Genomic DNA, 57671 nt, shown 5'->3' with positions numbered 1-57671 from the left:
AAACATAAAATTACTCAGAAAAGAATTACACAGACATCCTGAGTTGTCGGGTCATGAGACCGAAACGGCTGAACGAGTTAAAAAATTTATAGAAAAATATTATACCGCTAAAATAATAGAAAATATTGGAAGAAATGGATTGGCAGTTATTCATGAATTTTCAAATAACGGTCCCACTATTGTCATTCGCTGCGAATTGGATGCACTTCCAATAGAAGAAGTAAATGATTTTGAACACCGTTCTATTATGGATGGCATATCCCACAAATGTGGCCACGATGGTCATATGGCCATCGTGGCTGGACTGGTCTTCTGGTTAAAAGAACAGAATTTTAAAAATGGGAAAGTGATATTGCTTTTTCAACCTGCTGAAGAAACAGGTACTGGTGCGCCTAGTGTTTTAAACGATAAAAGATTTATTGAGTTAAATCCAGATTACATATTTGCATTGCATAATATTCCGCGTCAGCCACTTCATTCTATTGTAACCCTAAACGGTAATTTTTCTTCTACTGTGCAGAGTTTTGCTATCGAACTAAAAGGCAAGGAGTCGCATTCTGCTGAACCCGAACAAGGTGTGAATCCCGCATTGTGCATTGCTGAACTTATACAGAAATTTGATACCTTAAATAATAATGATGCTGCAAAAGAAGATTTCAGATTATGTGTGCCTATTTATTCTAGCATGGGCGTAAAATCTTATGGTATTTCTGCTGGATTTGGCGAGATTCACTACACCTTAAGAACCAAAGGTATAGAGAAAATGGAAGAACTAAAAAAGGACGTTGACAAAATTCTGTTTGAAGTTTGTCTAAAATACAAATTACCCCATACATTAAAATGGTTTGATTATTTTCCCGCCGTTTTTAATGACGGGTTCTGTAACCAAGTTATTACAGATGTAGCAAAAACATACAAGTATAATATCATTAATAAAAGTATACCTTTTAAATTTGGAGAAGATTTTGGCTGGTTTTCAGAAAAATATAAGGCAGCTATGTTTGGCGTTGGAGCCGGGTTACAATCCCCAGCGCTTCATCAAGCCAACTACGACTTCCCTGATGAAATAATAGAAACGGGAATGAACATGTTTAAAGGAATAATTGAAGAAATATTAACCCATCAAAAATATAAATATGAAAAACAGTAAGATGAACAGTAAGAAACAAGGAACGAAAGCAGTATGGGGAGGACAAAGCGAATTGTTTTATCAAGGAGCAACCCAAGTACCAATCGTAAATAGTGTAACATTTGGATATGACAATGTGGATGATTGGTTTGATGTGGCCATTGGAAAAAAAGAAGGACATATCTATAGTAGAAACACCAATCCAACCGTAGCAGTTTTCGAAGAAAAAGTAAGAATTCTTGAAAATGCAGAAGCTGCTACTAGCTTTTCAACGGGAATGGCCGCTATTAGCAACACTTTATCTACTTTTTTAGCTCAGGGCGATAGAGTAGTCTCTGTTAAAGACACCTATGGAGGTACTAGTATTGTGTTTTTAGAATTTCTTCCTAAAAACGGAATTGAAGTAACTCTTTGTGAAACCACAAATCATGAAGAAATTGAGGCAGAAGTAAAAAAAGGCTGTAAAATGCTTTACCTAGAAACTCCTACGAATCCAACTTTAAAAATACTGGATTTAAAAAGGCTCATTAAGTCTGCTCACGAAGTAGGGGCAATGGTTGTTGTAGACAATACTTTTGCTACGCCAATCAATCAACAGCCTTTAGAGCTTGGTGCTGATATTGTTTTGCATAGCGCTACAAAATATCTGGGAGGTCATTCCGATGCAATGGGAGGAGTCGCCTGTGGTAATAAAGATTTGATTCAACAATTATTTCATTACAGGGAAATCAATGGCGCGAGCTTACACGCAAATACGGCCTACATGTTATTGAGGGGAATTCAAACTCTGGAATTAAGGGTTTTGCGACAAAATGAAAATGCCATGAAGTTAGCTCAGCATCTCGAAAAACATGAAAAAATTGAACAGGTTTTTTATCCAGGACTAAAATCACATCCAGGACACAAAATTGCATCAAGTCAAATGACAGGATTTGGAGGCGTATTTTCATTTTCTATTAAAGGAGATTTTGAGAACGTTAAATTATTCTTGAATAGTTTAGAACTAGCACATTTAGCAGCAAGTCTTGGATCAGTAAGTACATTAATAGGTCCACCGAAAGTGACAAGCCATGTCGAAGCCACAGAAGAAGAACGGAAACAGTTGGGTATTCCTGAAACCTTAATACGCTGCGCGTTAGGAATAGAAAACATAGAAGATATTATTGCTGATTTTGACAAAGCTCTTCTAAAAATCTAATTAACAACCATTGAACAACTCCTTTAAACAAGTTCAGCATTTGAAAGGAACATCATTGTAGATGAGAGATTTAAAAAACCTATAGTTTTTGATGAGTTGAACTTTTATTTGATTTCAAATATTGAAACTATTGGCGACTCAACTTTGTCTTAATCATAGTTAATAAAGACTTTAAAAGAGATGTCGTGCTTAATTGCAAAGACCTGTCTTAATAACTTATGACGAAGCTTTACTATACCATTGAGCTAGAAGCTTAGTTGTACCTGCCTACTAGCTGAAAGGCTTACAAGTTTCCTTTAATATGTATTAGAGTTAGCTATAATATTTCCTAAAAAAACAGCATATCAGATATTAATTTTTAATGGTGTATATTTAATTTAGAATTAAAGACTATTGGTATGAAAACAACATTTCTAGGATTAGGCTTATTAATACTCCTGTTTTCTTGTAAAGAAGATAAAACAGACGAAGCGAAGGTCAATCGCGAAATCAAGCAATATACTATTGAACAATTTATGGATAACGAAGCTATAGGTGGTGGAAGTTTTTCATCGGATAACAGTAGCTTACTCATTTCCAGTAACCGCTCTGGGATTTATAACGTGTACACTGTTCCTACTACAGGAGGAGAAATGACGGCGATTACAACCTCGGATAGCACTTCGATTTTTGCAGAATCTTATTTCCCAAATGACAATAGAATGCTTTTAAGTGCCGATGGTAATGGGGACGAAATAGATCATCTTTTCGTAAGGGATTTGGAAGGAAATATAAAAGATATCACCCCAGAAAAAGGGGCAAAATCTACCTTTTATGGCTGGTCAGACGATGACCAATATCTGTATTTTGGCTCTAATAAAAGGAATCCAAGTTATTTTGATGTTTATAAAATGTCTATCGATGATTTTTCTTCAGAACTGATTTACCAAGATGATAGTGGACTCAGTTTTTCAGGAATGTCTAGTGATGAAAATTATTTTGCACTCGCCAAATCTTTAAATACAAATGATAGCGATTTATTTCTTTATGATGTAAAGACTGAAGAAATGATTAAAATCAATGAAAATCAAAGTAAGAACTCGTCTCAAGATTTCTCGAATGATAATTCTGAATTCTATTACACAACCGACGATGGTGGAGAATTCTCCTATTTAATGTCTTATAATTTGGCTACTAAAGAGAAGAAAAAAGTCCTGGAAAAATCTTGGGATATCATGGGTAGTGGTTTTACGTCCGAGGGAAAATACATGGTTATTTATGTAAATGAAGATGGTAAAAATGCAATTCAAGTTTTAGATTCCAAAACAATGAAGCCTATTGATTTGCCAGATTTTAAAGACAAGAGTATCACAAGCGTTGGTTTTAGCGATGATGAAAAATGGATGCGTATGTATGCTGGTGGGTCTAATTCCCCTTCAGATTTATATACCTATAACCTAGAAACGAAAGAACAATATAAATTAACTGATGTTCTTAACGAGGCTATAGATGTTGAAGATTTAGTAACCGCAAAAGTAATTCGTTTCAAATCCTTTGATGGTGTTGAGATTCCGGCTATCTATTACTTGCCACATCAAGCATCTTCAGAAAACAAAGTGCCAGCTATGGTTTGGGTTCATGGTGGTCCTGGCGGACAATCACGACAAGGGTTTAGTTCTCTTATTCAATATATGGTGAATCATGGGTATGCCGTTTTAGCGGTTAATAATCGTGGGAGTAGTGGTTACGGAAAAACATTTTACCAAATGGATGACCTCAACCACGGTGAAAAAGATTTACAAGATTGTGTAGAGGGTAAAAATTGGTTGGCATCGCAAACTGAAATTGACGGCGACAAAATAGGCATCATTGGAGGTTCTTATGGTGGATACATGACCATGGCAGCATTAACTTACACTCCAGAAGAGTTTGATGTGGGCGTAAATCTTTTTGGGGTGACCAATTGGATAAGAACATTAAAGAGTATCCCACCCTATTGGGAATCTCAAAGAAAATCATTATACCTAGAATTAGGAGACCCTTTTACAGCAGACTCTATCAGATTAAAACGCATCTCTCCTTTATTTCATACCGATAAAGTCACTAAGCCATTAATCGTTTTACAAGGCGCTCAGGATCCTAGGGTATTACAAGTAGAAAGTGATGAGATTGTTGCTGGTGTTAGAGAAAATGGTGTCCCCGTGGAATATGTTTTATTTGAAGATGAAGGTCATGGTTTTGTTAAAAAGGAAAATCAAATAGAGTCTTATAGTAGAATTCTAAAGTTTTTAGATAAATATCTTAAGAATGAAAATATACCCTCTGAGAATAAGAACGAAACTACCGAAATTGAAGATGTTTAAAAAAAAGGCCCGATATTAAAATTTAATAGCACTTGACGTTGGACAATAATCGACTTTAGCTGTAAGTACTTCTGAAAAAGGGACGGCAATAAATAAACATTATAATTTATAAAAAGGCTTATTATTTCTCCTTAGCGGGTTGTATTTCTAAATTAATATCAGTAGTTTAACTGGTCTAATCAAAATAAAGTGATATGCTAAATAATATGCTTTTTAAGCTTTTCAACGAAATCAAATGTTTTCTGATATGGCCCCTGATTTCCCGCAGATTTTCAAAGCTATTTTTTTTACTGGCTTTATGCTTACTTTGGTTACCATCCAATGGTTTTGCACAAACAGAATGCCCCTCCATTAATGTAAAAATTAAGAATATAAGTAATAGTACTGGGGTTGTCGCCTGTGCAATTTTTGAATCTGGGGAAGGTTTTCCTGATAAATTTATGAAATTCGCCTCCAAAATTATGATCACACAAATCGAAGGAGAAGATGCGAGTTTTGAGTTTTCAGATATTCTACCAGGAAAATATGCCATTGCCGTGATCCATGATGAAAACTACAATGGTAAACTTGACTCTAATATGTTTGGAATACCAAAGGAAGGTTATGGTTTTTCCAGCGGTGCAGAGGTTACTTTAAGTGCTCCTTCTTTTTCTGACGCTGTATTTTTATATGATGGCGGAGTTTTGGAAATGTCTATATCTCTTAGCTACTAGTAATTTGTTTCTAAGGCTATAAAATAGCGAGTATTTAATCTCAAAACCTAATTTTATTCACTTTTAGATGCAGTTCTAAAATAAATAACATTTAAACCATTCAAAATCAATACCCTATAATAGAGATATATTCTATACTGAAGATTTAAATAGGGTTTATTTGGATGCTATGCTTCATTCACAAAATTGTTCTAGAAATGTGAATTTGAAATAAAGTTATAAAAATGGACAATAATACATCGAAAATAGAACTTGTCAAACTGATATTGAATATAAACAATGACAACTTTATCAAAAGAATAGCGGATTTCATAACTAATGAAAAATCGGACTTTTGGAAAGAATTGACCACAACTGAACAAGCGGAAATCAAAAAAGGAATTGAGCAGTTAGATAAAGGAAAACGAACTTCTTATAAGGAGGTTCTTAAAAAAATTTCTTAGTGGAGGTTTTCATTTCGGAGCTTGCCGAATACAAACTCAAAAGACTCACCGAATATTTATTGCAGGAATGGAGTTATAAGGTTAAAAAGGATTTTTTAGAAAAATTGACCGCAAAAATTGAACAGATTTTAGAGTATCCTGAAAGCTGTCGAAAATCGATGTAATTTGGGGGAATCTACAAATGCGTGGTCACAAAACAAACGACGTTTTTCTACCGAGTAAATTTTGCTAAAGAAGAAATTGAAATCATCACTCTTTTCGACACAAGACAAAATCCTGATAAACTGAAAAAGCAACTAGAATAAGAACGAAAACACAACAATGGCTATAACAAATTGGCCGAAAGTGCTGTATTTAAAAGCTTAGGTGTGTTTACTAAGATCATCAAATTTTTAAATTTGGATTATTGATAAAAATTTAATAATTCGGCTCTATGCTTAGCCGATAAAGTGTTTGTCTCCGTGACAATAAGACCCTTAACCATTAGAATATATGACTTCTAAACTTAAATGCTATAAGTAGGGTCTTGGTATATTTTTTGAACAAACTTTCACATGGGACAACCGGATGAAAATAAGACACAAAAACAGGGCTTCGTAGGCATACATGGAGCACGACAACATAATCTTAAAAATGTAACTTTAGATATCCCCCGCGATGCATTGGTCGTATTTACCGGGGTTTCAGGATCAGGTAAGTCATCGCTTGCATTTGGTACTTTGTATGCCGAAGCTGAGCGGAGGTATCTTGAATCTGTATCGCCCTACGCTCGGCGTCTTTTCCATCAAATGCCTATCCCAGAAGTCGACAAGATCGAAGGTCTACCCCCAGCCGTTGCTCTTCAGCAGCAACGAGGTTCAGGCACTACGCGATCCTCGGTTGGCTCCGTGACTACATTGTCTAACTTGTTACGCATGTTATATTCCCGTGCTGGTGATTATCCTGAAGGACAGTCTCTTTTATATGCCGATTCATTTTCAACCAACACACCAGAAGGAGTTTGCCCTAAATGCCATGGATTGGGTAAAATTCACCAAGTCACTGAAAAAAGCATGGTCCCCGATGATTCCTTAACGATAAGAGAAAAAGCCATAGCGGCATGGCCCCCAGCTTGGCAAGGTAAAAACCTTCGCGACATTTTGACCACTCTCGGCTACGATGTGGATATCCCTTGGAAAGATCTTCCCAAAAAAGACCGCGACTGGATCTTATTTACAAACGAACGTCCACAGGTACCCGTATATCGTGACTTAAGCCTAGATGAAGTAAAACTTGCCATCAAAAATAAAACTGAACCTAGTTATAAAGGCACGTATAAGGGTGCGAAAAGACATGTTCTGCACACTTTTGCAAATACGCAAAGTACTTTGATGAAAAAACGGGTGTCGCAATACATGATAAGCAGCGAATGCCCCTCCTGTAAGGGTAAACGTTTACGTCGCGAATCGCTCTCTGTGACTTTTGCTGGTTATGATATTGCCGACATTTCGAGATTACCCCTAGAGAAATTACTTTCTATTTTTGCTCCTTATGGTGATGGCACGGCGCCTGCTTTGCTTAAATTAACCAAACAGCATCAGGAAAAAGCAATGGTAGCTCAAAGAATCGCCGAAGATCTAGTGGCGAGAGTAATTGTTTTATTGGAATTGGGCTTGGGTTATTTATCCTTGGAGCGCAGCACACCTTCTCTTTCCCCTGGGGAACATCAGCGGTTAAGACTAGCGACCCAAGTGCGTAGTAATTTGTTTGGGGTGGTGTATGTATTAGACGAACCTTCTGCAGGATTGCACCCCGCCGACACCGAAGCTTTACTAAAAACTTTAGATAGATTAAAAGCTTCTGGTAATTCACTGTTTGTCGTTGAACATGAGTTAGATGTGATTCGCCATGCCGACTGGATTGTTGATGTAGGTCCAGATGCTGGCGAAGGTGGTGGTGAAATTTTATACAGCGGGCCACCGGCCGGTTTAAAAGACAGTAAACTGTCCAAAACCAGAGAACATCTTTTTAATGATCTGCCTTTTAAAAAGACCATCCCCCGAAAGCCTTGTGGCTGGTTAAAATTAAGTGGAGTAACCAGAAATAATTTAACAGATCTTGGAGTATCTTTTCCTTTAGGAGTGCTAACGAGTGTCACTGGAGTTTCAGGCTCAGGTAAAAGCAGCTTAGTTAGCCAAGTATTAGTTGAATTAATGTCCGCAAAATTAGGAAAGATCCTTTTTAAGGAAGAAGACGAAGAGGCCTTACAAAAAGACACCGTAGAAACGCTAGGGGGAGAAATCACCGCGGGTTCTGAAGATATTAAACGTATGGTGGTGGTCAATCAGAAACCCATTGGGAGGACACCGCGCTCTAATCTGGCCACCTATACTGGCTTGTTTGATGTTGTACGGAAATTATTTGCCTCGACAAAATTAGCAAAAGCACGCCACTATAATGCCGGTCGCTTTTCATTTAATGTGGGTAAAGGTCGGTGTCCCAATTGTGATGGTGAGGGTTTTGTGATGGTTGAACTGCTATTTTTACCAAGTGTCTATGCACCCTGTCCTGTTTGTGAAGGTGCGCGGTATAATCCCGAAACCTTGGAAGTTACATATCACGAAAAAAATATCAACCAAGTTCTTGACATGACCGTAGATAAAGCAGCCTTGTTTTTTGAAAAAGAAGACCGAGTAAGTCGCCCCCTCAAGGTGTTGCAGGAAGTAGGTTTGGGTTATTTACGTTTGGGCCAGCCAGCAACTGAGCTTTCCGGCGGAGAAGCACAGCGTATTAAACTTGCTACGGAGCTCCAGCGACTAAGCCGCGGGAACACGCTCTATATTTTAGACGAACCCACTACGGGCTTACACCCAACAGATGTAGAAAAATTACAACTCCAATTGGCGAGATTGGTGGATGCTGGCAATACTGTAATTGTAGTTGAGCACGATATGCAGGTAGTGGCTGGGAGTGATTGGGTTATCGACATAGGTCCTGGAGCAGGAAAAGAAGGCGGAAAAGTGGTAGCAGAAGGCACTCCAAACGAAGTTGCCAAAAACGAACTCAGCAAAACCGCAATTTATTTATCAAAAACATTAAACGGTCACCCATAATTTATAAGAATAGTTCACAAACTAAGGATTTGTTATATTTTTTCAACACTGGAAAAAGACTTTGAATGGACCACACCTCAACAGTAACAAAACACAAGTAAAAAATGAGATAACCAATTCATTGAGCTATTACAAGGTATACACAAACCTAAACGTAACAAATCTAGGCTGAATAAAGGTTTCTGAACTGAATACAGAAATATTATTTGCGCTGTTCCTGACCTGAGAATCGATGTCTAAAAGATTAGTTGCCTTGATTTCGTATTCCCATTTAGCATCTCTATCTTTTCTGTAAGAAAGGCTAGCATCCCAGTTTTGGAAGGACTGCGATTCACCATTACCAAGGTCTTGGTTGGTATAAGAATAATTTGTCCGGAAAGTCACCTTTTTCCAGATATAGGCGTCAAAGTCTATGGAAGGTGCATTTGTTATAAACTTGGTCTCTCGGCTTCCTTGGTTATTGTTAGTGACGCTGTAGCGGTAATTAAAACTCACATTTGGAGCTACCTTAAAGTTGGTACGAATACCAGGGGTATAAGTTTGAGTGAAGCCTTCATTAAGGGATTGCAAACCTTGGATAAACTGGTTGATTTTACTATAGTTAAAACTCGTATTGATTGTTGCTCTTATCTTCCCAAAAGTTCGCTGAACACGCCCAAAGACACTCACGTTTTCATCTGCAAAACTAGAATTGAAGAAAGTACTGGTTCGGATAACATTCTCAAAATTTGTTAAGCTTCGTATTTGATCGATATTACTGGAATATGCTGCTCTGGCAAACACATTGGTATAGTTGAAAAGGTTGAAACTACTATACAATAAACTTATGTTATTGGACAGGGCATTTTGGAGTTCAGGCTCCCCAAATTGAATACTATTGAAGCTATTTAACACTAGGCCTTCAGCCAATCTTGTCACATCCGTAAATTGATTACGCATATCGTACTTCAGAGTCAAAGACTCACTTTTCTTAAACTGAATTCGAGTTTCAAAATCTGGTAAAAACCTGAAGAAATTATCCTCGTAAGTCACTCCAAATTGGGTATTCTTGTTTCCATAAGCATGAACAGAAAAGCCAGGAGTAAAAGTGAATTTGCCAACTTTCACCCGATAATGCACTCCTAAATATATATCGCTAAAATTATACTGTATATCGTTAGTAGCCCGCCCATTATTAAAAGTTGGTGTGGGTGCAAATTGAGACCCATCATCAAGAAATTGAAAGATATCAGAATTAAAGTCTTGACGACTTAAGATAGTCCCCAATGTAAAATTGATATTGCTTTTCGTATTGAGGATATTGTAGTAGTCCAATTTAGCATCCAATTGATTGGACTTGATACGCCTGTCTTGCGTCAAATTATAGTTTTCCAGTGAGGTATCCAGACCTATGGCTTCTGCTGTGGTATCGAAAGGGTCTTCGCCATTTGGGTCATTACCTAAACGAGCATTGTAAAATGGATCTTCATCTTTTATCAAATGCTGAGCCTCCAAAGCAAAAATATTATTTTCATTGAGCGTGTAGTAATAATTTAAATTTTGATTGATACTGTAAGGATTAACCTCATCCACTTGGGTTGTATTTCCTATGACTGAAGAAAGTATGTTTTGGTCTTGAGAATCCTCAGAAACACGCGCCAAAACATCGTAGTCTAATTGGTTATTGAAGTTTGGCTTATAAGAGGCGCTAAGTTTTAATAAACCTTGGTTAGAACGTTCTTCACTAGATTGCTCTGTCCGTTCATCGGGAATACCTAGATCTGAATTGGTATATTGGACAAAACTGTTTTCTCTGGAAAGAATACGACTGGTATTGTAAATAAGAAATCCACTTAAGTCTAGAGACTGCTTTGGAGAATAACTAAAGTTACCGGTGGCCAATTTATTTTCTATTTTCAAGGCGTTATCTTGATTGGTTAAGAAGTTAAGGCTGTTATCTCCAAGATTTATACTAGTTCCACTACTACTACTTGGCGCCCTAAAACCTCCGCCAAAACCTCTAATATCTCTTCGCGTTAGAGCTGCTTCCCCCGTATTATTTATGTCTCCTATAAAATTAAGGCTGTACTTGGGACTGTAATAGAATAATTTGGGCTGAACCAAATACAACTCATCCTCTGGAGATGTTCCTACCGCTGCAGTTACATTACCAAACCAAAAGCTCTCCTTTCCTTCTTTCAATTTGATATTCATCGCCACATTATCTTGGTTATTTCTCACCCCACTTAGCTGGCCCACTTCAGAATAGTTTCTCAAGACTTGAATCTTATCGACAGCATTAGAAGGAATGTTTTTTATAGCTAATTTGGTATCCCCATCAAAAAAATCTTTGCCATTTACCATCAGCTTATTCACCACTTTCCCTTCTACTTCGATCTGGCCATTTTCATTAATCTCGACCCCAGGTAAATTTTCGAGAATATCTTCCAACTTTCGTTCGGTACCATCGCTAAATGAATCCGCATTGTAAATAAGAGTATCTCCTCTAATGGTCACAGGCATTTCGTAACTGATCTCCACTTCATCTAAAGCGTCATCTATTTGAAGGGTGTAGTCTTTTGTAATATCGCTTTCAACAGTGGTCAAAACCTCTTCAAAAGTCTTCATACCAATATAACTCACTTGTATTTTATAGCTGCCATTTTTACCAAGCTGCAATTTAAAATTACCATTAGCATCGGTAATACCATAAGATTCCAAACCACTCGTTGCTTGATTTATCGCTACGACATTAGCTAACTCCAAAGGGGTTTGTAAGCTATCTCTAACGACACCTTGCAATTTAACTTGGGCAAAAGTGAAAGTGGTTGCCAAAAGTAAAGCAACACAAATTATTTTTTTCATGAGTTTGTGTGAGGTGTAAGTTGAGTTCTAGTTATGAATTTAATGTGGATCAACTTCTTGGTCGGCCTCTATTGTTTCTCATCTCAAGCATTTTCTCTTGAATGGTTGCTTGATAATCATTTTTCGTGATCTCTTTACCTTTATCCGGAGCTTCAATCTCGATCTCCTCTTCTGGATTTATGACGATTTTAGAACACAGCATAACTGTATTTCCCGTACTTACCTCTAAAATAAGACCAGGAAGTCCCCAGTATTCTCCAGGGCCATGGCTTACAGGAATTTGAAGTGTGTACCAAGCTTCTACCTCAGTTGTTTTGATCTCTAATTCTTCAGTTTCAACAGCCGTTGAATCAGTTTTAGCCTCAGTATTTGTTTCACTTATGTCGCCCCAAGAAAAATTGTACCACTCCAATTCATCGGTTGGTACGGAAGCCGTTGCTTTAAAACACATATATTGTCCTATCAATTTAGACTCAGCCCCCATCTTCCATTCAATAGCTGCTAACTTATCTTTCACTAAAAATTTCTTACCATAAAATTCTTGACTTTGAATTAGGGCCTTTTCTTTTACATTTTTGTATTGCTCACCTCTCGAAAAATTATCACCCCAAGAATCTGTAGCGCCAGAAATCGCATCTATTTTCTCGTCTTCATTAAATACAGATTCCTCCTTATTAAAATTTAAAGTATATGTCTTTTCCAATCTGTTTTTTAAACGGGCTTGAATTTGCTTTTTTTGACCTTCGCTCATTCTAGCTCCAAAACTTCCTAGCTCCATCTTAGCTTTAGAAGAATAAATCGCTTGCCCCTGAAACTCCTGAGCATTTACATTAGGCGAAAATGGCAATAAAGCAATGAAGACTAGACCACTAAACTTAAAGAGAATTGATTTCATGATGCGTTTTTTAAAATTACACTGTTTAACGAAAGTAGAGTAATGTAAAACGCATCACCCTATTTTTTAAAAAAATTAACAAGCTAAGGATCAGCTTTTATGCTGATATCTTTTTAGTTTACTTAAGCTTCTGTATCTTTTGAAATATTTGAATATTAAAAAAATTAAAGATGAAAATAAAAATACTAAGCCTTTTAGTTATTTTTCTACTTCTGTCTTGCAAAAATGGACAGAAAAAGGGCAATAAAACTGATGAAAAAAATGATTCTAGTGCTATCACAGAAGTTGAAAGTTTTAAAGGCCAGCAAGTCACAGGAGTAACTTCTACCGATAAAGGACGCCTTTTTGTGAATTTTCCAAGGTGGAGAAAAGGGGTCAATAATTCAGTGGTGGAAATAATTCCTAATTCTGACCCTGAAAGCTATCCTAATGAATCATGGAATTCTTGGGAAATTGGCGAGCCCATTGCAGAAAACAAATTTATTGGAGTGCAATCTGTGTTGGCTTTTGAGGACAAGTTATATGTTTTGGATACCAGAAGTCAATTGTTTCAGAACGTAATGGATGCTCCGCGTATTTTCGTTTTCGATTTAGCCACAGCTACTTTGTCTAAAACATATACATTAGAAGAGGCTAGCTATCATAAAGATTCTTATATCAACGATCTTAGAGTAGATAAGAAGAAGAATAGAATCTACCTAACAGATTCTGGGCATCCTGGATTGGTCATTGTAGATATTGATTCTGGAAAAACCAGAAGAGTGCTGAACGAACATAGCTCTACCACCGCAGAACAATCCTATCTAACTTTTGGTGAAAAGAAATGGGAGAACACCATACATTCTGATGGCATTGCACTAGATACTGAAAATGAACGCCTATTTTACCATGCCCTCACTGGGTATCGCCTGTATTCTATAAGTACAGATGCGTTAAAAGCCGAAGACGACAAACCAATTGAAGATCAGGTCACCTTTGAAACTAAAACAGCCGCCCCCGATGGGATGATTTTCGATGGCGAAGGAAATCTGTATTTTGCAGATTTAGAACACCATAAAATTCAATATAGAACACCAAAAGGCAACATTTATACACTTGCAGAAGGGGAACAGATCCGTTGGGCAGATACTTTTAGTATTTATGAGGACTATCTTTATTTCACAAATTCCAGAATTCACGAAGTGGGCGCTGATATCTCATCGATGACCTTTAGCCTTAATAAAATAAAACTTCCTTCTTCACGAGAAGCTCATTAAATAAAAAATGAATAGATCTTACTAAAACAATGAATGAGCCAGCTCATGGGAAAGCATAAATTTAGCAAAGGATAACTATGATTCAACGCAACCGATCCACATATAATGCGTCTTCTTAACAAACCAAATAGTTATGAAAATCAAATTTTCATCCTTAATTATTGTTGCAATTTTATGCTCATGTAGCAACGAAGATGATACTGTCACTAAAGCTACATTAGAAGGAGATTGGAAGCTCGTCCAGATGTCGGGAAGTATTCCAGATTCAGAAACAACAGGCTCGGATATGGAATGGCAAGAGTCCTATCGTTTTTTTGAAGATGGCAACTTTTTAAAAAGCAGAGAAACTGAGGGGAGCGTTGAAGGGCTTACAGGAACTTACAGTTTCAATGAAGACCCAAGAAGTTTGGAACTTACCTACGGAGAAGAAAGTGAGATCATAGGCTCTTGCCAATCTGATTTAAAAGAAAATCTGTTTTTTAGCTCAAATGATGTCTTATCAAGTACGTGGAACCAGTGTGATGGTCCAAGTCTAAATTATGAGAAAATCTAACACCAACTTACTGAAATTTATCCTAAAGAATGTACCCAAATTTATACGTGATGATTACCCATAAAAAAACCGTCTCTACTCTGGAGACGGTTTTAATACCAAATTAAATTTATAATGTCGTATAGAGGCTTAAATTCAAAATAACTATACTCTTTTTCTTAGTATAGGAAATTCAAGGCAGTTACATCGTTAGAATTAAACTCTCCATCTTCATTATTGCTAAAACAAGCTAACATGATAGACGTTGGGTCAAATCCTGATGGGGTTCCTGGAATATAGTTTGCCCCTACACCAGCGGTTCCTTCATTGGTATTTTGACCACAACTCTGGCGACTAAAGTAATCGGTGTGTCTAAAGCCTACAGAATGACCAATTTCATGAGTCAAAACGTGCTCAATAACGTTGGTGTTGTAGTTACTCAACCCGTAAATCTGAACAAATTTGTTGGGATTTCCATTACTAGGAAAACCTGCTGACCCTCCAGCACCACTTGGGTTATTCACCGTATTGTTATAGACGACCATATCTTTATTTTGAAAGTTGGTTCCAAAAGTAAGATTGAAATTGATATTCAAATTCAGTCGGTTGTAATTTGCAATAGCCCACTGCAAAGCAGTTCTCTCACTAGAAGTTAAGGCCTGACTTCCACCCGTATAACCAATCACAGTTATAGTTTGAGGACTTACTAAGGCATTGGTACTATATTGTTTATTATGTATATCCTCATAACCCTGGAAATTCAATCCTTTAAGTTCCTCTAGGGACATCACGATATCGCCTTCAACTCGAATCACCTCGCGCTTCTCACCACCAGGAAGAACCATTTCTTCACGTTGGGCTCCCAATGCACTCAAATGGTTTTTAGAAATTAAGTCTAAGGTAGATTGGTCTAAATTGGTGGGAGTCTCGGAGGTATTGACTCCTAAAATAATTCTTTCAGAATCATCAATTTGGTTGGTATCCAAAACCTCTTCGCTTGTAACTTTTTCAGCTTCACATGATCCTAAAAGCAATCCGAAGACCGCTGGAACGATAAATAATCTTTGTAATTTCATAAATTTTTAATTTAATTAAGTTAAAAATAATTGCGCAATTATTCATTTATATTGCTCTAAGTTATTTTTTAATGTTGTTAAGAGTTAATTAATTCTAAAAATTTTAGACATATTTAACAAATGTCTATTAATTGAATTCACGATATATTCGAAGGAATTAATACATTTAAATTGATATTTAATTGAATTAGCTAAAACACTTATGAAACTCATCCTTCCGTCTTTATTTCAAATCTTCTGCACTTTAACTCCTACTAAGACATATTCGCAGATTACAGCTTCATTTTACACCAATAGTTCAAACTCAAAATTTGCTATCGGTTATAATATCAATGAGAGGTTTTGGACAGATCTTAGAATTTATTCAGGTACTTCTATTGGTAATATCACCCCTGAAATTGTGATCAATCATAATTTTGTGACTAAGACAAGTTATGAGGTTTACTTGGGTGCTGGTGCCATCTTAAATAACATTAATGGCGTTGTTATTCCAATTGGTATTGGCATTAAACCCTTTGAAAACCTGAAAGACCTATCTTTTAATATCGAGTTTAATCCCATTTATGAATTTGATCTCGATGACTTATTTGTGAGGGGGTTTTTAGGAATACGTTATAAACTAAATTAATTTTAGTTTGAAAAAATCTGCAAACAACTTCAACAAGTATAAAAAATGAAATCTATAGCTGTGTTTAATTTCCCATTTCAACAAAAAGCTCCCTACACGTTTTTATATTAACTTACCCACTCATAACATTTTATAAAACCTGTTTTAAATCATAATTAATCCACTATTTTAAACACATTTTCATTTAAGCTAAGACAACATTTATAAACCCTTACTCCTATGGCATTTTTAAAAGTAAAACACGTATTAGTCCTGCTCCTTATTGTAGGATATTCCTGTGAAAAGGCTCCAGAAAAAGAAAAAACTCCAAACGAGGACCTCAACGCTTGGTTTGAAGAAAAATACGAAGAGTCTCTTCAGAAAAGTCCATTAAGGCTAACGTCTCTAGGGATAAAGGATAAATATGATCAGATTGATGATTTAAGCCTCGACGCTCAAATCGAAAATGCAAGGTGGATGCAGAAAAGTGTTGACGAACTCAAGAAAAATTTCGAGTATCAATCTCTGAATGAGCAGGACCAAATGTCTTATGATATTTGGCTTTACCAAAATGAACTTCTTCAAGAAGGCCTAGAGTATCAAGATTTAGAGTACGTCTTCGACCAAATGACAGGACTACATACACGACTTCCTAGTATGCTTATCAACTTTCATAAAGTAGATAGCTTAGAAGATATGCAAGCTTATGTTAATAGAATTCAAGGTGTAGGAAGAGCAATCAACCAACTGGTCGATAGAGCAAAATCTCAAGCTTCCAAAGATATTCTTCCACCCAGGTTTGCTCTAAAAACTGTTTTAAAGCAGAGCAAAGCTATTGTTACAGGGCAGCCTTTTCAAGACTCAGAAGTTAACTCCCCTTTATATGATGATATGCTAAGGAAAACCGATAGTCTTTTAGCTCAAAATAAAATAGATGATCAACAGGCTAAGGAGTTAAGGACAGCTTCAAGAGAAATGCTGCTTAAAGTATTTCAACCTGCCTATAACAATCTCATCGCTTGGACAGAAAACGAGATCCCAAATGCTTTAGAAACCCCTACCGGAGTGAGTCGGCATCCCAACGGAAAAGCTTTTTATGACTATAAACTTAAAACATCTACCACAACCTCACTTACAGCAGATGAAATCCATAACATAGGCCTGGAGGAGGTAGAGAGAATCCAAAAGGAAATGCTTAACATCAAAAACGAAGTTGGTTTTGAAGGTGACTTACAAGAGTTCTTTAAGTTTGTAAATGAGGATGACCAGTTTTATTTTCCAAACACAGACGAAGGCCGTCAAGCCTATCTTGATGAGGCTAAACAATATATCGATGAACTCACCAAAAAGCTACCAGATTATTTTGGTATTTTACCAAAAGCCAGTTTACAAGTAAAACGCGTAGAAGCTTTTAGAGAGCAAGATGGTGCCCCACAACATTACAACGCGGGAACTCCAGACGGATCCAGATCTGGCACTTATTATGTTCACCTTTCGGACATGACGTCTATGCCTAAAACCACGATGGAAGGCGTAGCCTATCACGAAGGAAATCCAGGTCATCATATGCAAATCTCCATTGCGCAAGAACTAGAAACCGTTCCAACCTTTAGAACACAATTGGGCTACAATGCTTACGTAGAAGGCTGGGCTTTATATTCTGAAAAACTTGCTAAAGAGATGGGAGGATATGAAAACCCCTATTACGATTTTGGACGACTAGTCAATGAAATTTGGAGAGCGATAAGGTTGGTTGTGGATACTGGCCTGCATTCCAAAGGTTGGAAAGAAGCCGAGGCCATTCAATATTTTAAAGATAATTCTTCCATCTCAGATAATGCCATAAAAGCGGAAGTACAACGCTATATGGTGATGCCAGGGCAAGCTACAGGCTATAAAATCGGCATGCTAAAAATTCAAGAGTTAAGACAACGGGCAGAAACTCAACTTGGCGACCAATTCGATATCCGCCAATTCCATGATATCATCTTAGGAAGTGGAGCTTTACCTTTAGAACTTTTAGAACGACACGTGGACTCTTGGATTGAAGAAACTAAACAAGCAGCATAATTGAGGTCAAGATTTTCTAGGTACTTAAATTTTAGGATAGATTTAAAATAAAGCTAGCAGTAAACTCTTAATTTGTAGAAAATCTTAAAAAAAGTATCATGAAAATTCAATCATATTTATCATTTAAAGGTCAATGTCAAGAAGCTTTAAATTACTATCAATCGCTTTTTGGTGGTGAAATCATCAATAGACAAACCTATGAAGATCAAAAAATTGATATTCCAGAAAATTATAGAAACAAACTACAGCATGCTGAATTGAAAGGCAGTGGTTTTCATATTATGGGATACGACGCCTCACCAGACACTCCTATTACAGTTGGTACCAACATCCAGATGAGTATCGATATGGAAGATGACAAAAAGGCGAAAGCACTATTTGAAAAGCTATCTCAAACTGGAAAAATCCACACCAACTTTCAAAAAACCAGTTGGGGAGCTTATTACGGTAGAGTTTCTGATCAATATGGTATCCATTGGATGATTAATTCTAAATAACAGAAACGTTTTTTTAAAACAGAGCGGTCTCAAATCCAATTAAAGTGTTATGCTAAATGTTCCTGAGTGTATCAAACAGTCAGATTAATTTCAAGGTCTATTAAATGATTAATAATATGTCATTTAATAAACCTTGAAATTCCCTAAGATTAAGGAGAATACGATAACTTAAATTTTGAGACTACTTTTTATACCACAATATTCGCTTTTCGTTTCAATTTAATGACTGTCACTTCTGGCCAGATCCCAACTCTACCTGGGTAAGCTAAGAAGCCAAACCCACGATTGACGTTGATAAAACGCTTGGCATTTTTATATAATCCAGCCCATTGCTCGTACCTATATTGAGCAGGACTCCACTTGATCCAACCTGGAATTTCAATCCCAAATTGCATTCCATGGGTATGGCCACTCAATGTAAGTTGAACGTCTTTATCATGGTGTTTAATGACTTCATCCCAATGAGAAGGATCATGGCTCATCAAAATTTTAAAGTCGGAAGCCTCTACCCCATCAGCTGCTTTTTCAAAATCTCCTGCTTTTTTAAAACCTCCTTTCCCCCAATTTTCAACGCCAATCAAGTGCAATTTACTATCCCCTCTTACCAGCTCTCTACGTTCGTTTCTTAGCAAATCCCAACCCAATTCAGAATGGACATTCACAAGATCTTCAAAATTTTGTTGCTTTTCAGTTTGACTCTCAAAATTATAATAATCTCCATAATCGTGGTTTCCCAATATAGAAAAGATACCATCTTTCGCTTTCAATTGACTAAAAAGAGGGGTCCAAGGCGTCATTTCATCCGCTAAATTATTAACCAAGTCGCCAGTAAATAAAATCACATCCGACTCTTGTTCATTTACTAGGTTAATCGCATATTCAATTTTTTCCGTATTATCAAAACTTCCGCTGTGGATATCACTCAGTTGGGTAATGGTATAGCCGTCAAAAGCTTCAGGAAGATTATCAAATTCTAGCTCGTAGGCCAACACTTTATAATTATACTTTCCCTTATACATCCCATACAATAGTGAAAGGAAGGGGATAGCTCCAAGTCCAAGAGCAATAGTGCTTATAAATTTTCGTCGAGAAGGCAGATTCTCTGTAGATGTCGTAAATAATTTACGGTAAGCATAAACGAGTAAACGAATAATATCTTCACCAAACATCCAGAACACCACACTCAACTTCAGTAAAAGTAAACTTAAGAAAATGCCACCCATATAAGCTCGAAAGCCGGTAAGTGACCCATTCGGGGTTGGCTCATAGAAGGAATAAATCAAAAACCCCAGAACAACAGCGGTAATGCCCACATAAATCCCTAGGACCCACCAAAATTTAAACAGGGTTTTAAAGGCTTGAAAGGCATAGACCTCAATGGCAAGAAGGATAACAATAGGGATAATCCACCGCATCTTTTTTTTGCAAATATAGTTTTAGCGGTTCTTCTAGTCTCCTATTTAAACAAAGTTTTAGAGGCGTTTATTCTGAATTTAATCCTGCAAGGTTAATTATTCAGAAGACCACTGTCACATTCTCTTAAATTAATGCGGATGTCGGTTGTCGTGTTCCACTGAAGGATTTGTTGAAACTTTAAATTTGACGTTGTCACTTAGAGACTAATAAAAAAAGGGGTTTATAAGTTTAAAAACGTGACGATAACAGCATATGAAAAATGTCAGTTCGAGTGGTTTCAATGAATTTTTGCTTAAAAAAATCCATTGAAATTGTATCGAGAACGCTTCATATAACAAGAAACATCTCGAAACATCCTAACGAAAAAGTCGGAATACTCAATGAGACAAAACAACTTAGTGTTAGCTTTTTTATAGGTTTAAAAACCTGACGATAATAGCATATCAAAAATGTCAGTTCGAGTGGTTTCAATGAATTTTTGCTTAAAAAAATCCATTGAAATTGTATCGAGAACGCTTCATATAACAAGAAACATCTCGAAACATCCCAACGAAAAAGTCGGAATACTCAATGAGACAAAACAACTTAGTGATAGCTTTTTATAAGTTTAAAACCTGACGATAATAGCAACTTAGAAATGTCAGTTCGAGTGGTTTCAATGAATTTTTGCTTAAAAAAATCATTGAAATTGTATCGAGAACGCTTCATATAACAAGAAACATCTCGATACAATAGAGCTAAAAAGTATCTAGTTATTGTCGTTTCAAGTTTTTTTCTGGACTGAATAGGAAAGAAAAAAGTATCGAGAAACAGCTTTAAACGTAAATTCAAAAACCTTCAACGAAAAACAAGAATGCTCAGTCGAGATGTTAATTTAAGTCCTCAAGATATCAGCGCTACCAGCCCTAATTTTATAAACTCTTTTCAGAAATAACATTATAAAACTAGTGCTTCTATTTATCTTTTTAATGCAATTAGAAATATAGAAGCAGGGCCAACAAATCTTAGTAACGAAGACAAAAGCCCATCATTTGTCGAGGGGACAGGTCCCCGACAGCTAAATAAGGAATAAGGTTAAAACAAACACCAAGTTCAATTTTGGCTAAGCCATAATTTCAACTAAATTTACATTAAATAAAAATTCACTTTATGGCTTCCAAAAAACGACTTTTCCTTGTTGATGCATATGCGATGATTTTCCGCGGGTATTATGCCCTCATCAAAAACCCAAGAATCAACTCCAAAGGACAGGATACTTCGGCCATTATGGGATTTATGAATTCCCTTTTTGACGTCATAAAGCGAGAAAACCCAGATCATTTGGCAGTTTGCTTCGATAAAGACGGAAGCAAAGAGCGAAAAGAAATGTACGAAGACTACAAAGCCAATAGAGACGAAACCCCAACCGTCATTAAAGACTCTATTCCCATTATACAGGATATTCTCCACGCTATGGAAATTCCTGTCGTAGAAATCTCGGGTATGGAAGCCGATGATATAATTGGAACACTCGCTAAACAGGCAGAAAAGCAAGACTATGAAGTCCATATGGTCACTCCAGATAAAGATTTTGCTCAACTGGTTACCGAAAATATATTTATGCAACGCCCGGCAAGAATGGGCAACGGAGTTGAAAAATGGGGCATCCCCGAAGTTCAGAAAAGATTTGGGGTAGAACGTCCAGAGCAAGTCATCGATTTTCTTGGTATGATGGGAGATGCTGCGGATAATATCCCAGGATTACCTGGAGTGGGTGAAAAGACCGCTAAGAAATTTCTACAGCAATTTGGTTCCATGGAAGCACTCCTGGAAAACACAGATCAGCTGAAGGGAAAAATGAAAGAGAAAATAGAGGACAATGCCGAGCTAGGGCGTTTATCCAAAAAACTGGCTACCATCATTACCGACTGTGACGTCACTTTCGACGAGACCAAATATGAAGTTTCTCCTCCAAATGTTGAAAAAGTCTTAGACATCTTTAAAGAGTTAGAATTTAGAAGATTGACAGACCAGTTTGTAAAAATGTACAACAAAGGGGAAGCGGCCACGCTAGATACCTCACAAAACGCATCAAGTTCTACTCAAACTGCTGGAGCTGGACAATTTTCACTTTTTGGTAACGATACCGATGCATCCAATATTGATCCTAGCAATTTTGATGGTTATAAAACTTTAAAAACTACCGACCACCATTATCAGTATATCAAAGGAGATCTCTCCTTAAAGCTCTTTATAGAAAAACTAATGAGGCAAAACTCGGTGTGTTTTGATACAGAAACTACCAGTTTAAAAACTCTAGATGCCGAATTAGTGGGAATTGCTTTTTCTTGGGAGAACCATAGAGGCTATTATGTGGCCTTTCCGGAGGATCAAAACGAGGCACAAGAATTAGCAGAAAAATTGAGACCCTTTTTTGAGTCAACAGAAATCGAAAAGATAGGTCAAAACTTAAAGTACGATATCAAGGTATTGGCCAATTATAAGCTTAAAGTAAAAGGACCCTTGTTTGATACGATGCTCGCGCATTATATCATCAACCCAGATATGCGGCACAATATGAATATCTTGGCAGAAACTTACCTCAACTACTCTCCACAACCTATTGAAGATCTCATCGGTAAAAAAGGGAAAAGCCAAAAGACTATGCGGACGGTAGATTTGGAAGACCAGACCCAATATGCTGTAGAAGATGCCGACATTACCTTCCAACTCAAAACTTACTTTGAAAAGGAATTAAAAGAAGCCTCCAACGAGCCTTTATTTAAAGATATGGAGATTCCCTTATTACGGGTCTTGGCAGCTATGGAAATTGAAGGGATCAACCTCGATAAATCAGCTTTAGAAAACATTTCGGAAAAGCTAGATGAAGATATTTTACGCTTGGAGAAATCTGTATATGTAGAAGCAGATGAAGAATTTAATATAGGATCCCCAAAACAATTGGGTGAGATTCTATTTGGCAAATTGGAACTTGCCAAAAAACCTAAAAAAACCAAATCTGGTCAATACTCTACTGCAGAAGAGGTCTTGTCTAATTATGCAAAAGATCATAAAATAGTGCGAGAGGTCTTAGAATGGAGACAACTCTCTAAGCTCAAAAGCACCTATGTAGATGCTTTACCAAAACAAATTCACCCAAGAACCAAACGCGTCCATACCGAGTTTATGCAAACTGTAGCGGCAACTGGTCGTTTGAGTTCCAATAATCCTAACCTTCAAAATATCCCCATCCGTACTGAACGTGGACGAGAGGTGAGAAAAGCCTTTGTCCCCAAAGATGAAAATTATGTATTACTCGCTGCCGATTATTCCCAAATAGAACTTAGAATTATAGCGGCCTTGAGTCAGGAAGAAACGATGATGAACGCTTTTAAAAATGGAGAAGATATTCACGCCTCAACTGCGGCAAGAGTATTTGGTGTGGATATAGATGAAGTGACCAGAGCGCAGAGAAGCAATGCTAAAACTGTCAACTTTGGAATTATATATGGAGTGTCTGCTTTTGGATTGAGCAATCAAACTGACTTAACTAGAAGCGAATCTAAGGAGCTGATAGAGACTTACTATAAAACCTATCCCAAGTTGAGAGACTATATGGATGAGCAAGTGGAATTCGCAAAGGAACATGGTTATGTCAAAACAGTGATGGGCAGACGGCGATACCTCAAAGACATCAATGCTAGAAACCATGTAGTGCGCAGTGCAGCAGAACGCAACGCGGTAAATGCCCCAGTCCAAGGAAGCGCAGCAGACATTATAAAGGTCGCGATGATAAACATTTATGAAGCTTTAGAAGAACAGAATTTCAAATCCAAAATGCTTCTACAAGTTCATGATGAATTGATTTTTGATGCTCACAAAGACGAAATCGATGCCTTAAGATCCCTGGTGAAAGACAAAATGGAAAACGCCTTTAAACTGGATGTCCCTCTGGACGTTGAAATGGGTACAGGACAAAATTGGCTGGAAGCGCATTAAATTAAAATACCCCGAGGCCTAGCCATCGGGGTATCTGAATTCTATCTTAATTGATCATATTTTGTCAACCTGAACCTTCCTGTAAGACTCCTCAGGCAGGCAGGCTTGTTTCAGGTTCTCAATTCAATTTTAGATAAAGAAAAATTAGATTCTGAAACCATCCGACTTGTTATAAAAGTCGAACTTGTCCAGAATGACAAAATATATAGATTTTAGGGCGATACCTACCCCACAATATTAACAATCTTACCAGGCACGATAATCACTTTTTTAGGAGTGCGCCCGTCCAGTTGTTTTTGTGTACGCTCATCGGCCATTACTATTTTTTCGATCTCATCTTTGCTTAAATCCAAAGACAAGTCTAGTGTAAACCTCATCTTTCCATTAAAAGAAATAGGGTATGTTTTGGAGTCTTCTTTCAAGTAGTGTTCTTCAAAAACAGGATAATCCACTTCAGCAATACTAGTGGCGTTGCCCAAAAGTTCCCATAACTCTTCAGCGATATGAGGAGCATATGGTGAAATCAATACGGTTAGAGGTTCTAAGACGTCTCTTGAGTTGCATTTTTGCTGGGTGAGTTCATTCACACAAATCATAAAGGTTGATACCGATGTATTAAAGCTAAACTCTTCGATATCTTGAGTGACTTTCTTGATGGTCTTATGCAGAGTTTTTAAGGACTCCTTCGAAGCAGGTTCATCGGAAACGACAAAATTCTGGCCTTCCTCTTGGGGGGATTTAGAGATGGAATACAATTTCCAAAGTTTTTTTAAGAAATTATGTACCCCAGACAATCCAGCAGTACTCCAAGGCTTGGCTTGTTCTAGTGGTCCTAAAAACATTTCGTAAAGTCTCAAACTGTCGGCTCCAAAGTCTTCACAGATATCATCTGGATTAACCACATTGAATTTAGATTTCGACATTTTTTCGACTTCCCTACTCACTAAAAGTTTCCCCGATTCATTATAAATCACTTCTGCATCTTTAAATTCTTTTCCAAAAGGAGATGTTTTAAAACCTTCTGGATTCAATTCGTTTGAAGTATTGACTAAAGAAACATCAACACGTCTCTTTACATTGGTTAAGCCCATATAACCAATCTGCCCATTTTTATCACTATGTTTTTTATTTTCAACATCACAAATCTCTTGTGCTTTTTGTGTGATTTTTTCTATTTCATTTAAAATATAGTCTGATTCTATATATTCTCTTTTTTTGATATTTAAATCACCTAAATCATTACTAAAAAGAACCTTTAATGCCTCAGGTTGCTCTTTCAAATTATTGTCATTCCCTTTATCATCGACTGTAAAAACAATAGTAAAAGTATTTACAAATGCACTCTCCCCCAAGATCATGCCTTGGTTAATCAATTTTTTAAAGGGTTCATCAACCGGAAGGACTCCTTTATCGTTGAGGAATTTGGTCCAGAATCTAGAGTATAACAAGTGTCCAGTGGCGTGCTCGCTCCCACCAATATACAAGTCAACGTTATTCCAATAATCTAAATTCTCTTTGGAAGCGATATGTTGATCGCGGTTTTCGGTTTCCATATAGCGGAACAAGTACCAAGAACTACCTGCCCATCCAGGCATGGTGTTCAATTCCAATGGAAATACTGTTTTATGGTCTATCTTGGCGTTTGAAACCACTTGATGCTGCTCGGCATCCCAAGCCCACTCTTGTGCTCTTCCCAAAGGTGGAGCCCCATCTTCTGTAGGAAGGTACTTTTCAACCTCAGGTAATTCTAAAGGCAAGTATTTGCTCTCTATCATTTTCGGTAAGCCATTGATATAATAAACCGGAAATGGCTCTCCCCAATACCGCTGTCTAGAAAAGACGGCATCTCTTAGTCTATAATTTATCTTTTTAGCCCCTTGACCCATTTCAGCCAGAGCTTCAATCGCTTTGGGGATCGCTTCCAAAACGCCTAAACCATTCAGGAAGTCGGAGTTGGCAATTTTGGTCGCATTAGATTTATCGACATAAGCTTCTTTAGAAATATCGATGCCTTCAAACACGTTGGGAATAGGAATTCCAAAATGTTGAGCAAAGTCATGATCCCTTTGGTCACCACAAGGGACGGCCATAACAGCACCTGTGCCATAACTCGCTAATACATAATCTCCAATCCAAATTGGAAGAGGTTCTTTAGTAAGAGGATGCTCGGCATAAGCCCCTGTAAAAACACCAGAAATGGTTTTAACATCTGCCATACGTTCTCTCTCGCTTCGCTTTGCTGAAGCTTTTACATAAGCGTCTACTTCTTCTTTTTGCTCAGGAGTAGTAATTTTCGACACCAAATCATGCTCAGGAGCTAAGGTGATAAAAGAGACGCCATAAATGGTATCTGGTCGAGTGGTGAAGGCTGAAATCCTCTCCCCTTTCCCCTCTCCCAAGGAGAGGGGTTTCTCATTCCTCTTCGCGTAAGAATCAGATTTTTTATTGAAACTCAATTCGTTCGTCTCAAATTGCTTCGCAATTTTGCTGTACTTAGGTAATTGGTCGAGTTTGGTATTGATTTGTTCTAAAACCTCATCTAGGTTTCCAATGACTTCTTCGTTTTTAAATCGAATAACTTCAAAGCCTTTTTTATTTAGAAATTGTGTTCGTTCCTCATCATAGGCTTTGGTTTCATTATGATATCCACCATCGACTTCAACGACCAAAGATTTTGATAAACAGACAAAGTCTGCAATATAATCTCCGATTAAATGTTGCTGTCTAAACTTATATCCCGATAACTTTTTACCTCGAAGTTGTATCCAAAGTGTTTTTTCAGCCTCAGTTGGTTGATTTCTATTTTCTTTTGCTTTTTCAATAAGGGTGTGAGCATTATTTCCACCTGTAATGTAGCCTGGCTTAGTGTTCTCTTCCCCTTTGGGGAAGGACAGGATGGGGAATTCTAGCTGTGCTCCCACCGATTTTCCAATCCAGTTGCGTTGGGTTTCTTTAAGACTTTCGCTCCAGTCTAAATCTTCAAGTCCACTAAGTAGCCGATCTGCAAACGCAGAAATACGCATACTCCACTGCTTCATCTTTTTTCTGGACACAGGATGTCCTCCACGTTCTGAAACCCCGTTCACAATTTCATCATTGGCCAAGACCGTTCCTAGGGCTGGACACCAATTAACTTCTGTTTCGGCAAGATAAGTTAAACGGTAATTGAGTAGCAGTTCTTCTTTTTGGTCATCGGTAAAACCTGACCATTCTAAAGCAGAAAATGAAGTTGTGTTTTCATTTGCCACTGCGTCCACGTTTGTATTTCCTTCTTTTTCGAAAATGTGGACTAATTCTGGTATGGACTTGGATTTTTGAGCTTTGGCATCATACCAGCTTTCAAAGAGTTGAATAAAAATCCACTGTGTCCATTTATAATAATCCGGATTACTGGTGCGGACTTCCCGACTCCAATCGAAAGAAAATCCGATTTTATCGAGTTGTTTACGATACCCTTTAATTATATTGTCTTGATAATTCTCTTCATCAACAAGCGTTTCCTTAGATTTATCGATAAGAGCTGAATTCTTAATCTTGCCATTATCTTCTACATATTTTTCTAATATTTTCCCTTTATTATCTAAACACCCTTCAATATTGATTTCAGTTGTTGATGATGGATGTTGACCAGTTTGGATGGCATACTGCTCTGCAGGTAGCCCAAAAGAATCATAGCCTTGTGGGTGCAACACATTAAACCCCTTATGTCTTTTGTAGCGGGCATAAATGTCGCTGGCAATATACCCTAATGGATGGCCAACATGAAGTCCTGCTCCAGACGGATAAGGAAACATATCCAACACGTAAAATGGAGGTTTAGGATCTCCCTCAAACTCCTGGGGTTGTTTCGCTTTAAAGGTTTGGTCTTTCGCCCAACGCTTTTGCCATTTGGTTTCTATTGCTTTAAAATCGTATGCCATAATAAGTTACTTATTTCGAAGTGGCAAAACTAATATATATGGCTTTAACTCCTCACCGAGATTGGAATTAAAACTCAAAAGTTGAAGCGTGAGTTGATTTTTAGAAGACTTAAAATCTATAGCCGATGTAGAAGTCGCCTGTAGCTAGGAATTCATTGGGGTTATTTCCTAAGAGATTTCTTCCTACACCCAATTTGAGTTGAAATACGAATCCACTTGAATTTATCCATTTAGAACCAACAGCAAATCCAGGGGCTACATCAAAAAATGTATCGTCTTCTACAACTCCATTTCCTTGTTGATTAACGTAAAAGTCGTCTTCCTCTCCGATGTGAAAATATGAAAATACCTCAACGAAGAAGCCACGACCTTTAAATTCTGGATTATTACCAAAGTAAAAACGGTAGTATGGGTTAAGTCCAAATTTTTCATAATCAATGGAATTTTCAAAATTTGCAAGAAGGGAAACCCCATAACCAGAAGTCTGGGAATTGATATACTCGTAGCTCACATCTAAAAATCCACCAGCAAGAAACTTGATAGCACCCAGTCTAAGTTCATGGATTTTTTCATAATTATTTTTGGTAATTGAATCTACTTTTACAGAGCTTTCACTGTTTTGAGAAAAAGAAATTGTGAAGGATAATACGAATGCGAGAATGATAAATGATTTCATTGTTATTTAAATTAGTTAGTTGTTGCTAAAATAGTCCAAATTTACATTCAGTGCTTTTTAATTTTAAAGTTTGATATTAAGCTTTTTTGCGCTCTCGATAGGAGAGGAAACCCCGCAAAGGCTAGGCGCTATAGGTCGAGCGCATAGCGCTTGACCAAAGGAAAAGCCGCTATAAGCTCAAGACCTAAAGCAAAGCCTGCGGAGTTGAAACGAATAGCGGGATAAAGCGCCCATAAAATTAATCTGAGGGATAGCCGTTATCATCTTATAGTTTTATATTTTTACCAAAATTTATTGAGTGGCTTCTTCCTTTGAAAAATACCAAAAACGACGATTAATTACCTCCTACTTTTCGGTGGTGATTAGTATTGCTTTAGTTTTATTTTTGGTGGGTTTGCTGGCGCTTTTGGTCTTGAATACCAAAAAAGTAGCAGATAATTTCAAGGAGCAAATCGCCTTAACGGTCTACTTAAAAGACACCGCCAAGGAGGTTGAAATTGACCAAATGCAGAAGTCTTTGGCCTTGGCAGAATATACTAAAACCATCGAGTTCGTCTCCAAAGAAGAGGCAGCAAAAGCCTATAGCGAGGAGATTGGAGAAGATTTCATGGAGTTTCTGGGGTATAACCCTTTACAAAATTCTATCGATGTTTATTTTAATGCAGATTATGTTTCCGAAACGCAGATTGCAGAGATTTCTAGAGGTTTAGGGGATAAAGAATTTGTAGACGAAATTGTTTATGATAAGCCGCTCATTGCTCTGTTGAATGATAACATTAAGCGATTGAGTTTCTGGATTTTAATAGTGAGTGGTTTACTCACCTTTATTGCTGTTCTATTAATCAACAGTTCTATACGTTTATCGGTTTATGCTAAGCGATTTACTATTAAAACCATGCAAATGGTGGGAGCTACAAAGCACTTTATTCGACGACCGTTTATCTTGAGGAGTATAAAACTAGGTTTAATAGGGTCTACTATTTCGTTAATAGGAATGGGAGTCGTGTTGTATTATCTGAATAAAAGTTTTCCTGAGTTAAACCTAATTAGTGATGAAATTCTGCTGGCTGCGATTTTTGTTGGCGTTTTAATTATGGGGATCTTAATTTCTTGGTTAAGTACCTTTTTTGCGACTCAGCGATTTTTAAATTTAAAAACTGACGAATTGTACTATTAATATGGGAGAGAGCAAACGTAAGAAAGAGGCTAAAGAAAGTGAAAAATTCATTTTCGAAAAAGAGAATTATAAATTCATGATTATTGGATTAGCAGTGATTGCTATTGGGTTTATCCTGATGGCTGGCGGTGGTAGTGATGACCCCAATGTGTTTAATCCAGAAATTTTTAGCTGGAGACGAATTCGCCTTGCCCCTACTGTAGTCCTTATTGGCTTTGCTATCGAGGTATACGCTATTCTACTCAAGCCAAAGTCTGCTAAATAATGGATGTATGGGATGCGAGTATCCTTGGTATTATCCAAGGACTAACAGAATTTTTACCTGTATCGTCTAGTGGCCATTTGGAGTTAGGCAAAGCGATTCTAGGGAATGATAGTCTCCCAAAAGAATCTTTACTGCTTACCGTAATTCTTCATTTTGCAACGGCATTGAGCACTATCGTCATTTTCAGAAAAGATATTGTTGAGATCTTCAAAGGTCTATTTTCGTTCCAATGGAATGAGGAAACTCGCTTTTCTTTAAAGATTATCATCTCGATGATTCCTGCCGCCCTTGTTGGTTATTTTTTTGAATCTCAAATGGAAATGCTCTTTGGTGAAAACATAATTTTGGTAGGATTTATGCTCATCGTGACCTCCTTGCTACTTTGGCTAACCGATAAATCCAAGGCTATTCTAAAACCAGTTTCCTATACAAATTCCTTTGTGATTGGTGTGGCACAAGCTATTGCCATTTTACCTGGAATCTCGAGAAGTGGGGCGACTATTGCTACTTCTGTCCTTCTTGGGAATGAAAAGTCCAAGGCGGCAAGATTTTCTTTTTTAATGGTAGTTCCCCTTATCTTTGGAAAGATTTTGAAAGACATAACTAGTGGCGATATTTCTATAGCCGACGCCAATATGGTGAGCTATGGGGTAGGATTTGTAGCAGCTTTTATTTCTGGATTATTGGCCTGCACCTGGATGATTTCGATCGTGAAACGCAGTAAATTGAGATACTTTGCCATTTACTGTTTTGTAGTTGGTGTTGGTTCAATTATTTTTACTCAAATGAATGGATAATTTGACTTTAGACGGAATTAAAGACGGACAGGTTTTGCTTTTCGACAAACCTTTGCATTGGACCTCTTTCCAAGTGGTGAATAAAGTGAGATGGCTGATTAAGCAAAAATTTGAGCTTAAAAAAATAAAAGTCGGACATGCTGGAACCTTGGATCCCTTGGCCACAGGCTTAGTAATTTTGTGTACGGGTAAGGCTACAAAAACCATCGAATCTTTGATGGGGCAAACCAAAATTTATACTGGCGAATTTACCCTAGGCGGTACGACTCCTTCCTACGATATGGAGACAGAAGTGGATAAGACTTTTGAAACCTCTCATATCACCGCTGATCTTATCCAAAACACCTTGCCTCAATTTAGAGGAGACATCATGCAACGCCCCCCTATTTTTTCAGCCTTAAAAAAAGAGGGTAAACGCTTATATGAATACGCCAGAAAAGGAGAAAGCGTCGATATCCCAAAACGTCAAGTTCATATTGATAGCTTCGACATTACTCAAAACAACTTCCCTAAACTCAACTTTGAAGTCCAATGCAGCAAAGGCACTTACATTCGTAGTTTGGCCTATGACTTTGGTAAAGCTTTAAATTCTGGAGCTTATCTCTCTGAATTACGTCGAACTCAAATTGGAGATTATAAAGTTACAGAAGCCCTAAGCATTGAAGATTTTGAAGAACTCCTAAAAGACTAATTTGATTGTTTCAGGCAATTCACAAGATCCTCTGCAATAGCTTTCCCTTTGTCTTGGTTGTACAATTTCTGAAGAGTAACTTTAAATTCGTCTCTCAATTTTCCAAATTCGGCTTTTTCTTTAGCCACCAAATCGGTAGCCTCCTTTGTTCTTGGTCCCCAAGTAAATAAAAGGTCATTCTCTTCCGTATTAAAAGAAAGCAGCTTCGGTATAGACTTACCGCCATTGGTCAAAAACTGGCTCATAAGTTCATCATTTTCGTCTCTTAAAATCAGCTTGAAGGTGATGAGCGGATTTATATCTGCTATTTTATTCATTATTGGGATAACGGGAGCTGCATCTCCACACCAGCCTTCTGTAATGACTAACCAGGTTTGCTTTTTAGTAACCTTCTGGATAGTTTCAATTTGCTCTGCTGTTAATTTTGAGGTTTTTTCCCAACGGTTCATTCGGCTAAAGCCTAATTTAGAATACTTAAGATAGGTTTCATTTTGAGTGAATCCTGTAGACTTATTCTCTTTTAATAAATCACCTACAAGTTTTTTATATTCTGAATAAGTAAGCGTTTTATCTAAGTGTTTTTTTATACTTTCAAGTTGAATTTGTTCTGACATATATGTTTTTTTAAACAGTAGAAATACTTTAAAATTATTACAATAACAAAGGTAAATTTTTACAATGACAAAGGTAAGGTGTGAGTGGTGTATAGGTCAAGATATTTATGAAAAGTATCATGATGAAGAGTGGGGAGATCCTGTTTATGAAGATCAACACTTGTATGAATTGCTTTTACTGGAAAGTTTTCAAGCTGGCTTAAATTGGTTGACTATTTTAAAAAAGCGAGAGCAGTTCCGAGAGGCCTTTGATGAATTTGATTATCACAAAATTTCTAAGTACACCCAAAAGGACGTTTCCAGGTTACTCAACAATGAAGAGATTGTGAGACATCGAGGTAAAATTGAAGCTAGTATTACCAATGCTAAGGGATTTATTAAGATTCAAGAGGAATACGACTCGTTTTCAAAATACATTTGGGGGTATGTGAGTAAAGAACCTATTTTAAATTCATTTTCAAAATTAAACCAAGTTCCCTCGCAAACTGAAATGAGTCAAAACATCTCGGGAGACTTAAGAAAACGAGGATTTAAGTTTTTAGGACCCACTACTATATATGCATTTATGCAAGCTTCTGGAATGGTTAATGATCACTTAACCTATTGTTTTAAGCATAAAAAAAGTGTCTAATTTACATTAGACACTTTGTATAATTAAAATTTATGTTCTAGTTACTTACCACTTGGCTTCCTTCTTCAACAAAGGTTTTCACTTGTACGATTCTATTTTCATTATAATCTACGATTGAAAGTTTGCCATCATTCCAAAACATCCATTGTCCAACTTTATTACCGTTTTCATAATTTGCTTTGGCAAGATTATTTCCTTCTCTATCGAAAGATTCCCACTCACCATGGAGTTTATCATTTTTGATATATCCTACTTGATGTAATTCTCCACTTTCATAGAACATAGTTACTTTCTGTAAATCTCCAACTTTTTCTGTCTTCACCAGGTTTTTATCAGTTTGAGCAAAAAGTGTAAAACTCATTAAAAAAACCATTACAAGGGTGCTAAATGCTTTCATATCTCTTTTTATTTAAAATCTAATATACATATAATTTACATTTAAAACACATTTGGTTAACATTAATTTTACAAAGCCTCTTAAATAAGCTGTGCATAGGGCGATTCAATATGAAAATAAATCAAGTTTCTAGTCTTTAAGTAAGCCTAAAAATTTCCGTAACATCCTCTTCATTAAGACCGTTAACTTGTTATTTTTGCAAATCCTGTCATAAACCACAAAACATGTATAGAGATCACAATAACAGCGAGTTAAACATAAAGTCCTTAAATAAAAAAGTTATTTTATCTGGCTGGGTACAAAAGATAAGAGATAAAGGATTTATCATTTGGGTAGACTTGAGAGACCGATATGGCCTTACTCAATTGGTTTTTGATACTGATCGTACATCTAAAGACATCATGGAAAAAGCTAGAGAATTAGGCCGTGAGTTTGTGATACAGGTAGAAGGAACTGTTATAGAAAGGGAGTCTAAAAATAAATCCATCCCTACTGGAGATATTGAAGTGTTAGTCGAAAAACTCATTATTCTGAATATTTCTGAAACCCCTCCATTCACAATTGAAGATGAAACTGATGGTGGAGAGGATTTGAGAATGAAATATCGCTATCTAGATATCCGAAGAAACCCCGTAAAGAATAAGCTTATCTTCAGAAGTAAAGTCTCGATGGCTGTGAGAAATTACTTGTCACAAAAAGATTTCATTGAGGTTGAAACTCCATACCTCATCAAATCGACCCCAGAAGGCGCAAGGGATTTTGTGGTCCCTAGCCGGATGAATGCTGGACAGTTTTATGCCCTACCCCAGTCTCCCCAAACCTTCAAACAACTCCTTATGGTCGGAGGATTGGATAAGTATTTTCAAATTGTAAAGTGTTTCCGGGATGAGGATTTACGCGCAGACCGACAGCCAGAATTTACACAAATCGACTGCGAAATGACTTTTGTTGAGCAGGAAGATATTCTCAATACGTTTGAAGGGCTAACTAAGCATTTACTTAAGGAAATAAAAGGTGTAGAGATCAAGGATTTTCCTCGTATGACTTACGATGAAGCCATGCAAACCTACGGCAATGATAAGCCAGACATCAGGTTTGGGATGAAGTTTGGCGAGCTTAACGGTGTTGCTCAACATAAAGACTTTAAGGTCTTTAATGACGCTGAACTCGTCGTGGGTATTGCTATTCCAGGAGCTGCAAGCTATTCCAGAAAAGACATCGACAAGCTCATCGAGTGGATGAAGCGCCCACAAGTTGGTGCAAAAGGAATGGTTTACGTCAAATACAATGAGGATGGGAGTTTAAAATCCTCTGTCGATAAGTTTTATGATACATCTGATTTAAAAGCCTGGGCAGAAAAAACAGGAGCTCAACCTGGAGATCTTATCTGCGTTCTTTCTGGTAAAGCTAATGCGACCCGTGGACAACTAAGCGCATTACGAATGGAAATGGGTAAGCGATTGGGTCTAAGAAAACCCAATGAATTTGCGCCATTATGGGTTGTCGATTTTCCTTTGTTAGAATGGGACGAAGATACGCAGCGCTTTCATGCTATGCACCACCCGTTCACCTCTCCAAAAGAAGGACAACTGGAACTGCTAGCCACAGACCCTGGAGCAGTAAAGGCTAACGCCTATGATCTGGTTTTAAATGGAAATGAGATTGGTGGAGGGTCCATAAGAATTCACGATCAAAAAACACAATCCATGATGTTTGATTATCTTGGGTTTACTAAAGAAGAAGCAGAAGCTCAGTTTGGGTTTTTGATGAAAGCCTTTACTTACGGGGCACCCCCTCACGGTGGTATTGCCTTTGGCTTGGACAGACTAGTAGCGATTCTTGGAGGACAGGAAAGCATTAGAGACTTTATAGCTTTTCCCAAAAACAATTCTGGAAGGGATATTATGATTGATGCACCGGCTCCTATTGATGAAAAACAGCTCAAAGAACTAGACTTAAAGCTAAGAAGCTAGTTGTGTGATTAGTCAAAGTTGAACTAAGGTATAGATCACTTCTACTGGAGACACTAAGGGTGTAGCTTTATCTCTAAGTCATTGATAATTAGTTTTAAATGATTTGTGTTATTAGAAAATTATAATAATTTTAATGAAAGGCATTTTTAGATTTATTTTTTAAAATAGTCGATAATTAAGAACGTTTCGAAAGCTTTGAAATAAATTTATACGACGCTAATGTTTTATCATCAAAGGACTTCTAAGTTCAAAATATAGATATGTTTAAGAGGAAGTTTAACTTAAAAGAAAAAGGAACTCAAGTCACTTCATGGCTTAGTTCTTTTTTGTCTAAACAGAGACTGCTTATTCTTGTAAGCAGTGCTGTGGGACTACTTTCTGGTCTTGTTGCTGTTCTTATCAAACACCTCACCTTTTCAATACAAACCTTGTTAGGCGGCGGCTACATTTCCAACTACCATAATGCATATTATTTTATTTTTCCGCTCTTTGGATTAATCATTGTTTATTTATTTTCAAAATTTATTCTCAAAAAAGACATAGGACAAGGGATTTCGACAACCTTATATTCTATATCAAGGCGTAAAGGCTTTATGAGGCGATTTCAGAATTACGCTTCTATTATTACGGCGCCTATTACTCTTGGATTTGGTGGATCTGCCGGGCTTGAAGCACCAACCGTAGTTTCTAGTGCAGCCTTAAGCACTAGCCTCTCAAAATACCTTAGTCTTACTCAAACCTCAAGAACCTTACTCATTGGTTGTGCCGCCGCAGGTGCCATGTCCTCTATTTTTCAAGCGCCTATAGCTGGTATTATTTTCGCCATCGAGATTTTTAGTTTGGATCTAACCTTAGCCTCTATGATTCCTCTTCTAGTAGCTTCTGTCTCCTCTATTCTTACTTCTTATTTTTTCTTTGGTACTGATATCATTCTTCATACACAACTAGAAAATGCTTTTGAAGTAAGTGAGGTTCCCTTTTATATTGCCTTGGGGATTTTTACAGCCATTTCCTCTATCATTTTTACTAAAGTATATATCTATACCTTTAAAACTTTTAATACTATAAAATATAAATTCAATAGAATAGTGATTGGTGGAGTTATTTTGAGTGGTATCTTATTTTTTGTTCCTCAAGTTTATGGTGAAGGCTATGAAACTGTAAACGAACTCCTTGCAGGTGACCACGCTTTTTTGGCATCAAATAGATTCTTTCAAGACTTGAACGTAACTTGGATGGTTATTCTTTTTTTGTTGGTTTTGGTAATTTTCAAAATGATTGCCACCTCAGTAACAATTGCAGCAGGAGGAATTGGAGGCATTTTTGCACCAGTTTTATTTATAGGTAGTATGATTGGTCATTCTTACGCCTTAATTATTAATGCTCTAAGTATAACTAAAACACCGTTGTCTGTAAGTCAATTTACTTTGGTAGGAATGGCCGGCTTGATGGCAGGAGTTATGCATGCCCCACTGACCGCTATATTTTTAATTGCTGAAATTACAAGTGGCTATAGCTTATTTATTCCTCTTATGATTACCGCTGCTATTTCGTATGTGATCACTAGTCAATTTCAACCAAATTCTGTCTATACCATGGAACTGGCTGAACGTGGGGATTTAGTTACCCACAACAAAGACCAAGCAGTATTAACCCTAATGGATATCCAACAAGTTGTGGAGGATAATTTTGAAGTCTTAAACGATGAAATGAATCTTGGGCAAATAGTGAGTGAAGGTGTAGTGAAATCCAAACGAAATATCTTTCCTGTTGTAGATAAGGATTACATATTTCAAGGGATCATCCTTTTGGATGACATACGAACCATCATGTTTGATAAAACTCTTTACGAAGAAGTGAAGGTAAGTGACCTTATGCAAAACGCTCCAGATATCATAGATTTGAATGAATGCAAAATGAGAGATATTATGAAAAAATTTCAAGATACAGGAGCATGGAATCTCCCCGTGGTGAGGGATAAGAAATACGTTGGATTTATTTCAAAATCTAAGTTGCTAACGGCCTACCGACAAAAATTAATAGAAGTTACAGTCTAATACATTACTATGAGAGCACTTATCAAATTGGTTTTTCTTTTAATCCTAGCCGGATTCTTACTTGGGTCCTACTTCAAACTCTATGAAAGTGAAATTGTAGGTGAACGGATTATAGGAATAAGTGTACTCGCTAGCGCTTTTATATTGATGCCTCTCTTCCTGGCACACCGGTGGAAAGGGAAACGTCTACAAGATTACACGTTAACTAAGGAAAACATGGATAGGATTACTAAACTTTCAGATAAATCTAAAGAAGATAATAGAAAGGATAAATCCAATGAATAAACAGACCTATAATTTGTTGAAAATGACTTAATTAAAGTGAAAAATAATTCAATTTAAAACACATGAAAGATAAATTTTAATTACTTTTGTGTTATATTATTAATTATTATTTATTATTATGCAAGGTAAAGTAAAATTTTTCAATGAGTCTAAAGGTTATGGATTCATTACAAACGACGAAACAGGAGAAGATATTTTTGTACACGTCACAGGACTTAACGGTGAATCTCTTAATGAAGGAGACGAAGTTGAGTACGCAGAAGAAGAAGGAAAAAAAGGAATGAACGCTACAGATGTACGTTTGATCTAATCATATAGCATTTTTTTTTCAAAACCTTAAAACGCCACTCTTTCGAGTGGCGTTTTTTTTGTAGAGGTGTTTAAAAACAGTATTTACTGCTTTATGACTTTAAAGCTCAAAGCCTCTTGCTGTTTGTTTTTGATAGTTACAAAATATACACCTGAAACTAAGCCCTCCAGATCGATGTTTTCTTTTAGATTAAGAAAAGACTTAACCAATCTGCCTTCCATACTATACACTTGGGCTTGGTCAAGTTCAATTTGATTGGGGTTATTAAAATTGAGTGTGTTACTAACTGGATTAGGATAAACAGAAATTGAATTTAAACTTTCAAAATCATCTATATTTAAGTTACAAGTTGATGAGAAATTATAAGTTCTTGGTCCACCATCTAAAATAGTCCAAGTATTGTAAGGAAAACTACCGGAACTCGCCGCTGCAGGGTCGTTAACACCAACACAAACATTCCAATCATTTTCAGATCTAGGAAACCCTTCAAAAAAAAGCTCTAGTGTAACATTTTCATAATCATATTCAGGATTATTCAAAAAAATAGATTTTATATCAACATTACTCAAATCGATATATTCTAAATTTTCAAGATTGCTTATATCTAAACTTTCTATGTTTATATCTGCAGCATCTGCAGAATCATTCGTTATGTAGATTTCTTTTAGATTTATATTTTCATTTAAAAAATTCGATTTAGTCTCATCACCAAAAAAATTAATTGAAACCCGATCAGTAAGCTTAAAAATTTCAAGCTGAGTAAAATCTTCAATACCAGTGAATTCGTCTATAGAATAAGTTGCATTTAATTCACTAAAATTCAGTTCGATAATATTTTCAATATCCGCAGTCAAAACCTGCCCATTGATAACTCCATCAGTATCTATAGCTAGATCGATCAAGGCTTGTTCAAAGTTTTCATCAGGTACGGAGGTAACCTGAGCAAATGAGAGATGAGAACTTAGAAAAAATAAAATAATAAGAGTGGAGAGTTGTTTCATAATATAAAGATTTGATTTAAAGTTAGTTAAAATTACTATACCAACAAAAAAACTCCTTTAAGTTAATAAAGGAGTAAATTCTATAATAAAAAGATGTGTTATTCTACAACTTCTGCATCTTCAGTATTGTCGATCAAAACTTGACCTCTGTAGTACATTTTACCTTCATGCCAGTGTGCTCTGTGAAACAAATGCGCTTCACCAGTGGTAGTATCTGTAGCGATTTGTGGCATCTTAGCCTTAATGTGTGTTCTTCTCTTATCTCTTCTTGTCTTCGAGATTTTTCTCTTTGGATGTGCCATTGCTCAAATGTATTATTCGTTTAGTAATTCTTTTAATTTATCCCAACGAGGATCTGTATCCTCTTCTTTAGTATTCTGTTCTGGCTGTAATTCATTTAACTTTTCAAGGATTTCCGACTCAATGCTGCCGTCTTCTACCCCAGGATGTACTCTTTTCACAGGAAGACCAAGTATAATTCCTTCGTAAATATACTGCTGGGTTTCTACTTCGTGATCGCTATGAGGTAAGATTAACAGCTCTTCATTATCATTGTTGTAATCGTCTCCAAACTTCACCACTAAGGATAAGTGATTACTTATCTGTTGATCGTAAGGCTCTAAAGTGAGATCACAATTTACATTGATGTGTCCTGAAAATTCAAACTCAAGTTCAAGCATATTCGCTTTTTTGGTGAGTTCTAAATGAACAGTAACGTCTGCATTATTAAATTCCTGAAAGTCAAAAAGCTCAAAGAACGAATTATCAATTTTATAATCAAATCTGTGCTGTCCAACTTTCAATCCTACAAAAGGTATGGCGTAAGCCTTAAACTTCCTCATACAACATCAGTTTTGAGTCTGCAAATATATTAAAATTAATAATACTCTCTAGAAATAACTAAAATGATTTTTGAGTTTGTTTTTCTAAGGGATTTTTGTTCAATTTCAAATATTCCATTCTGTTTTTAAAAATAGAAATAGACATAAAAATAGCTTGTGTAAAAGAACTTCCCTCGGCTATACCTTTTCCTGCAATATCAAAAGCTGTCCCGTGATCTGGCGATGTTCTTATTCTATTCAGGCCTGCAGTAAAGTTAACACCATTGCCAAAAGACAAGGTTTTGAAAGGGATCAAACCTTGGTCATGGTAGGCTGCGATAACCGCATCGAAATTAGCGTTGTTTTTACTTCCAAAAAAGCTATCGGCTGCATAAGGACCAAACACAAACTTACCCTCTTCTATAAATTTTTTGATGGCTGGTTTTATCACCTCATCATCTTCTTTACCAATCACTCCTCCATCACCAGAATGAGGATTAATCCCAAGCACAGCAATTTTAGGCTCACGAATATTGAAATCTTTTTTCAAGGAATCGTGAATGGCATTTACCTTTTTTTCAATAAGTTCTTCAGTTATTTTACTAGAAACATCTTTGACAGGCACGTGATCGGTAAGCAGTCCTACTTTAATAGTATCGGACACCATAAACATTAAGCTGTCGCCTTTCAATTCTTGAGCTAAGTAATCTGTATGTCCTGGAAAGTTAAATTCATCAGATTGAATGCTGTTTTTATGAATTGGAGCAGTCACCAACGTATCAATATCTTTTTTAATCAAAGCTTGAGTTGCAGCTTTTAGAGATTGAATAGCATAGCCACCAATTGTTTTATCTTCTTCTCCAAAGTTTATTTTTACATTTTCTTTCCAAACATTCACTACATTTATTTTTCCTTCAATAGCTTCACTAGCATCGGTAATGCCATTGAATTGTAGCTTTACTTTAAATTGGTTCCCAAAAAAGGACATCATCTTTGAGTTGGCAAAAATAACAGGCGTAAAAAGCTCCAAAACTCTTGGATCTTGTAGAGATTTTAATATGACCTCTGGCCCAATGCCGTTCATGTCTCCTATGCTAATTCCTACCCTTACATTTGACTTAGTTCTCATAAAATTCAACTATTTTTGTACCAAACAAAGGTAACGAAATAATCTACAACAATGTTTACAGGAATAATAGAGGAAGTAGGTAAAATCTCTAAAATAGAGGTTTCTAAAGGGAATATAGATTATACTATACAAGCAAACTTTGCCAAAGAGCTTAAAATTGACCAAAGCGTTGCTCATAACGGTGTATGTCTTACCGTGGTGGATATTGAAGACAATAAGTATAAAGTCACTGCTATAGAGGAGACGCTCAATAAAAGCAACCTAAACCATCTTGAGGTTGGGCATTATATCAATCTAGAAAGAGGCATGAAAATGAATGCTCATCTAGACGGCCATATTGTTCAAGGCCATGTGGACCAGACAGCCGTTTGCCAACGTGCTGAAACCAAAAACGGAAGCTGGGAATATACATTCTCCTACGATCCTAAATTGATGAACGTAACCATTGAAAAAGGGTCTATTACTATTAATGGAGTGAGTTTGACGGTCGTTAATTCAAAATTAAACGAATTTAGTGTGGCTATTATCCCCTTTACTTATGAGCATACCAATTTCAAAAATTTGAAGAAAGGCGACGTCGTTAACTTAGAATTTGATGTGATTGGAAAATATGTGAAACGCTTGATGGAGCTTCAAAACAACTAGTTGAGATTAGCATCATTGATTAGCACATTGAAGAGGTCTGCCTTTGATTTAAGAAGTAATTCAAAGGCTTTAATTTCCTTTACTCTTGCATCGATAAGACCTACCTCTCTGAAATTTATAAGGAAAACAGAGCTTTCGCCAAACGAGAACTTTCTTTCTTCTGCTCTCAATAAATCTGAATTGTCTTGAACAATGGATTTAAAAATTATTAACTGAGCATTATAAGAAAGGATTTCACTTCTTGAAGCTTGTATTTTGTTTTGAAGTTGCAAAGTCTCAAAATCAAGATCCAATTCCGCTTCATTAACTTTGATTTTGGCAAGTTTCAAATCTCCTCGTTCTTTCCTCAAAAACAAAGGCAGTCTGAAATATACCCCTGCCTTATATTCGCTAGCATTAAAATTTAAATTATCAACTTGATTAACTCGTTCGTTGATGAAATTATACTCTAAGTCCAATTGTGGCTTTAGCATTTCTGCTTTCAGGTTTTGATTCACTCGGAGCTGATCAATTTTAAAATCCAACGCCCTTATTTTAGGGTGATCTTCCAGCACAAAATCTTCGAGCTGAAGCAAATTTGTCCCTAAAACAGGATCTATACTTCCTGCCGTCAACTCTTCTGGATCCACAAGAGGGTTAAGTTCCAAAGGCACATTATTTTCGAACCAAAGAAAGTTGGATAACGTCAATCGACTCTTGATCAATTTTAGATTAGCTTGTTCCAAACTCAACTTTCTATTTTGAACAATAATACCAGCTTCCAGAGTATCTATTGTTGGAATGTCACCCTCTAAGGCACTTTGCTTTATGCCTTCAAACCTTACCTGAGCACGCTCTACAAAATCATTGAAAAGGCGAACTTCTCTATTAGCTAAATACCAGTCTAAGTAAGATAATACAGCATCATAGAGCAACCTGTTGAGAAGTATATCTCGTTGAGCTTGACTCAAATCTTGCAAAATTTTGGACTGTCTTAAATCTGCCATCCGCTGGTTGATAAATAAGCCCTGACCTAAGGGTACAGAAATACCTGCACTGTAAAGACCGTCTTGTGGCACATTATTTTGAGGATTGAGGAATTGTCCTTCATTTTGTTCAAAACCAGCCTTTACTTCTACTCCAAACCAAGTTGGAATCTTAAAGGTTGAGTTCAGGATGTCGTAATATTCGCTCCCTTTAAATTCTTTGTTCTGCCAATCGATCTCAACCTTAGGATCGAAAGCACCTCGAGATTTGAGCAACTCAGCTTGGGCTGCTGAAATTTCAAAATTAGCGAGTTTGGAGAGGGGATGGTACTCTTTAACGTAGGCCAAAAATTCATTGAGGCTCAAAGTATTGGTTAGATTTTCTTCTTGAGCAAAAGCATTATGGAATAAAAACAAGAATAAGATAGGATAAAGGCGTATCATTTTCCGGTATTTTGACTCTTGTTGCTATTATTATTAGACTCTTGTGGTTGATAATAATCTGGAGGGAATCCATTTATTTGTCTCCACATTTCATACCAAATAGGGACGTTGTTGAGAAGGGCAATGGTTCTTGCTCCAGAACCTGCTCTTATAACCTCCGGCCATTTCTGTTCATCTGGGTTTTGTTTTATGAGCACCCGAAATTTACCATTGTCGCTGATGGTTCGTTCTACCGCGACGACCTCACCCCCATAGGTTCCGTAAGAAAGATTGGGCCAACCTGAAAAGAAAATGGCAGGCCACCCGTCAAAAATGATTCTCAAATTCTCACCAGGGTGCAATAAAGGTAAATCTATAGGATTAACGAAGGTCTCGACAGCCATTTCAATATTGATGGGCATAATACTTACAATTTTAGTCCCAGCACTAAAGGTTTCCCCAATACCCTTTTGTATGGCTCTATTGATAAAACCATCTTGAGGAGCCGTAATATAAAGCATACCCGAACGAACTTGATAGTTGGTGAATTCATTTTCTAACGTAAACATTAGGGCTTCTGTATCATATTGTCCAGATAAAGCTGTGAATTTTTCACTATCAGCCTTAGAAATTTTTTCTTGATAACTAGCTTTAATACTAGATATTTCTATTTTGGCGTTTATCTCTTGGTTTTTACTGGAAAGCAATTTATTCTTTTGAGAAATAACTTTGGCTTGGCTATTTTGGAGCTGAAGTTTCTTGGCTTCAACATCGGTAACAGCTTTTAAGCCTTCATCCTCAAGCGTTTCAGTACGTTCAAATTGGCGTTCTGCAATGATAAGCTGTATTTTTACAGCTTCCAAGTCTATGCTATCACTTTGTACTTGGAGCCGAGCTTGCTCAAGAGTGTTTAAAGATTGCTCTAGCTTAAGCTTTCGTTCTTCTTTAAGCGCTTCAATTTGAAAGTTCAGAGCGTTCACTTTACTAGTATAAGAATCCAAAGAGAAATTTTTAGCCGTTATTTGCGACTCTGTTCTCATTAATAAGTTAGGGTCAAAAAACTTATCAGTGACTTCAGAGATATGCAAAATTGTATCGCCTTTATTAACAATTTGACCCTCGCTCACATACCACTCTTCAACTCGACCAGATATGGCAGACTCGATAGATTGTGGTCTTTGGTTGGGCTCTAGCGTAGTTACAAACCCATTACCCTGAACGTTTTGTGTCCAAGGTAAAAACAGAACAACTAGAAACACGATTCCAAAAACAGACATGATCTTGTTGAAGGTTAGAAATCTATCTTTATTGAATGTAAAAAGCATAGATTTAAATTGAGATAAATCTACTTTTTCATTCAGTTTTTCTTTTGATACGTCTAGCATAACTATTCTTTTATAGACATTACGCCATTATCCATAAAGAAGAAGCGATTGCACTTGCTTTTCCATTTGTCACTTTGACTCACTACCACTACGGCCCAAGGCATCTCTGGATCTGTAATAAAGTCTATAACTTTACTTTCTTCTTCATCCAGAAAGTCTTCAGTTGGATCCTTTAGCACCAATAATTTTGGCTTGGAGGCTAAAGCCCTAGCAATCATAATCTTTTTATTGACTGTGTATGGCAACTGTCTTCCCTCAGAATATATGACCGTTTGCAGTCCTTTGTCTTGTGCTTTTACAAAATCTTTAAGCTGGAGTCTTTCTACCAAAAGCTGAACAAATTCCATAGAGATCTCTGGATTATTAAGAGTTATATTTTCAAGAATTGTACCCTGGAACGTCCTATTATTTGGGAAAAAATGCCCGGCAAAATCCCTGAAATGAGTTATATCTATATTCTTTAAATTGACGTCGTTGACAAAAATACTTCCTTCTATTTCTTCAATTAGTCCTACTAGAGTTCTAAGAAGTGTCGTCTTGCCAGAACCTGGTGTTCCTTGAACCAAGATAAGGTCATTTGGCCTTATAACCACGTTTATATCCTTCAAGATGTGCTTGCCTTGCAGATAAAGATTGACGTCCTTGTATTCAAAAATTAGATCTTGATCTCTCCTAAGTGGTTTTTCACCATCCTGACGTTCCAGTGGAATATCTGTTATTCTACCAAATTTCTCTAGTCCAGCTAACAAATCATAAACACTCTCTAATCCAAGGATAAGCTTTTCTACAGAATTAATCATCAAAAGAATAATAATCTCTGCAGCGACAAATTGACCAATATTCATTTGTTGGTTTATAACGAGTAAGCCCCCAACTATCAATAACGCTGCTGCTACAATAATTTTGAATGCAATCATTTTGAAGAACTGGAACCTGAGTACTCTAAAATGACGTTCTCTAGCTTGAAGGTACTTATAACTGGTCTCATCATTTCGTGAAGAAGAATAAGAGAAACTCTCCGAGACCTTAAAGCCTTCCAAGCTTCGTGAGACTTCTTGTATCCAATGCGCTACTTGGTACTTGTATTTAGATTCTATAAGGGCTTCTTTTACACCTTCATTTAAAGATAATTTGAAAACAATATAGAAAAGAAATAAAATTAAAAAACCAAAGAAAATAAAAAATGGATGGTAAAAGGAAAGCAAAATCAAACCAAATAAAATCTGTATTAGTGCTCCAGAAAAATCGATAACTAACTTTGGTAAGGCCTTTTGGATGTTCATTACATCAAAAAAGCGGTTGGCAAGCTCTGGGGGATACTCGTTTTGTAATTCTGAATATTTCATCTTTGGAAACCGATAAATGAGCTCAAAAGAAGAACGTGCAAATATACGCTGCTGCAAATCTTCACCAATTCTCATCTGCATATACCTCAACACTCCTGCAAAACCCACTGTAAAGAGAACTACGAGTGTAAGGACTATAACCGAGGCATTAAATTCACCACCTATAATAATGTTAACGATCGCCTGTATTCCTAATGGAAGTCCTAACTCTACAAATCCAGCAAATATGGCATAGAAAAATATTTTGAATACAGGACTGCGTTCGAGTTTTAACAAACGCAAAAGCCTTATCCAAGGTAATTTAGTTTCTTCTGTCATAGATTTAGCGTTTTAGAGTATTTGTCAATAAATCCTTGTAAAATAAATACAAATTTGCCTTAGAATGACAATCGGTTAAATTTTCAAAATGTTCAGACAAGAAATATTGATTTAAAGACCCTTCCATCACTAGTGAAGATAGACTATTTCGATAAAGATAGTCTGGGTTTACTTCTAAAATAATAGTTGAAATCCTAGAGGCTAAGCGCTTATAGATGCTGAAATATCCTGCCTTATTTTGCTCATCAACTTGTTTATTATGATAGACTTTTACAAATTCTGAATTTAAAATGTGCCTCAATTTTTTTCCATCTAGTTTGTAAGAACTGTGTTGAGATTCTGGAATACTAAACAAAATGTCTACAGCTTTCATAAGTTTATCTATTCCAGGTTTCATGTTTGTGGTTTGTAATACAAACTCAATTTCTAAAATTCCCCAGTACAACGTTGACAAATAAAGCAAAAGTTTGTGTTTATTTTCAAAATATCTATACACTGAACTTTCTGTAGAGCCAATTTCAAGAGCCAATTTTTTAAAATTAAACTCCTCTATGCCGTGAATGTCAATTAAGTCTATACTTGTCTTAACAATATTTCTACCCAAAGGCGAGCTCTCAGGGTCTTTTAAATAAAGACTAGAATTAATGTCAATTTTTAGATTAGGTAGTAAATTATGCATAACCATTGATTGAGATCGCAAATCTAATAGTAAAACTATCAACTTGGTCTTAATAATGCGTTTTTTGATGTTAGCAAAATGTTAAATAAAATTAGCCCTCTACAAACAGCGAAAGAATAAATAATGTAATTTGCAGCAGTTTTTTCTTATAAATGAAACTCAGAATAAAATTTAAACCTAGGCCAAGGCGCTTTTTAAACAGAACAGAATCTTGTTTAAACTGCGAACACCATCTGGATATATCCGACCGCTTTTGCTCGTATTGCGGTCAAAAAAATTCATCAAAACCTTTAAATTTAAAAGAGCTTTTAGTGGAGTTCTTCGCTGGTTTAATTTCTTACGACTCTCGTTTTAGAAAAACCATAAGCGCTTTAGTGTTCCGTCCAGGGAAACTCAGCAAAGAATATATTCAAGGAAAACGAATAAAGTATGTCAATCCATTTAGATTTTTTATAAGCACTGCTATTATTTTCTTTTTAGCCATAAGCTGGATGAACAGTGACAGTTTGAAAGAATTTAAGAGTACTTCTGAAGTTGAACAAATTGAAAATGATGAAAACTTCAATTATGAGTTTGACTTTGAGGAAAACTCGCCTGCTTATAAGATTGCAGATTTTATTAAGACCAATCCTAGAACTAACTATGCTGAAGCAGTAAACTCCTTAGAAATAGAAGAAACTGTAATGAACCAATTAAAATTCAACTTTTTATTTGGTTATGCTAGACTGAAAGAAAGCCCAATAGGATTCCTGAATTTTCTACTTCCAAAGCTGCCCTTTTTTCTGTTTTTCTTTATTCCTATTTTTACTGTATTCAGTTCTTTATTATATATACGGAGGAAAATACCCTACACGCACCATCTCATATTCAATTACAATCAACAAACTGTATTCCTGATTTTACTTTTTTTTGGTACCATAATCAGCTTTATAAGTTCATGGGTTTGGTTACTTGTATATGTATTCTACTTGTATAAGTCTATGCGAAAATTTTACAATCAAAGTAGAATAAAGACTGTATTCAAACAATTCATCATAATCAACTTCTACTGGATAAGTGCACTTTTGGTGCTAACTAGTTTATCAGTTTTAAGCATTGTCTTTTTTTGATGCTATACAAAACATCATAAAACATACTTCTCTACCAATTTCCAAAGCACATTCGAGATATTTTTCTTTTTCAAGTTTGGTGTGATCATAAATCTTTGGATCTCCATATGGAGTTGAAGTTCTAAAAGTGGCACCAGGAATAAAGGGACAATTCTCGTCGGCTTGAGAGCAGGTCATTATAGCCATGAAGTTTTTTTGAGGATTTCTTATATCATCGTAAAGTTTAGAATAGCAAAAAGTTGATGATTCATCGCCAAATTTTACTTCATACTGAAGATTTTCACCTTTTGACTTGGACAAAACTTCAAAGCCTAAGCTTTCCAGAGTTTCAATAGAATTGGGATGAAGGGCGGTGACTTCGCCTCCACCAGAAAAGGAGTTGATGCGTGATGAGACTCCGTAAAATTCTGATGTAACACTTGCCCAAATTTGACCAAAATGGCTTCTCCTTGAGTTGTGGGTACAGATATAAATAAGGTCCGCTTTTCCTTTATTTCTAAGTTCAATATCCAAAGCTTTTGCGATGCTTTTTAGTATTAATTTTCTTTCTTCTGAGATTGAATCGCGTTCACTTTCAAATTTTCGACACAGGCTTTCAATTTTCGGTAACATCAGAAATGGTGTTAGTTAAGGATATATCTAAAGTTTAATACTTCCATTTATTAGCTAAAGCGACTAAAGACAGCATAATTGGAACTTCTATAAGCACTCCTACAACAGTAGCTAAAGAAGCTCCAGAATTAAGACCAAATAGTGAAATGGCAACAGCGACAGCGAGTTCAAAAAAATTACTAGCGCCTATCATTGCCGATGGCGCACACACATTATGCTTCAGTTTTAAATATTTCCCTAAAAACCAGGTTATAAAAAAAATGAAATAAGTCTGGATAGTAAGGGGGACTGCGATCAATAAAATATCAAAAGGATTATTGACAATTTTATCCCCTTGGAAGGCGAATAAAAGGACTAAAGTAGTCATAAGTGCAAGCATGGAGACAGGCTTCAGCTTTGCTAAAAAAACCGAATTAAACCACTCCAAACCCTTTTTTTTTATCAAGTATTTATTGGATAGATAACCCGCAGAAAGAGGAATCACAACAAAAATAAGCATTGAATAAATCAAAGTATCGTAAGGGATTTCAATATTGGTGACTCCTAAAAGAAGCTTTACGATAGGTATAAAAAGGATAAGCAATATTATATCGTTGAGTGAAACTTGCACCAGTGTATAATTAGCATCTCCCTTGGTTAAATAAGACCAGACAAATACCATAGCCGTGCATGGGGCTGCTCCAAGGATAATCGCTCCAGCGATATATTGCTGTGCGTCTTCTGGAGATAAATAGGCCTGAAAAATTTGGTCGAGAAATAACCAGGCAAAAAAGGCCATCGTAAAAGGTTTTACCAACCAATTAATGACTAAAGTTAAGGCAATACCTTTACTGTTTTTAGTAAGGTTTTTTAAAGATGAAAAGTCAATTTGAACCATAATAGGATAGATCATCATCCACACCAAAATAGCCACAGGAATATTGACTTTTGCTATTTCAATTTCACTAAGGAACTCTATAGAATCTCCAAAAAAACGGCCTACAGAAATTCCTAGGATTATAGCTAAAGCCACCCATAGGCTTAAGTATTTTTCAAACTTTCCCATCAAATTAGAATCATTGGTTTTTTAAATAATGCATTAACAACACTCAGATTCTGGTGAACAATCAGAATTTTGTTCTAAAAACTCAGGTTCAGGAATTCCGCATTTATCTTTTGCTAAGCAATCTGTAAGTGTTTTTACGAGTTGAAAGTTCCCCTCTTTAAAATCTAAATGGTATTTTCCTATGGTGTCGCCTTGGTATTCCACTTCAACTTCCAACCTATCGTCTATAAAAAGTTTTTTTTCTGAAAGCTGAATAATGTTTTTTAACTTTTTGGGTTGTAGTCTGTGGTCGATATCATCGGCATTCCACAGCTGGAAATTAACTACTTTTTCATGTCGTAATGTACCGCCACAATCAATAAAGTCTTTGGTGACTTGTCCTACTTCTGTAACATGAAAATGAGCTGGAACTATGCTTCCGTCTGGTAATTGAAACTTCAAAGCCTCAACTTTAGCTAAATGTTCTTTTACGTGTTTAAGTGTCATGTTTTACTGCTTTTATTATTTATTTCAATCTTATATGTCACTCAAAGGGCGCCAAGCACTTTCAGTAATTCTTTTCTAAGAGGTTTATCCATTTCTTTATTTGCTATTTTTTTTAATGACTACTCTTTCTTTGGGTTCTTCGTTTGTTATTCTTTGTGTTCTTTCCATGAAAAATTTTTATACCTCGGTAAATAGTATCAACATAAATCAATAGAAGGAATAAATTTATCTTTAACAACAGTCTTTTGGATTGGGGTAACGATCAAAAAGTTCATTGAAGTTGGCCTTCAATTCAAACCACTTTTCTTCATTAATACAATAACAAACTGATGTCCCTTCGATATTGCCTTTAATAATGTTAGCCGTTTTAAGCTCTTTTAGATGTTGGCTTATAGTAGATTGAGCTAGACCCAATTCTTCTACCAAGTCTCCACAAATGCAAGTGTTGCTTTTTAGTAGGACTTCCAAAATTGCCAAACGTGCTGGGTGGCCAAATACTTTTGCAATCTGTGCAAATTCGTTTTGTTTGCTTGTAAATAATTCTGTGCGTGTAATTCCCATTTCTTATATCTATATATTGCAATATTACGATTAATAATAAACTTGAAAAAGTTTTTTACTTCCCTTGACAGATTAAGTCAAAGACCTATAGGTTTGAACTTTTAATTTTTTTTTGGTTTTATGAGTACTCGATGGCTGTGTTTATTTTTTGTGTGTGCGGTTAGTCTAACTTTTTCTCAAACCAAAAAGCAATATCAAATTACAAGACAAGACAAGGCTCCTGTTATAGATGGTAATTTATCTGATGGGGTTTGGCAGTCTTTAGAAGTTGCTAGTGACTTCGTTCAATTTACACCTAACGTAAGACTTCCTGCAACTCCAGATCGGAGAACAGAAGTTAAATTATTTTATAGCGACCAAGCTATATTTATTTCGGCTAAACTCTATGATGATCCCAGTAAAATCATGAGTCAAAATACCATAAGGGATGAGTTTGGGCAAACAGATTATTTTACTCTGGTTCTTAACCCTAATAACGATGCTCAAAATGACACTCAATTTATCGTCTTCAGTTCTGGCACCCAAGCCGATGCTTTGTCTTCACCGAGTATAGGGCAGGATTTTGGTTGGAACGCTGTATGGGAAAGTGCCGTTCAAAAAACAAGTCAGGGATGGCAGTTGGAAATGAAAATCCCTTATAGAACCCTAAGGTTCCCTAAAACCGACATTCAAACCTGGGGGGTGCAATTTCGACGTTATTTTAGAAGAGAGCGAGCGGAATATGCCTGGAATCCTATAGACAGGACCACAGGCTATGAGGGTTTGTACCACGGACAACTCGTTGGTATAAATAATCTTCAGCCTCCTTTGCGATTGAACTTGTACCCTTTCACAACAGGAATTGTAAATACGGTTGGAGGGCAAACTTCCACAGATTTTAAACTCGGCCTAGATTTAAAATATGGCATCACCGACAATCTTACTCTAGATGCTACCCTTATTCCAGATTTTAGTCAAGCTAGGTTTGATGATGTTGTCCTTAACATAGGCCCATTTGAGCAAACCTTTGCAGAACAACGTCAATTTTTTACTGAAGGCATTGACTTATTCACCAAAGGAAATTTGTTTTTTTCAAGACGAGTAGGAAATGAACCTTCAGGAACTCTAAATCTTGGAGAAAATGAAGTCGTAGGAAACGAACCAAATGAAGTTGATTTACTGAACGCTATTAAAATGTCTGGCCGTCTTAAAAATGGTCTGGGTATAGGTGTTTTTAATGCCATAACAGAGTCAACTAAGGCTACAGCATTAGACACTCTTCAAAACCAAACCAGAGAGCAGGTTATAGAGCCATTGACGAACTATAATATTTTAGTAGTTGACCAGCAATTCAACAGGAATTCTTCGGTAAGCTTAATCAACACCAATGTGACCCGTTCTGGAGATTTCAGAAATGCAAACGTCACGGGAGCTTTGTTTGATCTTATCAATAATAAAAACACCTTCAAAGTTGCGGGTGAATTCAAAATGAGTCACCTCAACCTCCAAACCGATAACCAAACCGGTTTTAGCTCTGCTTTAGAAATTGCCAAAATCAGCGATCAGCACCAATTATCGCTAAGACACGATTTTGCAGATAAAAAGTATGACATTAACGATCTAGGACTTTTACTCAGGAATAATTTTAATAATATTAGTGGTGAAGCTTCTTATCGCATTTTTGAGCCAACCTCCAACTTTCAAACTTATAGACTCACCTTCGCTTCTGTCTATAAACAGCTGGCTTCCCCCAACACCTATACTGGCCTAGAGTTGTCAACCGATTTCTTTGCCACATCTCCCAAACTAGACACTTATGGCTTTAATATTGGTATGGAACCAGGCCGCCAGTTTGATTATTTTGAACCTCGCGTCGACAATCGATTTTTTATTTATGAAAATCTGACAAGTTTTGGCGGTTTCCTTTCGACTAACTACAATCGCACTTTCGCCATAGACATAAGAGCGAATACAAATACATTTTTTGAAAAAGGGAGAGATTCTTACGCTTACAACCTAAACCTTGAGCCTCGTGTAAGATTCAACGACTACTTTTTTATGGTGTATAGCTTCACCTTCGATAAACGACTAAATGACAGAGGCTTTGCTAGTTTTTTAGGTCAAGAGCCTATTTTTGGAGAGCGGGATCGGAGGATTTTAATTAACAGCATCACCGCGAATTATAATTTTAATTCCTTCCACGGTCTCAACTTGCAGCTGAGACATTATTGGGACACTGTGCTGTACGATGAGTTCATGTATAGTCTCAATACAAACGGAAGGCTTTCTGAAAATGAAAATTTACCTAAAACCGCCTTAAATACCAATCCTGATATCAGTTTTAGCACTTGGAATTTAGATTTGAATTATTCTTGGGAATTTGCGCCCGGAAGCTTTTTAACCGCTCTCTATAGGAATCAATTGTTTAGCAATACTTCTGAAGCTGAGAATAATTTTAAAACTACGTTTAGCAATTTATTTCAACAGGATATACAGCACACCGTCTCCCTCCGTTTGCAATATTTTATAGATGTTAACACTGTAAAATCTTTTTTTACCTCAAAATAAATTCAGTTTGCCTAAGACCGAATAACAGATAGACTTTTAGTTTAGGTAAAAAGCTAACATTTACGGTACTTACAAATACTTAAGTTATGTAACCCTATACCCTACAAACCATAATCTAAAGCCAATGCTAATACTTTGCTCATAGTGCTATTCATTAACTTAAACTAGTGAGGGATTAAAGTAGATTTGTATACAATTAAATAAATATATAAATTATGGAAAATTCAAAAAATGACACTCCAAACATTGTAGGAGTAGCTGCTGGTAATGATGCTTTTACAACACTAGTTGCAGCAGTAAAGGCTGCAGATTTAGTTGATACCTTGAGTAGTGAAGGTCCATTTACGGTGTTAGCACCAACGAATGATGCTTTCAATAAGTTACCAGAAGGTACCGTAGAAAGCTTATTAAAGCCAGAAAGCAAAGAAAAATTAGCAAGTGTACTAACCTACCACGTAGTTTCTGGAAAGTTTGAGGCTGCTGCACTAATAAGTGCAATTACTGAGAATGATGGTAAATTTACAGTAGACACTGTACAAGGTGGAAAGATTGACTTAAGCCTAGAAGATGGAAAAGTAATTTTAACTGATGCAAATGGTGGAAAGTCTACTGTTGTCATTACAGATGTTGCTGCTTCTAATGGAGTGATTCATGCCATTGATAGTGTAGTAATGCCTAAGTAAAAAAACTTAGCATATTTTAAAGACCACCTGAGAAGGTGGTCTTTTTTTTTATCCTTCAGATTATAAACAAGCATTTTAAAACTAAATATTTCTCCAATACCAATTTACCTTTAAATTGATGTTCAACATATAAATCAACTATGTTCTCGGTAAAGATCAAGAAGATTTAGCCCAGATTCAAAAGTTTGGATCGCTAAGTTTATTTTGAAAAAAGTTGGTTAAATTTCAATTAAACTATGCCTGAGTGTCTTCTCGAGCATTTGAAAAGTGTTTACTGCATAGTTAGTGATTGATTTTTTACTCCGTCAGTAATTGATGCAAACACCTAGAAAGATGAAGATATATTAAGCTTTGGCTCTTTTCCGTGATGGATTTTTGGTTACCATAAAAACCCCTAGGAAAACGAGTATAGCAGAAATAATTTTTAACCCATTAAGTTCATCTGCTCCAGAAATAATGGCAAAGGCTATAGCAATAACAGGCTGTAAGTATACAAATACTCCAATAGTAGAAGCAGACAAGTATTTGAGTGCAAAGATGTTCAACAGGTAAGTTAAAAAAGTAGTCCCTACGATCACAAATCCGATTCGCCAAATAGCAGAAAAAGGCAAGGCTTGCCACTCTACACTTACAAACTCTGTCCAGCCAATGGGCAAGTTTATGATGATGGCAGTTAAAAACAACCAACGCATAAGTGTAACGGGGTGATAGGTTTTGGTTAAAGGCTTGGCAACAATTAAAAACATACCATAAGACATAGCATTGATAAAAATCATAGCGTTACCCAGCGGAATATTGGGAGCGTCGACTTGTTGTTGTACGCCAAATAGAATTAAAGTAAGTCCTCCAAACAGACCAATTACAGCTCCGGAGCCCTTAAGCCAGGTTATTTTTTCTCTAATCAACAGGGCAGACAATACAAATACCAAGATGGGAGTGATGGTTACAATTACAGAGCTATTAATTGGAGTGGATAAACTCAAGCCCTTGAAGAAAAACAACATATTGAGAACCATACCAAAAAGAGCGCTCAACAGCAGTCTTGGCCAATGCTCCTTTTTAATTTTTTCATTTTTGATAAAAAGACTCACGATCCAGAATAGAATACCAGCCCCTAATACTCTTATCACTATAAACCCTAGAGGCTGAACATAATCTGGCATTAAGCCTTTAGCCAACGTATGATTGATACCGAATATAGAGGTTGCAACTAAGGCAGCAATAAGTGCTAGAACTCGTTTACTCATGAAATAAAGACTTCAAAGCATCTACGGTGTGCTTATCATTTCCTATGAATATCTTTTCATCATAAATAAATATAGGTCGCTTTAAAAAAGTATAATGGGATAAAATGTAAGTTTTTATTTCTTCCTCCGAGAGGTTCTCATCTTTTAATCCCTCTTCTTTATATTTTTGAGCTCTCTTATTAAGAAGGAGTTCATAAGATCTTGTGAACTTAAAAAGGTATTCTAAGTCCTCTTCAGAAATATTATTTTTCTTAAGGTCTTGTAACTTTATATCCTCCGGTAAGGACAACTTACCTAAAATGCGATTGCAGGTATCACAAGTGGATAGATAGAATACTTTTTTCATTTTATGAATTTTGTTGAGTTTTTTTGTTTTTGAAAGTTCTGTAAACAGCATAGAGCACTCCGCCTACCAAAATATAAGGAAAAGCCATTAGGTAAACTATCCCATCGTTGATGGCTTGTGCAGAACCTTGATCTGCCTCAGACTCCAATACGGCTCTACACATAGAACATTGTGAACTGGCCTCAAAGACAAAAAACATAACCAATGCCACTGTAAGTAAAATTCTTTTTGCTTTCATCATGATCGTTATTTTAGTAATAGGGTAACATAAATAAGTAGACTAAAACCCCTGTTATAGCAACATACATCCAAATAGGAAAGGTCCATCTTGCAATTTTTTTGTGCTTATCATATTCACCCGTCAAGCCCCTATACATCGTAAAGAGAACCAAAGGGATGATTATTCCAGATAAGGCAATATGTGTAATAAGAATAAAAAAATAAAGGTACTTTAAAAAACCTTCACCCCCGAAAGGAACTGGATCGTTACTAATCTTAGAAATGACGTAACTAACTAGAAAAAGTGCCGACAAACCAAAAGCTGTGATCATCACGGTTTTATGCTCTACTTTTTTCTTTTGTTTTATAAATCTATAGCCAAGAAAAAGCAATATGGCTGTAAGTCCATTGATAACTGCATGAAAAAAAGGAAATGTCCCTACATCCAAACCAAGAAGGTTATAGCGGGTTGGTAGGTTCATAAGTATAATGACCACTACAGGAACAACGATGGAAAGACCAATAATGATTGGCACCATCGTTTTATCGGATTTGGTTAAGCTTGCTTTCATTTCAAAAGAATTTGAATGTCCTCCATCAAAATATCAATTTGCTGGGTTTCATGCCCTTCACCACTTTTATTATCGATAGGAACCGAACCTTGGTAAAAGATAATAGGATTTCCAGCTTCATCTGTTCTGCTTCGGATGTATCCTTCTTGGTCAATCAAAGCAAAGAAACCAGAATGCTCAAACCCGCCCTCTGCTTTCTCATCTTCGCGAACATAAATATTGAATCCCTTATTGGCAAGTTCATAAATTTTATCTTTATCGCCGGTCAAGAAATTCCAATGGGGATGCTTTACACCAAGCTCTTCTGCATGCTTTTTCAAAACTTCGGGAGTGTCGTTCTCGGGGTTTATAGTAAATGAAGCTATTCCAAAATTCATGTTACCATAAAACTGATCTTGTACCTCCAATAAATTTTCATTCATGATAGGGCAAATGGTTGGACATGTAGCAAAAAAGAACTCCACCACATAAACTTTACCGAGATAATCCTCGTTGGTAATGGGTTTATTATTCTGATTCACAAAGTTGAATTCAGGTACTTTTTTACGTTCGCCTTCTATTTCTATGTAGGATAAACTTTCCTTGGAATTACGGGCTAGATATTCACTAACCACCCAAATTCCAAACACTAAAATGACAAGTGATATTCCTACGTAGGAGTATTTTTTCATGGTCTTTTTTCTCTTTGCGCATTATTCTCTTTTAAAGCAAATCGATATTCTGCAAGAATGATTTTGACATCATCATTCATTTTATCGCTTACTTCTTTTATGTTACTTAAGTCGTAGGCGTATTTTGTGCCTTCATCTTCATCGTCACTTCTCCCTCTTAAGCTCATTTTCTTATCAATAATAAAAGCATAGGTTGATGAAAACTTATCGTCGAGTTTTAGATCAGATTCCAAACTTTCGAACACCTTTTTAATTTGGGCATCTGGTAGTTTAAGAAAAAACCATTCTGTAGCATCTGAAGTTTTATTGATTTCACTTCTAAAGTTCTCAATTTTCTCTTCTGAATTTGTTGCCGTTAGCGTAACGACTTGAAAATCATCAAACTTGTGGTAACGGTCATAGATTTTCTCTTTCATATTGAAAGCATGTACCTTTTTCACTTCGAAGTCGTTCCCGAAGAAAGTCAAGATTGTAATCTTATTGTCGAAGGTGATTTCGTCAGTTTCAAACTCATTCAAAAATGAAAGTTTCTCTTTAAGGACGGGGAGTTTGCCAAAACTATTGATCCCGCTAGAGAAAAATAAGTACGCCACTAGAGGAAGAACAAATAAAACAATGAGAACTGCGTATTTTTTCATGTGATAAAATTATTTACAAAAATAAAAAAGGCGGTTTTAGTAAACCGCCTTTTGAATTATATTTAACCTTCTTTTTTTAGAAATCCCAAGTAATATATCCCTCGGTATAGATTTCTTGAACATATGTCCCCTCTATCAATAGTATAGCTATCAAATAACTAATTAAAAATACACCAGTCCAGACGACGACTCTTCTCAAACTTGCCGCTTCATGTTCCATGTGCATAAATGCCCAAACGATATAATAGGCTTTCACAATAGTAAGCACAATAAAAATCCAATTGAGTAGAGATAAGGAAACCAAATCGTTATGTACCAGAAAATCTGGTTTTAAAATTCCTA

Annotated in this window: 53 protein-coding genes (2 of these 53 cut by a window edge); 26 read left to right on the top strand and 27 right to left on the bottom strand. The window is 36.4% G+C overall.

Going from position 1 to position 57671, the window contains the following annotated elements; all coding sequences use genetic code 11:
• The 7 genes from PGOND44_RS07665 to uvrA all read left to right on the top strand — a co-directional run.
• Positions 1 to 1150: the 3' portion of an amidohydrolase gene (locus PGOND44_RS07665; RefSeq protein WP_003439355.1), read on the top strand. Its footprint begins 11 nt before the window's first position; 1150 of the gene's 1161 nt are visible here — the last part of the coding sequence; its start codon lies off the left edge, out of view; its stop codon occupies positions 1148 to 1150.
• Positions 1137 to 2327, top strand: a complete 1191-nt coding sequence (locus PGOND44_RS07660) for a cystathionine gamma-synthase family protein (RefSeq protein WP_003439353.1) — start codon at positions 1137 to 1139, stop codon at positions 2325 to 2327. Before PGOND44_RS07665 ends, PGOND44_RS07660 begins: the two co-directional genes overlap by 14 nt.
• Positions 2328 to 2725: 398 nt before the next feature.
• Positions 2726 to 4669, top strand: coding sequence for a S9 family peptidase (locus PGOND44_RS07655; protein ID WP_003439352.1), 1944 nt, complete (start codon positions 2726 to 2728; stop codon positions 4667 to 4669).
• A 194-nt stretch (positions 4670 to 4863) separates the two neighbouring features.
• Positions 4864 to 5382, top strand: coding sequence for a DUF2141 domain-containing protein (locus tag PGOND44_RS07650; protein ID WP_003439350.1), 519 nt, complete (start codon positions 4864 to 4866; stop codon positions 5380 to 5382).
• Between the two features lie 224 nt (positions 5383 to 5606).
• A complete protein-coding gene (locus PGOND44_RS07645) occupies positions 5607 to 5825 on the top strand; it encodes a hypothetical protein (protein WP_003439348.1) in 219 nt (72 codons plus the stop codon).
• Positions 5825 to 5989, top strand: a complete 165-nt coding sequence (locus PGOND44_RS15845; protein ID WP_040555902.1) for a type II toxin-antitoxin system RelE/ParE family toxin — start codon at positions 5825 to 5827, stop codon at positions 5987 to 5989. The genes PGOND44_RS07645 and PGOND44_RS15845 overlap by 1 nt, the downstream gene beginning before the upstream one ends.
• A 390-nt stretch (positions 5990 to 6379) precedes the next feature.
• Positions 6380 to 8917: an excinuclease ABC subunit UvrA gene (gene uvrA / locus PGOND44_RS07635; RefSeq protein ID WP_003439346.1), complete on the top strand. Its 2538-nt coding sequence runs from the start codon at positions 6380 to 6382 to the stop codon at positions 8915 to 8917.
• Between the two features lie 129 nt (positions 8918 to 9046).
• Here the strand turns inward: uvrA and PGOND44_RS07630 are convergent, their stop codons facing one another.
• Both PGOND44_RS07630 and PGOND44_RS07625 read right to left on the bottom strand, forming a co-directional pair.
• Positions 9047 to 11761 carry a carboxypeptidase regulatory-like domain-containing protein gene (locus tag PGOND44_RS07630; RefSeq protein WP_003439344.1) on the bottom strand — a complete coding sequence of 905 codons (2715 nt, stop codon included), beginning with the start codon at positions 11759 to 11761 and terminating at the stop codon, positions 9047 to 9049.
• 49 nt (positions 11762 to 11810) lie between these two features.
• On the bottom strand, positions 11811 to 12656 hold the full coding sequence (locus PGOND44_RS07625) for a GLPGLI family protein (protein WP_003439342.1): 846 nt from the start codon (positions 12654 to 12656) through the stop codon (positions 11811 to 11813).
• 170 nt (positions 12657 to 12826) lie between these two features.
• On the opposite strand from PGOND44_RS07625, the gene PGOND44_RS07620 reads away from it, so the two are divergent.
• Both PGOND44_RS07620 and PGOND44_RS07615 read left to right on the top strand, forming a co-directional pair.
• Positions 12827 to 13912, top strand: a complete 1086-nt coding sequence (locus PGOND44_RS07620) for an L-dopachrome tautomerase-related protein (RefSeq protein ID WP_003439340.1) — start codon at positions 12827 to 12829, stop codon at positions 13910 to 13912.
• Positions 13913 to 14045: 133 nt separating this feature from the next.
• On the top strand, positions 14046 to 14465 hold the full coding sequence (locus PGOND44_RS07615) for a hypothetical protein (RefSeq protein WP_003439337.1): 420 nt from the start codon (positions 14046 to 14048) through the stop codon (positions 14463 to 14465).
• A 158-nt stretch (positions 14466 to 14623) separates the two neighbouring features.
• Here the strand turns inward: PGOND44_RS07615 and PGOND44_RS07610 are convergent, their stop codons facing one another.
• Positions 14624 to 15520, bottom strand: a complete 897-nt coding sequence (locus PGOND44_RS07610; RefSeq protein ID WP_003439334.1) for a zinc-dependent metalloprotease — start codon at positions 15518 to 15520, stop codon at positions 14624 to 14626.
• A gap of 202 nt (positions 15521 to 15722) precedes the next feature.
• On the opposite strand from PGOND44_RS07610, the gene PGOND44_RS07605 reads away from it, so the two are divergent.
• The 3 genes from PGOND44_RS07605 (at position 15723) to PGOND44_RS07595 (ending at position 18694) form a co-directional block, all read left to right on the top strand.
• Positions 15723 to 16148 carry a hypothetical protein gene (locus tag PGOND44_RS07605; RefSeq protein ID WP_003439331.1) on the top strand — a complete coding sequence of 142 codons (426 nt, stop codon included), beginning with the start codon at positions 15723 to 15725 and terminating at the stop codon, positions 16146 to 16148.
• A gap of 219 nt (positions 16149 to 16367) precedes the next feature.
• On the top strand, positions 16368 to 18197 hold the full coding sequence (locus PGOND44_RS07600; protein WP_003439328.1) for a DUF885 domain-containing protein: 1830 nt from the start codon (positions 16368 to 16370) through the stop codon (positions 18195 to 18197).
• 98 nt (positions 18198 to 18295) lie between these two features.
• Entirely contained in the window at positions 18296 to 18694 is a 399-nt protein-coding gene (locus PGOND44_RS07595) for a VOC family protein (RefSeq protein WP_003439326.1), read from the top strand.
• A 188-nt stretch (positions 18695 to 18882) separates the two neighbouring features.
• On the opposite strand, the gene PGOND44_RS07590 is transcribed toward PGOND44_RS07595, so the two are convergent.
• Positions 18883 to 20109, bottom strand: coding sequence for a metallophosphoesterase (locus PGOND44_RS07590; protein ID WP_003439325.1), 1227 nt, complete (start codon positions 20107 to 20109; stop codon positions 18883 to 18885).
• Positions 20110 to 21259: 1150 nt separating this feature from the next.
• On the opposite strand from PGOND44_RS07590, the gene polA reads away from it, so the two are divergent.
• On the top strand, positions 21260 to 24088 hold the full coding sequence (gene polA / locus PGOND44_RS07585; protein WP_003439322.1) for a DNA polymerase I: 2829 nt from the start codon (positions 21260 to 21262) through the stop codon (positions 24086 to 24088).
• Between the two features lie 224 nt (positions 24089 to 24312).
• Here the strand turns inward: polA and PGOND44_RS07580 are convergent, their stop codons facing one another.
• Complete coding sequence (locus PGOND44_RS07580; protein WP_003439320.1) at positions 24313 to 28008, bottom strand: leucine--tRNA ligase; 3696 nt, start codon at positions 28006 to 28008, stop codon at positions 24313 to 24315.
• Positions 28009 to 28117: 109 nt separating this feature from the next.
• Entirely contained in the window at positions 28118 to 28684 is a 567-nt protein-coding gene (locus tag PGOND44_RS07575) for a hypothetical protein (protein WP_003439318.1), read from the bottom strand.
• A 298-nt stretch (positions 28685 to 28982) separates the two neighbouring features.
• Here PGOND44_RS07575 and PGOND44_RS07570 point away from each other — a divergent pair, with 298 nt between their 5' ends.
• Genes PGOND44_RS07570 through truB form a run of 4 tightly spaced genes read left to right on the top strand, consistent with a single transcriptional unit; the run spans position 28983 to position 31614 of the window.
• Positions 28983 to 29861, top strand: a complete 879-nt coding sequence (locus PGOND44_RS07570) for a cell division protein FtsX (protein WP_003439316.1) — start codon at positions 28983 to 28985, stop codon at positions 29859 to 29861.
• 1 nt (position 29862) lies between these two features.
• Positions 29863 to 30126 (top strand): DUF3098 domain-containing protein, encoded by a 264-nt coding sequence (locus PGOND44_RS07565; RefSeq protein ID WP_003439314.1) that lies wholly within the window; start codon positions 29863 to 29865, stop codon positions 30124 to 30126.
• Positions 30126 to 30923 (top strand): undecaprenyl-diphosphate phosphatase, encoded by a 798-nt coding sequence (locus PGOND44_RS07560; RefSeq protein WP_003439312.1) that lies wholly within the window; start codon positions 30126 to 30128, stop codon positions 30921 to 30923. The genes PGOND44_RS07565 and PGOND44_RS07560 overlap by 1 nt, the downstream gene beginning before the upstream one ends.
• Positions 30916 to 31614, top strand: a complete 699-nt coding sequence (gene truB / locus PGOND44_RS07555; RefSeq protein ID WP_003439310.1) for a tRNA pseudouridine(55) synthase TruB — start codon at positions 30916 to 30918, stop codon at positions 31612 to 31614. The genes PGOND44_RS07560 and truB overlap by 8 nt, the downstream gene beginning before the upstream one ends.
• On the opposite strand, the gene PGOND44_RS07550 is transcribed toward truB, so the two are convergent.
• A complete protein-coding gene (locus PGOND44_RS07550; RefSeq protein ID WP_003439308.1) occupies positions 31611 to 32228 on the bottom strand; it encodes a thioredoxin family protein in 618 nt (205 codons plus the stop codon). The genes truB and PGOND44_RS07550 overlap by 4 nt on opposite strands.
• Before the next feature lie 64 nt (positions 32229 to 32292).
• On the opposite strand from PGOND44_RS07550, the gene PGOND44_RS07545 reads away from it, so the two are divergent.
• Positions 32293 to 32859: a DNA-3-methyladenine glycosylase I gene (locus PGOND44_RS07545; protein WP_003439299.1), complete on the top strand. Its 567-nt coding sequence runs from the start codon at positions 32293 to 32295 to the stop codon at positions 32857 to 32859.
• 37 nt (positions 32860 to 32896) lie between these two features.
• On the opposite strand, the gene PGOND44_RS07540 is transcribed toward PGOND44_RS07545, so the two are convergent.
• Positions 32897 to 33256, bottom strand: a complete 360-nt coding sequence (locus PGOND44_RS07540; RefSeq protein ID WP_003439297.1) for a toxin-antitoxin system YwqK family antitoxin — start codon at positions 33254 to 33256, stop codon at positions 32897 to 32899.
• A 224-nt stretch (positions 33257 to 33480) separates the two neighbouring features.
• Between PGOND44_RS07540 and aspS the strand changes: the two genes are divergently transcribed.
• The 4 genes from aspS to PGOND44_RS07520 all read left to right on the top strand — a co-directional run bounded on the left by aspS (position 33481) and on the right by PGOND44_RS07520 (position 37881).
• A complete protein-coding gene (gene aspS / locus PGOND44_RS07535) occupies positions 33481 to 35229 on the top strand; it encodes an aspartate--tRNA ligase (RefSeq protein ID WP_003439293.1) in 1749 nt (582 codons plus the stop codon).
• Between the two features lie 260 nt (positions 35230 to 35489).
• Positions 35490 to 37286 carry a chloride channel protein gene (locus PGOND44_RS07530; protein WP_003439292.1) on the top strand — a complete coding sequence of 599 codons (1797 nt, stop codon included), beginning with the start codon at positions 35490 to 35492 and terminating at the stop codon, positions 37284 to 37286.
• Positions 37287 to 37295: 9 nt separating this feature from the next.
• Positions 37296 to 37571, top strand: coding sequence for a hypothetical protein (locus PGOND44_RS07525; protein WP_003439289.1), 276 nt, complete (start codon positions 37296 to 37298; stop codon positions 37569 to 37571).
• Between the two features lie 118 nt (positions 37572 to 37689).
• Positions 37690 to 37881, top strand: coding sequence for a cold-shock protein (locus PGOND44_RS07520; RefSeq protein WP_003439286.1), 192 nt, complete (start codon positions 37690 to 37692; stop codon positions 37879 to 37881).
• An 83-nt stretch (positions 37882 to 37964) separates the two neighbouring features.
• Here PGOND44_RS07520 and PGOND44_RS07515 read toward each other — a convergent pair whose 3' ends face one another.
• The 4 genes from PGOND44_RS07515 to pdxA form a co-directional block, all read right to left on the bottom strand.
• Complete coding sequence (locus PGOND44_RS07515) at positions 37965 to 38882, bottom strand: T9SS type A sorting domain-containing protein (protein ID WP_003439284.1); 918 nt, start codon at positions 38880 to 38882, stop codon at positions 37965 to 37967.
• Between the two features lie 98 nt (positions 38883 to 38980).
• Positions 38981 to 39184 (bottom strand): 50S ribosomal protein L32, encoded by a 204-nt coding sequence (gene rpmF / locus PGOND44_RS07510; RefSeq protein WP_003439283.1) that lies wholly within the window; start codon positions 39182 to 39184, stop codon positions 38981 to 38983.
• Positions 39185 to 39196: 12 nt separating this feature from the next.
• Positions 39197 to 39724, bottom strand: a complete 528-nt coding sequence (locus PGOND44_RS07505; RefSeq protein WP_003439279.1) for a YceD family protein — start codon at positions 39722 to 39724, stop codon at positions 39197 to 39199.
• Positions 39725 to 39782: 58 nt separating this feature from the next.
• The gene (pdxA, locus tag PGOND44_RS07500) at positions 39783 to 40832 is read right to left on the bottom strand and encodes a 4-hydroxythreonine-4-phosphate dehydrogenase PdxA (protein ID WP_003439275.1); all 1050 of its coding nucleotides are present in this window, start codon (positions 40830 to 40832) and stop codon (positions 39783 to 39785) included.
• A 51-nt stretch (positions 40833 to 40883) separates the two neighbouring features.
• Here pdxA and PGOND44_RS07495 point away from each other — a divergent pair, with 51 nt between their 5' ends.
• Positions 40884 to 41477: a riboflavin synthase gene (locus tag PGOND44_RS07495; protein ID WP_003439274.1), complete on the top strand. Its 594-nt coding sequence runs from the start codon at positions 40884 to 40886 to the stop codon at positions 41475 to 41477.
• Here PGOND44_RS07495 and PGOND44_RS07490 read toward each other — a convergent pair.
• The 4 genes from PGOND44_RS07490 to PGOND44_RS07475 are packed head-to-tail and all read right to left on the bottom strand — an operon-like array spanning position 41474 to position 46593.
• Positions 41474 to 42886 carry a TolC family protein gene (locus tag PGOND44_RS07490; protein ID WP_003439270.1) on the bottom strand — a complete coding sequence of 471 codons (1413 nt, stop codon included), beginning with the start codon at positions 42884 to 42886 and terminating at the stop codon, positions 41474 to 41476. The genes PGOND44_RS07495 and PGOND44_RS07490 overlap by 4 nt on opposite strands.
• Entirely contained in the window at positions 42883 to 44250 is a 1368-nt protein-coding gene (locus tag PGOND44_RS07485) for an HlyD family secretion protein (protein ID WP_003439268.1), read from the bottom strand. Before PGOND44_RS07485 ends, PGOND44_RS07490 begins: the two co-directional genes overlap by 4 nt.
• A 2-nt stretch (positions 44251 to 44252) precedes the next feature.
• A complete protein-coding gene (locus PGOND44_RS07480) occupies positions 44253 to 45914 on the bottom strand; it encodes a peptidase domain-containing ABC transporter (RefSeq protein WP_003439266.1) in 1662 nt (553 codons plus the stop codon).
• A 4-nt stretch (positions 45915 to 45918) separates the two neighbouring features.
• On the bottom strand, positions 45919 to 46593 hold the full coding sequence (locus tag PGOND44_RS07475; RefSeq protein ID WP_040555907.1) for a TetR/AcrR family transcriptional regulator: 675 nt from the start codon (positions 46591 to 46593) through the stop codon (positions 45919 to 45921).
• 152 nt (positions 46594 to 46745) lie between these two features.
• On the opposite strand from PGOND44_RS07475, the gene PGOND44_RS07470 reads away from it, so the two are divergent.
• Entirely contained in the window at positions 46746 to 47702 is a 957-nt protein-coding gene (locus PGOND44_RS07470) for a DUF3667 domain-containing protein (protein WP_040555897.1), read from the top strand.
• Here PGOND44_RS07470 and PGOND44_RS07465 read toward each other — a convergent pair.
• From PGOND44_RS07465 to PGOND44_RS07450, 4 genes are all read right to left on the bottom strand, one after another.
• Entirely contained in the window at positions 47682 to 48314 is a 633-nt protein-coding gene (locus PGOND44_RS07465) for a low molecular weight phosphatase family protein (protein ID WP_003439259.1), read from the bottom strand. The genes PGOND44_RS07470 and PGOND44_RS07465 overlap by 21 nt on opposite strands.
• A 34-nt stretch (positions 48315 to 48348) precedes the next feature.
• Complete coding sequence (arsB, locus tag PGOND44_RS07460) at positions 48349 to 49359, bottom strand: ACR3 family arsenite efflux transporter (protein ID WP_003439257.1); 1011 nt, start codon at positions 49357 to 49359, stop codon at positions 48349 to 48351.
• A gap of 33 nt (positions 49360 to 49392) precedes the next feature.
• Complete coding sequence (locus PGOND44_RS07455) at positions 49393 to 49845, bottom strand: DUF6428 family protein (protein WP_003439256.1); 453 nt, start codon at positions 49843 to 49845, stop codon at positions 49393 to 49395.
• A 231-nt stretch (positions 49846 to 50076) separates the two neighbouring features.
• Entirely contained in the window at positions 50077 to 50406 is a 330-nt protein-coding gene (locus PGOND44_RS07450; RefSeq protein WP_003439254.1) for an ArsR/SmtB family transcription factor, read from the bottom strand.
• A gap of 120 nt (positions 50407 to 50526) precedes the next feature.
• Here PGOND44_RS07450 and PGOND44_RS07445 point away from each other — a divergent pair, with 120 nt between their 5' ends.
• Together PGOND44_RS07445 and PGOND44_RS07440 are read left to right on the top strand one after the other, a co-directional pair.
• Entirely contained in the window at positions 50527 to 52953 is a 2427-nt protein-coding gene (locus tag PGOND44_RS07445; protein ID WP_003439252.1) for a DUF5916 domain-containing protein, read from the top strand.
• A 215-nt stretch (positions 52954 to 53168) separates the two neighbouring features.
• Positions 53169 to 53636 (top strand): fasciclin domain-containing protein, encoded by a 468-nt coding sequence (locus PGOND44_RS07440; RefSeq protein WP_003439250.1) that lies wholly within the window; start codon positions 53169 to 53171, stop codon positions 53634 to 53636.
• Between the two features lie 344 nt (positions 53637 to 53980).
• On the opposite strand, the gene PGOND44_RS07435 is transcribed toward PGOND44_RS07440, so the two are convergent.
• The 7 genes from PGOND44_RS07435 to PGOND44_RS07405 form a co-directional block, all read right to left on the bottom strand.
• Complete coding sequence (locus tag PGOND44_RS07435; RefSeq protein WP_003439248.1) at positions 53981 to 54883, bottom strand: DMT family transporter; 903 nt, start codon at positions 54881 to 54883, stop codon at positions 53981 to 53983.
• Entirely contained in the window at positions 54876 to 55229 is a 354-nt protein-coding gene (locus tag PGOND44_RS07430) for an arsenate reductase family protein (protein ID WP_003439245.1), read from the bottom strand. Before PGOND44_RS07430 ends, PGOND44_RS07435 begins: the two co-directional genes overlap by 8 nt.
• 1 nt (position 55230) lies before the next feature.
• Positions 55231 to 55467 carry a hypothetical protein gene (locus tag PGOND44_RS07425; RefSeq protein WP_003439242.1) on the bottom strand — a complete coding sequence of 79 codons (237 nt, stop codon included), beginning with the start codon at positions 55465 to 55467 and terminating at the stop codon, positions 55231 to 55233.
• Positions 55468 to 55480: 13 nt separating this feature from the next.
• On the bottom strand, positions 55481 to 56020 hold the full coding sequence (locus tag PGOND44_RS07420) for a DUF420 domain-containing protein (RefSeq protein WP_003439239.1): 540 nt from the start codon (positions 56018 to 56020) through the stop codon (positions 55481 to 55483).
• On the bottom strand, positions 56017 to 56691 hold the full coding sequence (locus PGOND44_RS07415; protein ID WP_003439237.1) for an SCO family protein: 675 nt from the start codon (positions 56689 to 56691) through the stop codon (positions 56017 to 56019). Before PGOND44_RS07415 ends, PGOND44_RS07420 begins: the two co-directional genes overlap by 4 nt.
• On the bottom strand, positions 56688 to 57329 hold the full coding sequence (locus PGOND44_RS07410) for a hypothetical protein (protein ID WP_003439235.1): 642 nt from the start codon (positions 57327 to 57329) through the stop codon (positions 56688 to 56690). Before PGOND44_RS07410 ends, PGOND44_RS07415 begins: the two co-directional genes overlap by 4 nt.
• A gap of 76 nt (positions 57330 to 57405) precedes the next feature.
• On the bottom strand, positions 57406 to 57671 hold the 3' portion of the coding sequence (locus tag PGOND44_RS07405) for a cytochrome C oxidase subunit IV family protein (RefSeq protein ID WP_003439234.1). Its footprint extends 100 nt past the window's final position; only the last 266 of its 366 coding nucleotides appear in the window; its start codon lies beyond the right edge, outside the window; its stop codon occupies positions 57406 to 57408.

It is taken from the genome of Psychroflexus gondwanensis ACAM 44, from assembly GCF_000355905.1.
Lineage (GTDB): Bacteria > Bacteroidota > Bacteroidia > Flavobacteriales > Flavobacteriaceae > Psychroflexus > Psychroflexus gondwanensis.
The sequence above is the reverse complement of the archived record's forward strand: the minus strand, read 5'-3'. Positions and strand labels throughout refer to the sequence as shown.

Excerpts from the sequence above, each read along its gene's own strand:
- PGOND44_RS07660 (WP_003439353.1), top strand. The coding sequence starts at position 1,137 with ATGAAAAACAGTAAGATGAACAGTAAGAAACAAGGAACGAAAGCAGTA.
- PGOND44_RS07655 (WP_003439352.1), top strand. The coding sequence starts at position 2,726 with ATGAAAACAACATTTCTAGGATTAGGCTTATTAATACTCCTGTTTTCT.
- PGOND44_RS07650 (WP_003439350.1), top strand. The coding sequence starts at position 4,864 with ATGCTAAATAATATGCTTTTTAAGCTTTTCAACGAAATCAAATGTTTT.
- PGOND44_RS07645 (WP_003439348.1), top strand. The coding sequence starts at position 5,607 with ATGGACAATAATACATCGAAAATAGAACTTGTCAAACTGATATTGAAT.
- uvrA (WP_003439346.1), top strand. The coding sequence starts at position 6,380 with ATGGGACAACCGGATGAAAATAAGACACAAAAACAGGGCTTCGTAGGC.
- PGOND44_RS07630 (WP_003439344.1), bottom strand. The coding sequence starts at position 11,761 with ATGAAAAAAATAATTTGTGTTGCTTTACTTTTGGCAACCACTTTCACT.
- PGOND44_RS07625 (WP_003439342.1), bottom strand. The coding sequence starts at position 12,656 with ATGAAATCAATTCTCTTTAAGTTTAGTGGTCTAGTCTTCATTGCTTTA.
- PGOND44_RS07620 (WP_003439340.1), top strand. The coding sequence starts at position 12,827 with ATGAAAATAAAAATACTAAGCCTTTTAGTTATTTTTCTACTTCTGTCT.
- PGOND44_RS07615 (WP_003439337.1), top strand. The coding sequence starts at position 14,046 with ATGAAAATCAAATTTTCATCCTTAATTATTGTTGCAATTTTATGCTCA.
- PGOND44_RS07610 (WP_003439334.1), bottom strand. The coding sequence starts at position 15,520 with ATGAAATTACAAAGATTATTTATCGTTCCAGCGGTCTTCGGATTGCTT.
- PGOND44_RS07605 (WP_003439331.1), top strand. The coding sequence starts at position 15,723 with ATGAAACTCATCCTTCCGTCTTTATTTCAAATCTTCTGCACTTTAACT.
- PGOND44_RS07600 (WP_003439328.1), top strand. The coding sequence starts at position 16,368 with ATGGCATTTTTAAAAGTAAAACACGTATTAGTCCTGCTCCTTATTGTA.
- PGOND44_RS07595 (WP_003439326.1), top strand. The coding sequence starts at position 18,296 with ATGAAAATTCAATCATATTTATCATTTAAAGGTCAATGTCAAGAAGCT.
- PGOND44_RS07590 (WP_003439325.1), bottom strand. The coding sequence starts at position 20,109 with ATGCGGTGGATTATCCCTATTGTTATCCTTCTTGCCATTGAGGTCTAT.
- polA (WP_003439322.1), top strand. The coding sequence starts at position 21,260 with ATGGCTTCCAAAAAACGACTTTTCCTTGTTGATGCATATGCGATGATT.
- PGOND44_RS07580 (WP_003439320.1), bottom strand. The coding sequence starts at position 28,008 with ATGGCATACGATTTTAAAGCAATAGAAACCAAATGGCAAAAGCGTTGG.
- PGOND44_RS07575 (WP_003439318.1), bottom strand. The coding sequence starts at position 28,684 with ATGAAATCATTTATCATTCTCGCATTCGTATTATCCTTCACAATTTCT.
- PGOND44_RS07565 (WP_003439314.1), top strand. The coding sequence starts at position 29,863 with ATGGGAGAGAGCAAACGTAAGAAAGAGGCTAAAGAAAGTGAAAAATTC.
- PGOND44_RS07560 (WP_003439312.1), top strand. The coding sequence starts at position 30,126 with ATGGATGTATGGGATGCGAGTATCCTTGGTATTATCCAAGGACTAACA.
- truB (WP_003439310.1), top strand. The coding sequence starts at position 30,916 with ATGGATAATTTGACTTTAGACGGAATTAAAGACGGACAGGTTTTGCTT.
- PGOND44_RS07550 (WP_003439308.1), bottom strand. The coding sequence starts at position 32,228 with ATGTCAGAACAAATTCAACTTGAAAGTATAAAAAAACACTTAGATAAA.
- PGOND44_RS07545 (WP_003439299.1), top strand. The coding sequence starts at position 32,293 with ATGACAAAGGTAAGGTGTGAGTGGTGTATAGGTCAAGATATTTATGAA.
- PGOND44_RS07540 (WP_003439297.1), bottom strand. The coding sequence starts at position 33,256 with ATGAAAGCATTTAGCACCCTTGTAATGGTTTTTTTAATGAGTTTTACA.
- aspS (WP_003439293.1), top strand. The coding sequence starts at position 33,481 with ATGTATAGAGATCACAATAACAGCGAGTTAAACATAAAGTCCTTAAAT.
- PGOND44_RS07530 (WP_003439292.1), top strand. The coding sequence starts at position 35,490 with ATGTTTAAGAGGAAGTTTAACTTAAAAGAAAAAGGAACTCAAGTCACT.
- PGOND44_RS07525 (WP_003439289.1), top strand. The coding sequence starts at position 37,296 with ATGAGAGCACTTATCAAATTGGTTTTTCTTTTAATCCTAGCCGGATTC.
- PGOND44_RS07520 (WP_003439286.1), top strand. The coding sequence starts at position 37,690 with ATGCAAGGTAAAGTAAAATTTTTCAATGAGTCTAAAGGTTATGGATTC.
- PGOND44_RS07515 (WP_003439284.1), bottom strand. The coding sequence starts at position 38,882 with ATGAAACAACTCTCCACTCTTATTATTTTATTTTTTCTAAGTTCTCAT.
- rpmF (WP_003439283.1), bottom strand. The coding sequence starts at position 39,184 with ATGGCACATCCAAAGAGAAAAATCTCGAAGACAAGAAGAGATAAGAGA.
- PGOND44_RS07505 (WP_003439279.1), bottom strand. The coding sequence starts at position 39,724 with ATGAGGAAGTTTAAGGCTTACGCCATACCTTTTGTAGGATTGAAAGTT.
- pdxA (WP_003439275.1), bottom strand. The coding sequence starts at position 40,832 with ATGAGAACTAAGTCAAATGTAAGGGTAGGAATTAGCATAGGAGACATG.
- PGOND44_RS07495 (WP_003439274.1), top strand. The coding sequence starts at position 40,884 with ATGTTTACAGGAATAATAGAGGAAGTAGGTAAAATCTCTAAAATAGAG.
- PGOND44_RS07490 (WP_003439270.1), bottom strand. The coding sequence starts at position 42,886 with ATGATACGCCTTTATCCTATCTTATTCTTGTTTTTATTCCATAATGCT.
- PGOND44_RS07485 (WP_003439268.1), bottom strand. The coding sequence starts at position 44,250 with ATGCTAGACGTATCAAAAGAAAAACTGAATGAAAAAGTAGATTTATCT.
- PGOND44_RS07480 (WP_003439266.1), bottom strand. The coding sequence starts at position 45,914 with ATGACAGAAGAAACTAAATTACCTTGGATAAGGCTTTTGCGTTTGTTA.
- PGOND44_RS07475 (WP_040555907.1), bottom strand. The coding sequence starts at position 46,593 with ATGCATAATTTACTACCTAATCTAAAAATTGACATTAATTCTAGTCTT.
- PGOND44_RS07470 (WP_040555897.1), top strand. The coding sequence starts at position 46,746 with ATGAAACTCAGAATAAAATTTAAACCTAGGCCAAGGCGCTTTTTAAAC.
- PGOND44_RS07465 (WP_003439259.1), bottom strand. The coding sequence starts at position 48,314 with ATGTTACCGAAAATTGAAAGCCTGTGTCGAAAATTTGAAAGTGAACGC.
- arsB (WP_003439257.1), bottom strand. The coding sequence starts at position 49,359 with ATGGGAAAGTTTGAAAAATACTTAAGCCTATGGGTGGCTTTAGCTATA.
- PGOND44_RS07455 (WP_003439256.1), bottom strand. The coding sequence starts at position 49,845 with ATGACACTTAAACACGTAAAAGAACATTTAGCTAAAGTTGAGGCTTTG.
- PGOND44_RS07450 (WP_003439254.1), bottom strand. The coding sequence starts at position 50,406 with ATGGGAATTACACGCACAGAATTATTTACAAGCAAACAAAACGAATTT.
- PGOND44_RS07445 (WP_003439252.1), top strand. The coding sequence starts at position 50,527 with ATGAGTACTCGATGGCTGTGTTTATTTTTTGTGTGTGCGGTTAGTCTA.
- PGOND44_RS07440 (WP_003439250.1), top strand. The coding sequence starts at position 53,169 with ATGGAAAATTCAAAAAATGACACTCCAAACATTGTAGGAGTAGCTGCT.
- PGOND44_RS07435 (WP_003439248.1), bottom strand. The coding sequence starts at position 54,883 with ATGAGTAAACGAGTTCTAGCACTTATTGCTGCCTTAGTTGCAACCTCT.
- PGOND44_RS07430 (WP_003439245.1), bottom strand. The coding sequence starts at position 55,229 with ATGAAAAAAGTATTCTATCTATCCACTTGTGATACCTGCAATCGCATT.
- PGOND44_RS07425 (WP_003439242.1), bottom strand. The coding sequence starts at position 55,467 with ATGAAAGCAAAAAGAATTTTACTTACAGTGGCATTGGTTATGTTTTTT.
- PGOND44_RS07420 (WP_003439239.1), bottom strand. The coding sequence starts at position 56,020 with ATGAAAGCAAGCTTAACCAAATCCGATAAAACGATGGTGCCAATCATT.
- PGOND44_RS07415 (WP_003439237.1), bottom strand. The coding sequence starts at position 56,691 with ATGAAAAAATACTCCTACGTAGGAATATCACTTGTCATTTTAGTGTTT.
- PGOND44_RS07410 (WP_003439235.1), bottom strand. The coding sequence starts at position 57,329 with ATGAAAAAATACGCAGTTCTCATTGTTTTATTTGTTCTTCCTCTAGTG.